This window comes from Herbaspirillum sp. alder98 (assembly GCF_020179755.1).
Classification (GTDB): Bacteria; Pseudomonadota; Gammaproteobacteria; order Burkholderiales; family Burkholderiaceae_D; genus Herbaspirillum.
Window position 1 is genome coordinate 633150 of record NZ_JAIUCY010000002.1, and the last position, 56648, is coordinate 689797.

Genomic DNA, 56648 nt, shown 5'->3' on the forward strand with positions numbered 1-56648 from the left:
GCACGGCGGTGGTGGTGCTGCACGGGGTCAAGCGCAATGCCGACGACTATTTCGCAATCGGGCAGACATTGCTGAAATCGGCGGGCATGGCGCCCGACACCTTATTGGTGGCGCCCAATTTCATGACCCGCAACGACGCTGGGGCATCGGATGCGATGCCGTTATGGGGCGGCGGCAAGTGGATGCAGGGAGATCTGTCCGAACACGGGGTGCAGGGCTTGAGTTCGTTCGAGGCGCTGGACGATATCGTGCTGTACCTGGCCAATCGCGCGCACTTCCCGCAATTGCGTGAAGTCGTCCTGATAGGCCACTCGGCCGGCGCCCAGCTGATGCAGCGCTATGCCGTCCTGAATCAGCTCGACGAGCGCATGCAGGCGGCCGGCATCCATCTTCGGTATGTCATTTCCAGTCCGTCGTCGTATCTGTATTTCGATGCCATGCGACCGGATGGCGATGGCTTCGCGCTACCCAAAGGCAATCAATGCCCGGGCTATGACAACTATCGGTATGGCATCGGTAATCCCCCCGATTACCTGAAACGGCAAGCGCTGGATGGCCGCCAGCTGTTTGCCCGCTATGCCGCGCGCGACATCACCTACCTGGTCGGCCAGCGTGACGACGACCCCAACCACCGCTTCCTTGACCGCGCCTGTGGCGCTGCCTTGCAGGGCAAGACCCGGGTCGAGCGGCAACTCAACTTCGTGCGCTACGAGCAGTTACTGGCCATGCGCTGGAACCTCACGGTGCAGCACCCCGAGTTCGAAATCGAGGGCGCCGCCCACAGCGCCGAGCGCCTGTATCGGTCCCCGGCCACGGCACGCCGCATGCTGGGGCAGTGACGCGATAGCCGCTGGCTGCCCTACTTCCACTCCAGGATCGCATTGCGACGATCCAGCCAATGCACCTTGACACTGCCCGGCGTCACCTTGCGCGCCGCGCAGGCGCTGGCGGCCAGCGCGAACGGTGCATCGTAGAAACGACCCGAGGCCGACGAGCGCATCGCCGTCTGCGGCGCGTTGCGGGCAATCCAGTCAGCCGAATTGGTGCGCAGGAAGATCATGCAAGCGCTGCCGCTGGTCTCGGCCACCTGGCAGGCGCAGGTGTTGCCCGAGGTGGTGATCGGCTCGGCGGGCGCGGCCGGACGCCCCAGCACATCCGGGACCGGTACCGGCACGGGAACCGGCACCGGCCGCGTCTGCTGCGAGCCGTAGCTGCCACCGAGATCGCGCGCGGTGACGCCCTGCGCCAGGGCCGGCGCACCGATGGCGAACAAGGCCGCCAGCAACGCATGGCGGGCGACGAAGCGAAGTCGATGACGAAGCACGGGCGTCTCCTGGTGTAAAAGTGGAAGCGGATCGCTCAGGCGCCGACCCTGAGTCGCCACAAGGTGGTCACTTCCTTGCTGCGGGCGGCATGCAGCGGGTCGCTGGCATCGCTGGCCTTACCGTGACGCGGCCGGATGTCGGTGCGACCCAGCACCGTCAGGCCGGCCGCAGCGATGGCCTCGGACAGCATGGTCGGGGCACGCAGGCCCAGATGTTCGGCAAAGTCGGACATGATCAACCAGGCCTCGCCGCCCTCGGTGAGGTGCTGCGGCAGGCCCGCCAGAAAACCCAGCAACATGCGGTGTTCGAAATCATAGACCGCGTTCTCCACGGGCGAAGACGGGCGTGCCGGCAACCAGGGAGGATTGCAGACGATCAACGGCGCGCGCCCTGGCGGAAACAGGTCGGCCTGTTGCAATTCGACCTGCTTTGCCAGTCCCAGCGACTTGAGGTTGGCGCTCGCGCATTGCAGCGCGCGCGGGTCGTTGTCGGTCGCCACGATGCGCCGCACGCCACGCCGCGCCAGCACCGCCGACAACACGCCGGTGCCCACGCCAATGTCGAAGGCCAACTCGGTCGCCGGCAACGGCGCCTGCGCCACCAGGTCAACATATTCGCCCCGCACCGGCGAAAACACGCCGTAGTGCGGATGGATGCGTTCACCCAGCGCGCTGACCTCGACGCCCTTGCGGCGCCACTCGTGGGCCCCGATCAAGCCCTGCAATTCGCGCAGCGACACCGCAAACGACTGGTCCGCCAGCGTGGCGCCATAGGCTTCGCGACAAGCGGCGACGACGTCCGGTGCGCGCCGCAGCGGCACCACGAAACCCGGATCGACCGGAATGATCAGCATGCCGAGGATGCGCGCGCGCTGCGCCTGCAGTTGTCGCTGCTGGTGAAACGCCTGGCCGGGCAGTGCGGGAGCCGGGGCGGCGCCCTTCTTGGTACTGGGGCGTTCGCGGGCGCGGTCAACGCGACGGGCCAGCGCCTGCAGCAGCATGCGGGCATTCTGGAAGTCGCCACGCCACAGCAGCGCGGTGCCTTCGCAGGCGAGCCGGTAGGCGGTATCGGCGGGGATCTGGTCGTCGGCCTCGCGCACCTTGCGTGGCGGGGAGTTGCCGGCTTCCGAGTGCCAGCGCAGCGTATGGGAAACCCCATCTGCCTCCCACTGGATCTGGGATGGGTCGGAAATCGCGGCTTGTTCTTGGGTCATGAAGGAATCTGGGTACAGTGCCCGCGGCGAACTGCCACGTGCCAACAGCCGCCAGTGTAGCAAACAGGGGCCGCCGGTGAACTTACAACGTCGACGAGAACCGAAGTATTGATGTGCAGCATGGACGATGCACTTGTCACGATGTGCCTGATGCAAGACAAGATGCAATCTGCCCCAGTGCGGCTATGATGAGACCAGATTTCACGACCAAGGAGATGCCATGACCGATAATTCGCTGCAGTCCACCGCCTTTGATCGCCAGAACCTGTTGCACAAGCTGGCAGAATTCGAAGCCGAACTGGGCAAGCTACCGCCCGATGGACTCGACGCGCGCCAGTTGCAGGACGATGTCGCCCGCCTCAAGCAACACCTGAGCGAACCGGCGCCCGAACCCAGCGTCTTGCGCGACGCCTGGCAGTCGGTGCGTGATTCGGCGCACCGTACGGCCGACAATGTCGAGAACCAGGTGTTGCGTGACAGCCCGGCCATCACCGAGATCGGCCGCATCATCGGTTTGCTGTGATTTGCCGGGGTCCGGCTTTCGCCGGCGCCACGGGATATTGATAGCGCAAGCTCCGGCGCCTCTCCGTCCCCCGTCACCCTGACGAAAGTCAGGGCCCAGCGACTTCCAGCGTACGGATAGCGCAACCAACGTCGCTGGATACCGGCTTTCGCCGGTACGACGGGCTACTAATAGTCTGACCTCCGTCGTCCTGACGAAAGTCGGAACCCCGCGACGGCAATCCACCGTCGCGGTACCAACTCAACGCCCCGCCGGCAATGGAATCCACTCAGTCTCGCCGGGAATATCCGGAAACACCGACTTGTCGCGCGCGGTCCAGGCCAGCTTGGCCGCTTCGATCTTGTCCTTCGAGGTCGACACGAAGTTCCACCAGACAAAGCGCGGCTCCGGCATCGGCTCGCCGCCCAGCAGCATGAACACGGCATCGCTGCTGACGCTCACCTGCGCGCTCACGCCTGGCGCCAGGATCGCCAGGGTACCGGCCTCGATGGCCTCGCCATCGATGGCCAATGCGCCCTTGACCACATAGATCGCGCGCTCGCTGACTTCAGCCGGCACCGTCAGCGATGACCCAGCGGGCGCGGTGGCCGCCACATACAGCGTAGGGCTGGCAGGCCGCACCGGCGAGGTCACGCCAAAGGCCGAACCGACCAGCACATGCAGGCTGGCGCCATCGACCTCGACCGTGGGCATGGCGTCGGCGGCGTAGTGCACGAACTCGGCATTGCCGTCTTCGACCGCCGCCGGCAGCGCCACCCACATCTGCAAGCCGTGCACCGGCACTTTCTGCTCACGGATATCGTCAGGCACCCGCTCCGAATGCACGATGCCGCGTCCGGACGCCATCCAGTTCACCGCGCCCGGCGTGATGCGCTGGACCACGCCCAGGCTGTCGCGGTGCATCATCGCGCCAGAAAACAGATAGGTCACGGTGGCCAGGCCGATATGCGGGTGCGGACGCACATCGCCTTCGGTGGTGCCGGCGTCGAATTCGACCGGCCCCATGTGATCGAAGAAAACGAATGGCCCCACCGTACGGGCCGCCGCCGATGGCAGCAGCCGGCGCACCGGAAAACCGATGTCGCGCGTCAGGCCGTGGATCTTGTGAACGATGCTGCTCATGCTTGCTCCCTGCTTGCTTTAGATTGGCTGGCCCGGCTCACAGGCGGCCGGCACGAAAATCGTCGATGGCCTGTTCGACCTGTTCCCGGGTGTTCATCACGAACGGTCCCCACTGCGCAATCGACTCGCCCAATGGCTTGCCGGCGATCAGCAGGAAACGACTGGCGACATTGGCCTTGAGCGACACCCCGGCCGCCTCGGCCACGTTGGTCAGCACCGCCATGCGACCGGCCTCGGCCGGACGCGCCTGCTCTGTCTGCGGGCCCACCGCCAGGCCGCCTTCATAGACGTACAGGAAGGCATTGTGGGTCGCCGGGATCGGCAGGTCCAGCGCGGTACCGGCTTCAAGCGCGATATCAAGGTACAGCGGCTCGGTGGTGTCGCGTTCGATGGCGCCGACGGTACCAAATGCCTGGCCCGCCAGCACCCGCACCTTCACGCCGGGCTGCGGCTGCACTTCGGGAATGCCGGCCGACGGGATGTCGCTGTAGCCGGGCTCGGTCATCTTGTCCTTGGCGGCCAGGTTGACCCACAGCTGGAATCCGCTCATCAGGCCATCTTCCTGCTCGGGCAACTCGGAGTGCACCAGGCCACGGCCGGCAGTCATCCACTGCATGCCGCCCGGTTCCAGCAAGCCTTCGTTGCCGGCATTGTCGCGATGGCGCATGCGCCCGGCCAGCATGTAGGTCACGGTCTCGAAGCCACGATGCGGATGGTCGGGAAAACCGGCCAGGTAATCGCTGGGCTCATCCGAGTGAAACGCGTCCAGCATCAGGAACGGGTCCAGCCGGCGCTGCAGGTCGTGGGTCAATACGCGGGTCAGGCTGACGCCGGCGCCGTCCTGGGTGGGGATGCCGTTGACCAGGCGCTCGACCTGGCGGGTGAAATGTTGGGTGGTGCTCATGGTGCTCTCCTTGGCATGACAGGACAGGGCTTGCGCCCTGCCCGACTTTGGTTCAACGACGTTCGGGTGCGGCTTCCTGGTCGATCGACGACACCAGCAGCAAGGCGCCGATGATCGATACGTTCTTCAGGAAATGCGTCAGCTGGGCCTGGGCGGCGGCGCCATCGAGGTTCCAGAAATGGTGCGCCGAGATGGTCGCGCCGACGGTGAACAGCGCGATGATCAGCGCCACCGGCTTGACGCCGCGTCCCGTCATCAGCAACAGGCCGCCACCGACCTCGACCAGGATAGTGACCAGCACGGCCACCGTCGGCATCGGCAGGCCCAGGCCGGTAAAGTAGGCCACGGTGCCGGCGAAGCCCATGATCTTGAAGATGCCGGAGATGACGAACAGCGACGCCAGCAGGATGCGGCCGATGCGATAGATGTTGAAGTTGGTGATCATGATGTGCTCTCTTTCGTTATTGGTTGACTAACTAAATGTTCCTTAGGGGCATTGCTTTGCTGCGGTGTTCTGCTGGCCGCTGCGCCGTGCTTTCGACGGGGTTCGCTGCAGCCAGTGACGACAGAATAGGCAAAATGACGCCAACTAAAAACTGATTATCTTTATATAATCTCTATCTAATTATTAGATAGTGTTTGCAAGATGAATATCGAGCGCTTGTCATTGGATCAACTGCGGGTATTTGCCCAGGTCGCCGACAGCGGCAGCTTTCTGGCCGCCGCAAAAGCGCTGGCGCGGGCGCAATCGGCGATCAGCTATGCCATCGCCACGCTGGAAGAACAGCTCGACGTGCAATTGTTCGACCGCAGCGGCTATCGGCCGCGACTGACCGATGCCGGGCTGGCCTTGCTGGCCGACGCCCGCCAGGTGCTGGACCATGTCGATGCGCTGCAGGTGCGGGCCAATTCGTATGCCCACGGACAGGAGCTGGAAGTGGCGCTGGCGGTGGACGTGTTCTTTCCCACCGAATGCCTGGTCGACCTGCTGCGCCGCTTCCGCGACGCTTTTCCGGCGGTGACGGTGCGGCTAGAGATCGAGGCGCTGGGCGCGGTGGCCGAACGGGTGCTGGACGGGCGCGCCATGCTGGGCATTCTCGGCACCCTGCCCACCACGCCCCCGAACCTGTTGCGCATCACCCTGCCCAGCGTGCGGGTGGTGGCGGTGGTGGGCCCGAGCCACGCCCTGGCCCAGGTCAAGGGACGGATCCCCGACCGCCTGTTGTCGCAACAGACCCAGCTGGTGCTGAGCGACCGCAGCGAGTTGACCGCCCGCCAGGATTTTTCGGTACATTCACGACTGACCTGGCGCATGAGCGACCTCGGCACCAAGCACGCGCTGCTGCGCGCCGGCATGGGATGGGGCAACATGCCGCTGCACGTGGTGCGCGACGACCTCGCGGCGGGTCGCCTGGTCGGCATCGCCACCTCGCATCATCCGCCGCAGGGCTCGGACCTGCCGGTGCAGTGCGTCTACAAGCCCGATCACCGCGCGGGCCCGGCCCTGTCGTGGTGGCTCGATACGCTGGCGCAGCTGGAGTCGCTGGCTTGATCCGGTTTTCTGTCAGAAATGGGAAAGGCATCGCATGCTCATCAACGCCAATCAATCGGCCCTGATCCTGATCGACCTGCAGCAAAAGCTGCTGCCCGCCATCGACCAGCACCAAGCGGTGCTGGCGCAGAGCGTGCGCATTGCGACCATCGCCGGCATGCTCGGCTTGCCGGTGATCGCCACCGAACAGATGCCCGACAAGCTCGGCCCCAATCATCCGGAGGTGCGCCGCCTGTGCGACAAGACATTGTCCAAGGGCCATTTCGACGCCTGCGCCGACGGCTTGCCGGCGGCGCTGCCGAGCGCGGTGAAACAGATCGTCATCGGTGGCTGCGAAGCCCATATCTGCCTGCTGCAGACAGCGCTGTCGCTGCTGGCGCGCGGCTATCAGGTGTTTGTGCTGCGCGACTGCTGCAGCTCCCGCAAGGCGCTCGACCGCGAAACCGCCTTCGATCGGCTGCAGCAAGCCGGCGCCATAGCCGTCACCGTCGAGATGGTGGTCTACGAATGGCTGCGCGACAGCCGCCACCCGCAGTTTCGCGACATTCTCAAGCTCATCAAATGAGCCGGCCGGCACTGATGAAAGTTTCGTGACTGACCTTGCAGTGGTCACAATGGGGGCCAATTTGTGGTACAAACGAAACAGAAGCAGACAATTTGCACACTGTTGATTGCATCACGACAGAAAAGGAAAACCCCCACTCCATGTCCACCCCTTCGCCTATCGCGTCCGCCCGCCCCCAGCCGGCCGTCAACCTGCAAGCGCTGCGCGCCAGTTGCTCGGCCTGCAGCATGCACCAGTTGTGCCTGCCGATGGGACTGGACCAAAGCGACATGCAACGGCTGGAGCAAGTCATCAGCCGGCGGCGCCGCGTCAAGCGTGACGAAACCCTGTATCGCTTCAACGATGGCTTCGACATGCTGTATGCGATCCGCCTGGGGCACTTCAAGACTTTCCAGCGCAATCCCAGTGGCGGCGAGCAGATCACCGGCTTCCAGATGGCCGGGGAATTGCTGGGCATGGATGCCATCGGCGCCGGCCATCACCTGTGCGATGCAGTGGCGCTGGAAGACAGCGAAGTATGCGAAATCCCGTTCTCGCGCCTGGAAGACCTGTTTGGCGACATGCCCACGCTGCTGCGTCAGTTCCACCGCATGATGAGCCTCGAGATCTCGCGCGAGCAGCGGGTGATGCTGACGCTGGGCAGCATGACCGCCCAGCAGAAGATGGCCGCCTTCCTGCTCAACCTGTCGAGCCGCTACCTCAGTCGCGGCTATTCGTCGACCCGCTTCCAGTTGCGCATGACCCGCGAAGAGATCGGCAACTACCTGGGCCTGGCGGTGGAAAGCGTAAGCCGCCTGCTGTCGGGGCTGAAGAAGACCGGCGTGATCGAGGTCAGCCATCGCGACATCGAACTGTGCGACCTGGCGGCGTTGCGCGCCATCGCGCTGGGCAGCGATCCCTGCGCCTGAAGCCGGGCGAGGCAAAGCTGCATGCATAAAGACCGGTCCCCCGTCGCATCCCGTTTCCTGCAACGCCGCCTGGCGCCCGATCACCATCTGGGCCTGCCGCTGACCACCGGCATCCTGGCGGTGCTGGCCATGGCGGCGCTGTTCGCGTTGATCGCCTATGAAGTCCATTCGGGCGGCACGCTCACCCGCACCGATCAGGCGCTGGCCGACTGGTTCAACGCCCATGCCTTCTCGCCCCTGACCGAACTGGTGCTGGGCTACACCCACCTGCACGGCACCATCGGCGTACTGGTGATGGGCGCCCTGCTGCTGTGGCACCTGCTGCGCCAGCAGCGCCGGGCCTGGGCGCTCAATGTGCTGCTGGTGCTGCCGGGAGGTATGTTATTCAACTTCGGCCTGAAGTTCGTGTTCGCGCGCCTGCGACCGCAGTTTTCCGACCCGATCCTGGTGTTGCACAGCTACAGTTTTCCCAGCGGGCACACCATTGGCGCCACCTTGCTGTATGCGGTGGCGGCGGCCTATCTGCTGAACCAGCCCGGCCTCATGGCGGCGCTGGCGGCGCGGCTGGGCTGGCCTGCGCGCGCGGCGGCGGCCGGCGTGATCGGCCTGGCGGCGTCGCTGGTCGCCTTGACTGCCTTCAGCCGGGTGTACCTGGGGGCGCACTTCCTGTCCGACGTGCTGGGGGCGATGCTGCTCGGCACGGCCTGGTTCGCGCTGTGGACCACGGTGGTTTTTACCTGGGAGCGGCACTATTGCCGGCGGTCGCGCTCCAACTGATTTTAAGCAAGTCAGATCGTAGCGAATGACAAAAAATCAAAACCTCGACTCCCCTGCACCGACCACCTTGCCACCCAGCAACTCCTGCGATGTCGTTGCCGTCATCAACGCCCGTGCCGGCGGCGGTCATGCCGAGCAGCTGGCCCGCCACATCACCGAGCAATTCGCCAGCCACGGCTTGCGTGCTACGGTGCACCTGGCCGACAGTGGCGAAGCGATGCTGCAACATGCGCGCGATGCCGTGCGTGACGGCGTCGATATCGTGGCCGTCGGCGGCGGCGACGGCAGCGTCAATGCCGTCGCGTCGATCCTCATCACCACGCCCGGCTGCAGCAGTACGCTGGGGGTGCTGCCGCTGGGCACGCTCAATCATTTCGCCAAGGACCTCAATATCCCGCTGGTGCTTGAAGCCGCCATCGCCAATATCGCCACCGGACGCCGGCTGCGGGTCGATAGCGGCGAAGTCAACGGGGTTCCGTTCATCAACAATTCGAGCCTGGGGCTGTACCCCGACATCGTGCGCGAACGCGAAAAGCAGCAAGCACGGCTGGGCCGCGGCAAATGGCTGGCCTTCAGCTGGGCCGCCATGGGCGCATTGCGACGTTATCCGTTTTTGCGGGTGCGCCTGCGCATCGACGAGCAGGACCACTGGCGCCGCACGCCATTCGTCTTCATCGGCAACAACGAATACCTGATGAGCGGACTCGATATCGGCAAGCGCTCGACGCTTACCGATGGCAAGCTCAGTATGTATGTATGCCATCGCACCGGCCGCCTGGGCTTGCTGCGACTGGCCATCAATGCGCTGTTCGGACGGCTGCGCGAGGCCCACGACTTCGATGTGCTGAGCGCCACCGAGATCGCCATCGAAACCCGCAAGAAGCGCATGCGGGTGGCCACCGACGGTGAAGTCACGGTGCTGCAGACGCCGTTGCAATACCGCATCCGGCCGGCGTCGCTGGCGGTCATCGTGCCGCCGGTGGAACAGGCGGCAGCCGCTCCCGAGGCGCAACCGTCGATGCTGGGCAAACTGCTGGGAGGCGACTGATGCGTACCGTGATCCATCTTTCCGACCTGCATTTCGGGCGCACCGACGACAGCATCATCGACCCCCTGATCGCCCAGGTGCATGCGCTGGAGCCCGACCTGGTGGTGGTCTCGGGCGACCTGACCCAACGCGCCCGCAGCAGCGAATTCAAGGCAGCGCGGCAGTTCCTCGATGCCCTGCCGCATCCGCAACTGGTGGTGCCGGGCAACCATGACGTACCGCTGTTCAACGTCGCCGCCCGGCTGCTGCAGCCGCTGCGCAAGTATCGGCGCTACATCGGCGAAGACCTGCAACCGGTGTACATGGATGACGAGATGGTGGTGGTCGGCATCAATACGGCGCGCTCGCTGACCATCAAGGATGGTCGCGTCAACGACCGCCAGATCGAGATGGCGCGCCGGCAGCTGGCGGCGGTGGGCGAGCAGATGGTCAAGATCATCGTCACCCATCATCCGTTCGACCTGCCGGCCGGGCCGCAGCACCACGATCTGGTGGGCAAGGCTGCCCCGGCCATGCGCGCCTTCGCCATTTGCGGCGCCGATGTGCTGCTGGCCGGCCATGTCCATACCAGCTCGGCCGTCAGCAGCGCCGGGCGCTACCACATCCCCGGCTATTCGGCGCTGGTGGTGCAGGCCGGCACGGCAACCTCGACCCGCGGGCGCGGCGAGAGCAATTCATTCAATGTGCTGCGCATCGCGGCGCACCAGATCGAGGTGCACCGCCTGGCATGGGAAGCAGAACAGTCGGCCTTCGCGCTGGCCGCGACCCAGGCCTTCGAGCAACGCGGCAGCGAGTGGTTCGAGACCGCAGCCGTTACCGACGTTGCGCCAGCCGCCAGCGCACCACATCAACCGCCAGGAACAGCGCCAGGCTGATGCCCATCAGCGGCAGGCTCCAGCCCAACGCCAGGGCCAATACGGCCACGCCTGCGCGCCAAGCCGGCGGCAGTCGCACAAAGGCTTCCGAGAGCGGCGCCAGGCTGCTGCCGGCGGCCGGACGGCGGCGCCACCACATCACATAGCCCAGCACGATCATGGCGGTTAGCGCCATGCCGAAGGCCGCCATCAGGATCTGGTTGGCCAGGCCGAACAGGATGCCCATATGCGCATCCACGCCCCAGCGGATCAACTTGGCAATCAGCGGGAAATCGACAAAGTCGGCGCGACTGGTGATGACCATGCGGTCGGCGTCGATCGCTACTGTATCGACCTGGGTCGGCCAGCTGCGATCGACCTCGTGCACCGACCATGCCTGGTCGATCTTGCGCGGCGGACGGATTTCGATTTCGGCAGCGTCGATGCCACCGGCGCGGGCGATGCCCTGCACCATGTCGAAGCGGGCCGGGTCGCCGGCGGCCGGCATGGGCATGCTCATGCCGGCGTGATGGTGGTGCTCGGCGTGTTCGTCCGGCGTCGGTGCCGGTCCGTGCAGCTGGGTAGACGCCGAGGGCGTGACCCAGCCCAGCTGGGCCCGCAGCAGATTGACGTTGCCGCCGGCCCAGCGCGACCAGGTCAGGCCGGTCGCCGAGAAGAACACCAGCCCCAGCACGATCCACAAGCCCAGCAACGAATGCAGGCGACGTGCGCTCATCGGCCGCCGCGCCCGCGCCTGACCCGCGCGGCTGCGCCGACGTGCGCTGAACCACAGCCACAGGCCACCCAGCGAACCCAGCCATAGCCAGGACGCCGCCAACTCGCTGTAGTTGCGCCCCAACTCGCCCAGCATCAGGTTGCGATGCAGATAATCCAGGGTGGTGCGAAACGGCAAGGTGCCGCTGGTGCCGTAGACCACCAGGTCGCCCTTGACCGCCAGCGAGATCGGATCGATGAAGATGGCCCGGCTTTCCGAGTCACCCATTCCCGGCTGGACGAACATGACCCGCGTATTCCAGGCGTCGGTCTTGCCCGGACGCACCGCGAACAGGCGCGGCCCCTCGCCGACCAGCGCCTGGGCCGCCTTGACCTGCGCCGCCAATGGCTGCGCGACGCCGTGCGAATCATTGAACAGTTGGGTGGCGTAGAGCCGCGTTTCGATCTGCGGCGTCAGGACGAACAAGGTGCCGGTGACGGCCGCCACCAGGATGAAGGGGCCGACAAACAGGCCAATATAGAAATGCAGGCGCAGCAACAAGGCAGCGAGGGCCGTGGCGCCCTGGCGCTGACCCACCGTGGCGGCGGTTGGAGCGGCGGGGTGATAGCTATCGGTAGTCATGGCGAATGCCCGCCTTGCAGCGCAGGCGGGCTAATGGATTGGAGCGCTCATTCTAGGCCGCGCCCCGGGGGCTGCGAATGTGGCAATTTGTCGCACGCCGGCCGCAAAACAATAAGGGCCGCTGATCGCGGCCCTCGGTCCAATCGCACACTGCGGTGCGGATCGGCTTACAGCGGGTTCTGGTCGATCCAGTCGCCCGCGAAATCGAGAATGTAGGCGATCGCATCGTCTTCTGACTCGAATTCATTGGTGGGCGACTTGCGCTGGTAGCGCAGCTCGCCGTCGGCATCGCGGCCGGCGTGGATGACGAAGCAAGCCATGAACTTTCCGTTATCCAGGCTTCGTACCTGTGGAATGACTGCGTTTCCCTTGTACGGGAAGATTTGGGACATGAAAAAAGCCTCCTTATTGCGAGGCGCAATGCTAGCACGAACGCGCCCTTTCGATCCTGCCGGGCAAGTTTTTGGCATGCATATGCAACTGTGTTGCATATTGTTATATTATGCAACCAAGTTGCAATTGCATTCCTTTTCATGATCAACCGCCAACCACGCCAACAGCCATGTCATCCCAGCTCAATGCCTCCCCTCACCCCGCTTCCGATCAACGCCTGCCGGTTACCGTGTTGTCCGGTTTTCTCGGCGCCGGCAAGACCACCCTGCTCAACCACATCCTCAATAACCGCGAAGGCCGCCGCGTGGCGGTGATCGTCAACGACATGTCGGAGGTCAATATCGATGCTGCGCTGGTGCGCAATGGCGGCGCCGAGCTGTCGCGCACCGAGGAGAAACTGGTCGAGATGAGTAATGGCTGCATCTGCTGCACGCTGCGCGAAGACTTGCTGCTGGAGGTGCGCAAGCTGGCCGCCGAGGGCCGCTTCGACCAGTTGGTGATCGAGTCCACCGGCATTTCCGAACCGCTGCCGGTGGCCGAGACCTTTACCTTCGCCGATGAAGCCGGCGCCAGCCTGTCGGAAGTGGCGCGCCTGGACACCATGGTCACCGTGGTCGACGCCTTCAACTTTCTCAAGGACTACAGCTCGCAGGACAGCCTCGAACAGCGCGGTGCCGCGCTGGGCGACGAAGACCAGCGCACGGTGGTCGACCTGCTGATCGAACAGATCGAATTCTGCGACGTGCTGGTGCTCAACAAGCTCGACCTGATCGCGCCGGCCGATGCCGAGCGCCTGCGCGCCATCCTGCACCGGCTGAACCCGCGCGCCCGGGTGGTGGCGTCCGAATTCGGCCAGGTGGCGCTGGACGATGTGCTCGATACCGGCCTGTTCGATTTCGAGCAGGCCCAGCAAGCGCCAGGCTGGCTGCAGGAACTGCGGGGAGAACACGTGCCGGAGTCGGCGCAGTACGGCATTGCCAGTTTCGCCTTTCTGGCGCGTCGGCCGTTTCACCCGCAGCGATTTTTCGACCTGATCAACACCGAGTGGCCGGGGGTGGTGCGTTCCAAGGGCTTTTTCTGGCTGGCCAGCCGCCCGGCGCAAGCCGGTTCGTGGTCGCAGGCCGGCGCCGTCTGCCGCCATGGCCTGGCCGGCAAATGGTGGGCCGCAGTGCCGCGCGAGCAGTGGCCGGAGGACCCTGAAACGGTCGAATTCATCCTGCAGCAATGGGACGAGAATGTCGGCGATGCGCGCCAGGAGCTGGTGCTGATCGGCATCGAGATGGACCAGCCGGCGCTGCGCGCAGCGTTGCAGGCCTGCCTGCTGGACGACGCCGAGATGGCGCAGGGGCCGGCCGGCTGGGTGCTGATGGCCGATCCGTTTCCGCTTTGGTGAAATCGACGCCCGGGCTGGCGCAGAATCGCCAACCGGTTTATCGTGGCGGCTTCGCTTTTTTATCAGGTCGCCGCGACCTCGCCCACATGACAGTCCGCCATCCCGCCCCGCCCCTGCAACGCCACCAGTTTGCCGCCCCTGAACCGGGGCCGCGCCTGTTGGTGCTGGGGGCGGTGCATGGCGACGAAACCTGCGGCACACGGGCCATCGAAAGGCTGCTGGGTGAACTGCAACGCGGCGAAGTCGAACTGCAACGCGGCCTGCTCACGCTGGTGCCGGTCACCAATCCGCTGGCCTATCAGCTGGGTAAGCGGCAAGGCGAACGCAACCTCAATCGCAACCTGCGCATTTATGCCGCGCCGGCCAACTATGAAGACCGCGTCGCCAATATCCTGTGCCCGTGGATCAGCGAGCACGAGGTCCTGCTCGACCTGCACTCCTTCCACACGGCCGGCGTGCCGTTCGCCATGCTGGGCCCGCCTGACAACGACGGTCCCATCGAAGCCTTCGCCCATGCCCACGCCGAACAACGCATGGCGCTGCACCTTGGCACCAGCCGCATCGTCGAAGGCTGGATGGAAACCTATGCCCGGGGAGTGGCCCGCCGCCAGCGCGAAGGCCGGGTCACCGCGCCCGATCTGCTGGACAACAGCTACGGCGTCGGCACCACCGAATTTGCCCGTACCCAGGGACTCTATGGCATCACGCTCGAATGCGGCCAGCACCGGGACCCGCAAGCCCCTGAAGTGGCCTACCGCGCGATACGCCAGACGCTTGCCCTGCTGGGGATGATCGATGCGCCGCTGGCGCCGTCCGAGCCCGGGATCGAAATCATCAGGCTGGTCGACGTGATCGACATGGAACATGCCGGCGATGTGTTCGTGCGCGAATGGGCCAGCTTTGATCGGGTGGCAAGCGGCGAATTGATCGGCCACCGTCAAGGCGGCGCGCCGGTGACGGCGCCGCAGGACGGTTATATCGTTTTTCCGAACCCCGGGGCGCTGGTGGGCAACGAGTGGTTCTATTTCGGCGTCGAAAGCAAGCGGCAGTTATAGGCGGGCAGCATTAATCCAGCGCCAGCCGGTAAAACCGCGTATCCACCACCATCACCGGAAAAGCCGCCGGCAGCGCGCTTTTCTCGATCAGCGCAAAACCGTTCTTTTCGTAGAAACGATGCGCCGCCAGGAACTTGGCCGTGGTGCCGAGATAGATCTGCTTGACGCCCTGCTCGCGGGCCCAGGCGATGGCGCCATCGAGCAGGCGCCGCGCGGTGCCGAATTCACTGCCCCGATGGCTGGCCGCGACAAACATCTTGCGCAGCGCCACCTGGTCATGGCCGATGTCCAGCAGCGACACCGTGCCCACCACCCGCTCGCCGTCCAGCGCAACCCAGAAGTTGCCTTTTCCCTTTTGATAGAAGTTGCCGATGTCCTGCAGATCGGGCTGGCCCTCCAGCGTGATCGGGATCTCGAACTCCTGTTGCTGGATCGGCAGGATGACGTCGACCACGCCAGCGGCGTAGTCGGGTGAAAACGGGCGAATATCGAGCATGGAATCAGGTGCGTTGAAGGGAAAGACGCATGATACCCAAATCCGGCCTAGCGGTTCTTCCAGACCGCCGCGCGCTTGTCGAGAAAGGCATTGACGCCTTCCTTCTGGTCCTCGGTCTCGAACAGGTCGACAAACAGTTCGCGCTCGGTCTGCAAGAGCGTACCCAGCGGATTGTGGCGCGCGCCCTGGATCAGTTTCTTGCTGGCCGCCACCGATGACGGACTCTGCTTTTCGGCCTGCAACGCCAATTCCAGCGCACGCGTTCTGGCCTGCCCGCGCGGCACCACTTCTTCCACCAGGCCGATGCGCCGTGCGGTCTCGGCATTGACCCGCTCGCCGCACAGGATCATGCGCTTGGCCCAGCCTTCGCCCACCAGCCAGGGCAGGTTCTGGGTGCCGCCGGCGCACGGCAGCAAACCCACGGCCGCTTCGGGCAAGGCCATCTGCGCCTGCTCTTCGGCGATCCGCAGATCGCAGGCCAGCGCGCACTCCAGCCCGCCGCCCATGGCATAGCCGTTGATGGCAGCAATCGATACCCCGCGAAACCCGGACAGGGCCTCGAAGGCTTCCCCGAAGCGGCGCGCCATGTCACGGGCACGCGCCTGGTCACCGTCGGCGAACAGCTTCAGGTCGGCGCCGGCCGAAAAGAATTTCTCGCCTTCTCCGGTGACCACCAAGGTATAGATATCGCGGTCGGCATTGAGCTCGCTCACCAGGCGGGTGAGATCGACCAGCGCGTCGCGGGTCCAGGTGTTGGCGGGCGGATTGGCCAGCGTCAGCACGGCGGTGTGATTGATTTTTTCCAGCTTCAGGTTGGTATAGGTGCTCATGGTGTCCTTCGGGGCAAGGTCAGCGGATATGGTCGAGGTTGTCACTTCCCAGCAGCTGGCGCGACACGATCACGCGCATGATCTCGTTGGTGCCTTCCAGGATCTGGTGCACCCGCACGTCGCGGAAGTAACGCTCCAGCGGGTATTCGCGAATATAGCCGTAGCCGCCATGCAGTTGCAGCGCCTCGTTGCAGACCCTGAAACCGAGATCGGTGGCGAGCCGCTTGGCCATCGCGCAATACGTGGTGGCGTCGGGCGAAGCGGCATCCAGCTTGGCCGCGGCCAGACGCACGATCTGGCGCGCCGCCACCAGTTCGGTCTGCATGTCGGCCAGCTTGAATTGCAGCGCCTGGAAGTCGGCAATGGGACGGCCGAACTGGCGCCGCTCCTTCATATAGCCATGCGCGGCATCGAGCGCGGCCTGGGCCGCCCCGACCGAGCAGGTGGCGATGTTGATGCGCCCGCCGTCGAGCCCCTTCATGGCGAAGACAAAACCCTCGCCCTCGTTACCCAGCAGATGATCGGCCGGCACCCTGACGTTGTCGAAATTGATGGTGCGGGTGGGCTGGCTGTTCCAGCCCATCTTGCTTTCCTTCTTGCCGTAATTGACGCCCGGCGCATTGCCCGGCACCACGATGGCCGACACCCCGCGCGCGCCCTCGCTGCCGGTGCGCGCCATCACCACCAGCACATCGGTCGAGCCGGCGCCGGAGATGAAGGCCTTGGAACCGTTGATCACATAATGGCCGTCCACCAGTCTGGCGCTGGTCTTGAGCGAGGCCGCATCCGAACCCGAGCCGGGTTCGGTGAGGCAATACGAACCGATGCGGCGACCACTGGCCAGGTCTTCGCACCAGTGGCTCTTGAGCGCCGCCGTGCCCCACGAGGCAATCATCCAGCTGACCATATTGTGGATGGTGAAATAGGCGGCGGTGGACGGACAGGCGCGCGCCAGTTCCTCGAAGACGATGGTGGCGTCCAGCCGCGACAGGCCCAGGCCGCCGGCGGCTTCCGGCGTGTACAGGCCGCAGAAGCCGAGTTCGCCGGCACGGGCGATCACATCCACCGGAAAATGCGACTCTTCATCCCACTTGGCCGCATGCGGCGCCATCTCGCCGGCGGCAAAATCGCGTGCGCTCTGCTGGAAAGCCAACTGGTCTTGGTTAAGCTCGAAATCCATACTTGTCTCCTGTCGGATATCCATTGTCATTGTTATTGTTGCGTCGAGCGCTGCCTGCCGCCGTCGCATGAGACTTAGATTAACGGAAATCGCGGCGTGCGGTTGTCGCGGGGGCGACATTGCTCTGCGCCTGCGCGGAAAAAGACGCTGAAGTCCGGCGTGCGCCGGCACGACAGGCCATTTCCGATCGAGCGGATATGGGTTGGATGCGGGAATGTCCCGATCATGGAATAACAGGAGAAGCAACAGCGGTATGCAAGCCGCCTGTCGCAGAGGTCCCGATACAGGAATCGAGACCGATAAGTGAGCGCTCACTCAAGGTCGCAGCCTGCGAGGAAACCGGCAACGCCGTCTACGGTTGGCGTTCCAGCTCCAGCAAACCCAGCTGCCGTACGGATTTCACTGCCTGCTCCAAAATTTTGCTTCAGATGGCGGCTGCCATTACCGCGCCGGGTACGACGCATCACGGGCAGACACCTCGGCCGTGGTAGCGGCCTTCACAACAATCTCCGTCTCAAGAACTGCTGTGACTGAAGTCTATCCGGGGTCGCCATGCATCAGGAAATACCGATTGGGGATACAGCCATAAGCAAAACCTATAGCCCATCGAAATCGGGTCGAAAATCAGGTATGCTCCCACCGGCCGGGACGCGGGGGCGCTTCCGACATCCAACAGAACGCCAAGCCCGGGCCCAAGGACGAACATGAACCAACCAATCACCAGCCAGATGGAACCTGACAGCGCGGTCTACAAGACGCTGCTGGAATCGACCAAGGCGATTCCCTGGAAGATCGACTGGGCCAGCATGAAGTTTGCCTACATCGGACCGCAGATCGAGGCCCTGCTGGGCTGGACGCCCGAGAGCTGGGTCACCGCCGAGGACTGGGCCATGCGGATTCATGCCGACGACCGCGAGGCGGTGGTCAACTTCTGCATCTCGCAATCCAAGGCCGGCGTCGACCACGAAGCCGATTACCGCGCCCTGACCCGCGATGGCGAACATATCTGGATTCGCGACGTGGTCCATGTGGTGCGCAATGACGATGGCAGCCCCAACGCCCTGATCGGCTTCATGTTCGACATCACCGAACGCAAGAAGACCGAGGCGCGCCTGATCGAACTGCAGAAGGAACTGGAAGCCCTGTCGTATCGCGACGGCTTGACCAACGTGGCCAACCGCCGCATGTTCGATTCGGCGCTGGAGGTCGAGTGGGCCAATGCGGTCAACAATCGCACGCCGCTGTCGCTGATCATGCTCGACATCGACTACTTCAAGCAATTCAACGACCACTACGGCCATATCCGGGGCGACGAATGCCTCAAGCAGGTGGCATCGGTGCTCGAAAAATCGGCCACCCGCACGCGCGACTTCTTTGCCCGCTACGGCGGCGAAGAATTCGTGCTGATCCTGCCCGAGGCCGACGCCAAGGCGGCGCTGCAGGTGGCGCAACGCTGCCGCAAGCTGGTGCAGGATGAAGGCATCCCGCATGCCAAGTCGCAAGTGGCCGAGGTGGTGACCATCAGCGTCGGGGTGTCGACCATGTTCCCCTCCCCCCAGGACCATCGCATCGCCTTCATGGAACAGGTCGACCAGCGCCTTTACAAGGCCAAGCAACTCGGCCGTAACTGTATCGCCGTCGACGAATAAACTGTACCTGTCTCCCGGCGTCGGCGATCGATACAATCGTCGGCTTACTTGCCAGGAGACCCGATGTCCGCCACCTACCACTACCGCCTGCTCAATGTCTTCGCCGAATCGACCTTCGGCGGCAATCCTCTGTGCGTCTTCGAAGACGCGCGCGGAATGGATGACGCCACCATGCAGGCGCTGGCGCTGCAATTCAACCTGTCCGAAACCACCTTCATCCTGCCCTCGACCGTGGCGCAGGCGCGCGTGCGCATCTTCACCACCGGCTATGAAATGCCGTTTGCCGGCCATCCCACCCTGGGCTCGGCCCATGTGGTGCGCGCCTTGCACGACACCGGCGACGCGCTGACGCTCGAATTCAAGGCCGGCGTGGTGCCGGTCGAGGCCGAAGGCGATGTGTGGCGCTTCGTGGCGCCCGCCGCCGGCGGCCCCAAAACCGCGGCTTCGCCCCTGCCACCGGCCCAGGTCGCGGCGTTGCTGGGCCTGACCGCCGCCGACCTGGCGGCAGACCCGATGTGGGTCGACACCGGCGCCGACCAGTTCCTGGTGCCGCTGGTGTCGCCCGAGGCGGTGCGCCGCGCCCGGCCCGACAGCGCCACGCTGGACCTGTGGCCGCAAAGCAGCCTGGGCCGCAAGACCGCTTATGTATTTGCTTTCGACGCGCAGCAACCGGGCAATGTGCTGGCCCGCTATTTCTTCACCAAGCAAGGCGGCGGCGTGGCCGAAGACCCCGGCACCGGCTCGGCCTGCGCCAATCTCGGAGGCTGGCTGCTGGCCACCGGCCATGCGCTGCCGGCGCGCTATACGGTCGATCAGGGAGCGGCTGTCGATCGACCCTCGCTGCTGCATCTGTCGGTAAGCGCCGAGGGCGCCATCGAAGTCGGCGGACGGGTCATCGAACTGGGCCGTGGCAGCGTCACCATCGATGCCCCGGGACGCAGCCTGCTGGCTTGATTGCCGACATTCAGGCCGATGCGCCGGACTGCGCCTGCGCCCCTTCTGCCGTCAACGGCAGGATCAGCGCGTGCAACCAGTCCATGAATAACGCCAGCCGCGCCGGCACGTGACGCCGGCTGGCGTACAGCAGTGACACCGCCATCGGCGCCGGGCGATACGCCTGCATCACCTGCACCAGCGCGCCCTGCGCCAGCAGATCGCGTTTGCCGGCGCCCACCAGCGGCAGCTGGATCAGACCCAGGCCGGCCTGGCAGGCGGCGTCATAGGTCTCGGTGCTGTTGACGGTGATGTTGCCGGCCATCGGCACGAAATGGGTCTGCTGGCCGTCATGCCATTCCCACCCCGGAGAACGCCCCCCCAACATTTGCCGGTAGTGCACCAAGCGGTGATGCGCCAGGTCTGCCAGCGAATGGGGCACGCCGTAGCGCGCCAGATAACCGGGGCTGGCGCAGTTGACCTGCACCAGGTGCCCGATACGGCGCGCCACCAGCGACGAATCGTCGAGCGAGCCGGTGCGCAGGACGCAATCGAAGCCTTCGCTCACCAGATCGACCCGGCGGTCGCTGGCCGACAATTCGATCTCGAGCTGCGGGTGCCGTTCAAGAAACCCGGGCAGCGCCGGCAACACCACCTCGCGCGCCATTGCGCTGGACATGTCGACCCGCAGGCGGCCGGTCAGCGACTGATCGCCGCCACGAAACATCCCCCGCAACGATTCGAAGTCATCCAGCAACTCCTTGCTGCGGCGGTACAGCGAATCGCCGTCGGGCGTCATCTGCACCCGTCGCGTGGTGCGCTGGAGCAGCCGCGTGCCCAGCATCTGCTCAAGCTGCTGGATCGCCAGCGATACGGTGGCGTTGGGCAGCCCGAGCTGGCGCGCGGCGCCGCTGAAACTGGCCAGTTCGGCCACACGCTGGAAAATCTGGAGGGTATCGAGCTGGTTCACGGTCAACCTTGATTATTCATTTCAGCTGAAAAGTCTAATATAAAACTTCTAATTTATTAATATTTTCTTGATTAATATACTTCGGTTCGTGGTCAGGCAATTCTGCTTCCCCTCTCTCAACCCTGGAGCCTTTCATGAACCAAGCCCTCTCATCTTCCTCTTCGGCAACATCGTCCCGCGTCGCCCTGGTCACTGGCGGCAGCCGCGGCCTGGGCAAGAACGCCGCATTGCACCTGGCGCGCGACGGCGTCGGCGTGATCCTGACCTACGTGAGCAACCAGACTGCCGCCCAGCACACCGTCGCCGAGATCGAAGCCGCCGGCGGACGTGCCGTGGCACTGCAGCTCGACCTTGGCGACAGCCGCAGCTTCGCCGCCTTCGCCGATACGGTGCGCAACCGCCTGCGCGACACCTGGCAGGTCGAGCGCTTCGACTACCTGATCAACAACGGCGGCATGGGCATGCATGCCAGCATCGCCGAGACGACAGAAGAAGTCTTCGATCAACTGTCCAATGTGCACCTGAAAGGCACGTTCTTCCTGACCCAGGCATTGTTGCCGCTGATCGCCGATGGCGGCCGCATCATCAACATCTCCAGTGGACTGGCGCGCTTCTCGTTGCCGGGCTACGCCGCCTACGCGGCCATGAAGGGCGGGATCGAAGTGTTGAGCCGCTACATGGCCAAGGAATTCGGCGCGCGCGGCATTGCCGTCAATACCGTGGCGCCGGGCGCCATCGAAACCGACTTCGGCGGTGGCCGGGTGCGCGACAACGCCGAACTGAACGCTTTCGTGGCCAGCCAGACCGCCCTGGGACGGGCCGGCAAGCCGGACGACATCGGCGCGGCCATCGCGTCGCTGGTGAAGACCGAGAACGGCTGGATCAACGCCCAGCGGATCGAAATCTCGGGCGGCATGTTCGTTTGATGACGGCGGCGGCGCCCTGCCGCCGACCAGTTTGACTCGCGTTTTGCGCCGTCCCGCCGACGGCGCATTCGCGCTCCACCCAAGGGCCGGCAAAACGGCCCTCCCACCCGGCTCGACACCACTGTTGCCTGACGCTTGCAAAGCCCCTCTACACGTGTTGCGGATTGTATTGTGCTCGGGTAACATCGCTCGGCGCTGATCTAGTATTTTTTCTAATAAAGTTTCGCCAAACAGCAATCACGGTTTGCCCCAACGGCGCAATCCAATGGTCTGACCAATATCGTCCCAAGACGCCACGGCGCCCGGGGGCGAATTGCTCGCGGGCGGCGGACTTGATCGGCGCAGGACCGACATCGGGCGTGGAGACAAGCGCCGTGCCGTTTTACATGAGACCACTCATGCCGGCAACGAGGTCGGCGTCGTGAAGTACACCGAGGGGGCAGTATCAGAACTCATTTGTTTGGCGATCGACCGGCGCGCTGGCGCATGGGTGCGGCCGCGCTGCTCATGGCAGTCTGCGGCGCATGCATTGGCCCCGCCGCACTCGCCGCTGGCGCCGGGCCCGACTGCTCGCGCTCGTTCACCCTGGCACTGCACGACCACGGCCTGCTGTATTCGGCGGCCACCGATACCGGCATCGACCGCGATTTCGCCGACGAACTGATTCGCCGCAGCGGCTGCAAGGTCAATGTCAGCCTGATGTCGCGCGCGCGCATCTGGCAATTGATCGAATCCGGCGCGCTCGACTTCAGCCTCTCGGGCATCAGCAACCGCGAGCGCGAGCAGTACGCTTCCTTCGCCTGGTACTTCAGCAACAAGTACTACCTGCTGGTGCGCAAGGATGCCGGCGTGGTCCGCATGGAAGATGTGGCCCGCAACGAGCAGTTCCAGCTGGGCGTGATCCGCAGCTTCCGCTACAGCGACAACGCCAACCGCATGGTCGACCGCCTGACCGCGTCCAATCGCGTCAGCCTGGCCGGCGGCCTCGATCCGCTGTACGAAGCCCTGATGCTCAACCGCATCCAGGGCATGATCATGGAACCCTTCGACTATCCGGTGGTGCAAGAGAAGCGGATCCGTGAAATCACCTCCATCATCGGCTTCAACGATCCATCAGTGCCGCACGGACTGATCATGTCCAAGAAAGCCCTGGCGCCCGGCGAACAGGACAAATGGCGCGCACTGGTCGATGGCATGCTGGCCGACGGCACCGTGCTGCGCATCTTCGAGAAATACTTCAATCCGGAACTGGCAGCGTCCATGGTCGAGGGCAAACCGTGAGTTGGATGCGCCTGATCCTGCTGCCGCTGCTGATCCTCGCCAGCGGCCTGGGCGTGACCTGGATCGCCTGGGACCACGAACGTGATGCCTCCGACAAGGAAGTGCATGCCCAGTTTGCCTTTGCCCTGCGCGAGACGGTCAGCCGCATCGAGCAGCGCATGGCCTCCTACGAACAGATGCTGCACGGCGTGCAGGGCCTGATCGCCGCCACCGGCCGCATCGACCGCCAGAACTTCCACGACTACGTCAACGCGCTCAACCTGGACGCCAACTTCTCGGGCATCCAGGCCATCTGCGTCGAAGAATGGGTGCCGCCGTCGGCGCTCGATGCCCACATCGCCCGCCTGCGCGCGCAAGGCATGGCCAACTACGAGATACGGCCGTCCGGCCTGCGCGACGGCTATGCGCCGATGGTCTTGCTGGAACCGTACATCGGGCGCAACCGGATCGCCTTCGGCTTCGACCACTGGTCGGACCCGATCCGCCGCCGCGCCATGGAAAAGGCGCGCGACTCGGGCATGGCGGCGATCTCGGGCAAGATCACGCTGGATCTCGACAACGGTCGCCAGACCGAACCCGCGTTCCTGATGTTCCTGCCGGTGTATGAGCGCGGCAAGCCGCAGGGCACCATTGCCGAACGCCGGGCCAGCCTGATCGGTTGGGTGCATGCGGTGTTTCGCATGAATGACGTGATCGCCAGCCTGTATGGCGAAAACACCCGGGGCATCACCTTTTCGTTGTACGACGGGGTCGAGCCGACGCCGGCGGCACTGATGTACCAGTCCCATGTCGAGCAACTGCAAACGACGCCGGCCCGTATCAGCTCGACCGAATACCTGGTAGTATCGAATCACCACTGGACGCTGGCCATGCGTTCGCTCGACAGTTTTGGCGGCCAGTTCGGGCGCAACGCCGAACACCTGATCGCCGCCACCGGCGTGGGCATGAGCCTGACCCTGGCGCTGCTGGTGTGGCTGATGATGTCGAGCCGGGTGCGCGCGGTGCGACTGGCCCAGAAGATGACCAGCGAATTGCGCGCCAGCGAAGAACAGTTCCGCGCCATCGCCGACTGCACCGTCAACTGGGAAGTCTGGTGGGGCCTGGACGGCCGCCCGCGCTGGATCAACCATGCCGTGCGCGACTACACCGGTTTCAGCGTCGAGGAATGCCTGGCCATGCCGGACTTCATCGGCACCATCGTGCATGGCGACGACGTCAAGCGCATCCGCGCCGAGCTGGCGCGCTGCATGGATGGCCAGAAGCGCGAAGATGTCGAGTTCCGCTGCGTGCGCAAGGATGGTTCACTGTTCTGGCTGGCGTTGTCGTCGGCGCCCATCACCGACGCCCAGGGCACGCTGACGGGATTTCGCACCAGCAGCCGCGACATCACCGAGCGCAAGCACGTCGAGTCCGAACTGCGTATTTCTGCGGTGGCCTTCGATTCGCGCGAGGGCATGTTGATTACCGATGCGAACAGCCGCATCCTGCGGGTCAACAAGGCCTTCACCGAAATCACCGGCTATACCGCCGAAGAAATCATCGGCAAGCATCCCAAGATGTTGCGCTCGGACCGTCACGGACCGGCCTTCTTCCAGGAGATGCGCGAAAGCGTGCGCCGGTTCGGCAAGTGGCAAGGCGAGATCTGGGACCGCCGCAAGAACGGCGAGGTCTATCCGGAATGGCTGACCATCTCGGCGGTCAAGAACAAGGACGGCGTCGTTACCCACTTCGTCAGCACCCACCATGACATCAGCGATCGCAAGCTGGCCGAGGAACGCATCCGAGAACTAGCCTTCTTCGACGCCCTCACCCGCCTGCCCAACCGCACCCTGCTGCTGGACCGTCTCAAGCAGGCCATTGCGCTGTCGGCCCGCAGCAAGACCTGCGGTGCGCTGCTGTTCATCGACCTGGACCATTTCAAGACCCTCAACGACACCGTCGGCCACGAAAAGGGCGACTTGCTGCTCAAGCAGGTCGCACAACGGCTGGCCGCTGCCGTGCGCGATAACGACACGGTGGCGCGGGTCGGCGGCGACGAATTCGTGGTGGTGCTGGAAAACCTGAACGAGCATCCGCAGGAAGCGGCCAACCAGACCAAGGCCGTGGGCGAGAAGATCCTGGCCTCGCTGGGCGAGACCTACCAGCTCGAGGAAGTCGAGTACCGCACCACCGCCAGCGTCGGCGCCACCATCTTCCAGGCCCGCCAGGCATCCGTGGACGAACTGATGAAACAGGCCGACCTGGCCATGTACAAGGCCAAGGAAACCGGCCGCAACGCGCTGCGCTTCTTCGATCCGGCGATGCAGACCGTGGTGCTGGAACGCGCCGCCCTGGAAGCCGGCCTGCGCAAGGCCATCGAAGGCGGCCAGTTGCTGCTGCACTACCAGGCGCAGGTGGTCGAGGGCGGTCGCGTGATCGGCGCCGAAGTGCTGGTGCGCTGGCAGCATCCGCAGCGCGGCATGGTGCCGCCGGGCGACTTCATCCCGCTGGCCGAAGAAACCGGCCTGATCCTGTCGCTGGGCAACTGGGTGCTGGAAACCGCCTGCACCCAGCTGGCGCTGTGGGCGCGCCAGCTGCATACCGAGCATCTGGTGATTGCGGTCAACGTCAGCGCGCACCAGTTCCGCCAGGTCGATTTCGTGCAGACGGTGCTGAACGCCATCGAGCGGACCGGCGCCAATCCGCGCCGTCTCAAGCTGGAATTGACCGAGAGCCTGCTGGTGGACAATGTCGAAGACATCATCCAGAAGATGTTCGCGCTCAAGGCCTATGGCGTAGAGTTCTCGCTGGACGATTTCGGCATCGGTTATTCGTCGCTGTCCTACCTCAAGCGGCTGCCGCTGAATCAGCTTAAAATCGACCAGTCGTTCGTGCGCGATGTGCTGATCGACCCCAACGACGCCTCGATTGCCAAGACCATCGTGACGCTGGCCCAGAGCCTGGGCCTGGGCGTCATTGCCGAGGGGGTGGAAACCGATGCCCAGCGCAGCTTCCTGGCCGATGCCGGGTGCCACGCTTACCAGGGTTATTTCTTCTGCCGCCCGGTCGAGGTAGGGGCTTTCGAAAAATTCGCGCAGGAATTCGATCCCCGATTCACGCCCGCATAGGACCCAAGCACATGACCGATATCGCCAACAAATGGCCCGCCAAGCACCCTGAGCTCCTCCAGCTGTATTCGCTGCCCACGCCCAATGGCGTGAAGGTGTCGATCATGCTGGAAGAAATCGGCCTGCCTTACGAAGCGCACCTGGTCAGCTTCGAGACCAACGACCAGATGTCGCCTGAATTCCTGTCGCTCAACCCGAACAACAAGATCCCCGCCATCGTCGACCCCGACGGCCCTGGCGGCCAGCCGCTGCCGCTGTTCGAGTCCGGCGCGATCCTGCTCTACCTGGCCGAGAAGAGCGGCAAGTTCCTGCCGCAGGACGCCGCTGCCCGCTACCAGGTGATCCAGTGGGTGATGTTCCAGATGGGCGGCGTGGGCCCGATGTTCGGCCAGCTGGGTTTCTTCCACCGCTTCGCCGGCAAGGACTACGAAGACAAGCGTCCACGCGACCGTTACGTCAACGAATCCAAGCGCCTGCTGGGGGTGATCGACAAGCAACTGTCGCAGCACCAGTGGCTGGCCGGCGACGAATACAGCATCGCCGACATCGCCACCTTCCCGTGGATCCGTAACCTGGTCGGCTTTTACGAAGCCGGCGACCTGGTCGGCTTCAAGGACTTCCCCCATGTCGCCCGTGCGCTGGAGGCCTTCGTGGCCCGCCCGGCGGTGGCGCGTGGCCTGAATATTCCGGCCCGGGGCTGATGTCGGTGTCGGCCCGTTTTCCTGTCGTCCCGGCGCCGGCCGGGAGCCAGCGTCTTCGTTCCGCTGCCGCAAGAACATTCACCCACATCATGCTGGGGGCGGCGCTGCTGAGCGGCATGGCATCGGCGCCCGCCGCCGACCTGTCGCTCAAGACCATGCGCGTGGGCCCGTTGTCGCGCGCCTACTTCTCCGAGCGGGCCGGCCACGCCGTGCCGCTGCCGCTGATCATCGCGCTGCATGGCGGCGGCTCCAACGGTTCGATGCTGGCGCGCTCCACCGGCCTGGCCGAGATCGGCGAAGCTGCCGGCTACATGGTGGTATTTCCCAACGGCACCGGCCCGGCCATCGATGCGCGCACCTGGAATTCGGGCGGTTGCTGCGGTTATGCCCAGTTGCACAAGGTGGACGACGTGGCCTTCATCCGGGCGCTGATCGACAAGCTGGTGGCCGATGGCCAGGTCGACCGCTCGCGGGTGTTCGTGGCCGGCCTGTCCAATGGCGGCATGATGGCTTACCGGTTGGCGGCCGAAGCACCCGAGTTGTTCAAGGCGGTGGCGGTGGTCAGCGCGGTGCTCGATACGGCGCCGGAATCGATCGTCAAGGGCATGCCGGTGATCCATATCCACGGCAGCGAAGACCCGTTCATTCCCTTCCTGGGCGGGGTCGGCCCGCGCGAAGCAACGCAGACGCCGCGCCTGTCGGTAGCGCGTACCGTCGAGGCCTGGGTCAAGGCCAATGGCGCCGACCCACGGCCCGAGCTGAGCGAGATTGCCGACAACGTGGGCGATGGCACCTCGGTACGGCAGTACACCTATCACAGCAAGACCGACCCGCAGTCAGTGGTGCTGGTCGAGATCAAGGGCGGCGGCCATAACTGGCCGGGCACCACGACGCCGATGGTCAACGCCGGACGCGCCTCGCGCAACCTGAACGCTTCGCGCACCATCGTCGAGTTCTTCGATGCCCACGGCGGTGCGGCTCCGGCCGCATCGGCCGCCGCTGAGGGCGATACCAGCGGCCTGCCGCCGGGCGCCACGCCACTCCCCAGCAATCCGCCGCCGGCCCAGCCTGGCGCGCTCCCTGCCCCCCGTTGAATCCATCGCCATGACAATGAAAAGACTCATCACCAGCATCCTGATCGCGGTCGTGTTGTACTTCCTGCTGCCCTTCATCACCAAGTTCATTCCGCAATACCGGCTGGCCGTGTATTGCATCACTGCGGGCATCGTGTCGTTTGCCATCTCGGCACTGATGGAAAAGGTCTAAAAGGTCTGATCCTCGCCGACGTAAAAACGGCCGCCAGCGCGTTGCGTTGGCGGCCGTTTTTCATCTGCCCGCGATCAGCGGCAGTCGCCACGGCGTTCGTGGCCTGGCGGGCAATGGCGCGGACCATGTCCGCGGCCCCGATCACGCCCATGCTCGCGGCCGTGGTCACGATGACGCGCCTGTGGCGGCGGGCCGCCGCGCCAGCCGCCGCGATCCAGCTGCCAGCCCTGCGGGCCTTCACGCCACTGTGGACGCGCATAGGCGTAGCCGGGACGTTCGCGCACCCAGCGCCCGCCGCGCCAGGCATGCGCATGACCGTTCCAGTCCCAGTAACCCGGGACCCAGACGTAACCGTGGCGCGGTGGCGGCCGGCGCTCGGCACGCGGTGGCGGCGGCGGCGAGCCGATATTGATATTGACCGAAACCTGCGCCTGGGCGACAGGAGCGAACGCTGCAGCGGACGCTGACAGCAACAGGGCGAGTATTATTTTTTTCATGACGATGGAAATACGTGAAGAACGAGGGACGGCCGTCAGACGGTGGATGCGGCAATGCAGTTCCCGCAGACCCTGCATTGCCGCGTGACAATAACACCGTTCGCCCCTCTCTGCAGCGCCCCCTCCCGCCGCCTCCCTCGCCCGGCTCATTCGTACTTGCGCGCATCCTCGATCACCCGACCGTCATTGGGCAAGCCACCCGGCGCCACCAGCAGCACCTCGCCGCGCAACTTGGTGACCTCGCGCAGCGTGGCGGCCAATGCGCTCACGTCAAAACCCGGATTGGCGGCATCACCGACCTCGCAATGCAACGTCATGACGTCATTGGCCATCTCGCCGCTGACCACCAGCCGCGCGCGAAGCACCTCGCCGTGCCGGCGCAGCACCTCGGCCACCTGCGCCGGATGCACGAACATGCCGCGCACCTTGGTGGTCTGGTCGGCGCGTCCCATCCACCCCTTGATGCGGGTATTGGTGCGCCCGCATGGCGAGCGGCCTTCGATGATCGCCGACAGGTCACCGGTGCCGAAGCGCAGCAGCGGATAGTCGTGATTGAAGGAGGTCACCACCACCTCGCCGACCTCGCCCGCCGGCACCGGGTCGCCGGTGCCGGGTCGTACGATTTCAAGGATCAATTCTTCATCCAGCAGCATGCCCGGATTGACCACCCCATCGGTGGCGGTTTCATAGGCGATGTTGCCGATATCGGCCGAGGCATACAGCTGCAGCACCAGCGGTACGCCGTGGGCGTGAAACCAGCTGCGCAGGGATGGCGGCAGTGCCTCGGCGCTCAGCAAGGCGCGACGCACGCTGGAGATATCGGCGCCCATTTCGAGCGCCTTCTCGATGATGATGCGCAGGAACGATGGCGTGCCCACGTAGGCATCGGGACGCAGCGCCGTCATCGCGTGGACCTGCAATTCGGTCTGGCCGATGCCGGCCGGGATCACCGCGCATCCCAGTCGGGCGGCAGCGCCTTCGACCATGAAAGCGGCCGGCGTGAAATGATAGGCGAAGCAGTTCTGCACGATATGCCCGGGGCGCAGGCCCAGCGCATGCATCGGACTGGAAAAACGCCACCAGTCGGCGCTGTGCCCTTCCGGATCGTAGATCGGCCCGGGCGAGACGAACAGGCGCCGCAGTTGCCGGGTCGGCGTGGTGTTGAGCCCGCCGAAGGGCGACTCGAGACTCTGCAACTCCTTGAGGTCGGACTTGCGCGTCACCGGCAGGTGCGCCAGGTCATCGCGCGAGCGCACCGCTGCCGCATCGACGCCTTGCAGGATGCGGGCCCAGCCGGGCGCGCCCTGCGCCCGCCGCAGCAGCTCCGGCAGGCGCTGCATCAGTTGCTGCTCGCGCTGTTGCGGGTCGCGGGTCTCGAGCGCGTCCAGGCTCTGTTGGATATCAGGCATGGCGGCTCCCGTTCAGGCCAGCCAGCGCTTGCGGCGGCGATAAAACTTCATGTCGCGAAAATTGCGACGCCCGGCCCCCGACACCCCCAGGTAAAACTCCTTGACGTCTTCATTGGCCGCCAGCGTGGCCGCCTCGCCCTCCATCACCACCCGGCCATTCTCGAGGATGTAGCCGAAATCGGCATGCCGCAACGCCACCATGGTGTTCTGCTCGGCCAGCAGGAACGACACCTTTTCGCGCGCGTTGAGGTCCTTGACGATGGCGAAAATCTCTTCGACGATCTGCGGCGCCAGCCCCATCGAGGGTTCGTCCAGCAGGATCATCGAGGGCTTGGCCATCATGGCGCGGCCGATCGCGGTCATCTGCTGCTCGCCGCCCGAGGTATAGCCCGATTGCGACTTGCGCCGCACCTTCAGGCGCGGAAAGTAATCGTAGATCTTTTCCAGTTCCTGGCGCGTCTCGCCCGCGCTGATGCCGCGCGTATAGGCCCCGGTCAGCAGGTTCTCTTCGACCGTGAGGTGGCCGAAGCAGTGCCGCCCTTCCATCACCTGGATCACCCCGCGCCGCACCAGGTCGTTGGGCGTCAGGCTGTCGACCCGCTCGCCGCGATAGGCGATCGAGCCCTTGGTGACGTCGCCGCGCTCGGCCCGCAGCAGGTTGGAGATGGCCTTCAGCGTGGTGCTCTTGCCGGCACCGTTGGCCCCCAGGAGGGCCACGATGCTGCCCTCGGGCACCTCCAGCGAGACCCCTTTCAGGACCAGGATCACGTGGTCGTAGATAACTTCGATATTGTTGATCGACAGTGCATGGCTCATGTCGGGCATACCTTCAAAAAAGCGCCGGCGGCGGTTGGGAGACGTGCAATACCGCCGGCGCAAAGCGCCTACTTCATGCAGGCAGGAGTAATGCCTTTTTCCTTCGCATAGCGCGCCGCCGAGGCCTTGAACAGCGGGTGGATCAGGTTCTTGTTACCCTCGATCCAGTCCGACACCAGCACCCACTTGGCGCCATCCCATTGCTGGATCTTGACCTTGCCCGAGCCCTCGTGGTTGTCGCACGAGGTCTTGATCTCGGGCAGCAGGCCGGACGCGCCCAGTTGCTTCAGGCGGGCGTCGGTGATGTTGAGGTTTTCCAGGCCCCAGCGCACCTGCTCGCCGCTCATCACCTTTCCCTTGCCGAACTTGTCCTGGGCCGTGCGCACCGCTTCGACGGTGGCGATGGCCGCCGAGACGCCACGGTTGTAGAGAATCGAACCGAGCTTGTTCTTGTCCTGCATGTTGCCGCGCCCGGCGCCGTAGACCACCTTCTCGATGTCGGCAATCACCGGCACGTCGCGACCGGCCACGTTCCAGGTGGCCGACAGGTAGCCCTTGGCAGCGTCGCCGGCAGGCACCGTGTCTTCTTCCGAACCGGCCCACCAGGAACCGATGATCTTGTCGCGCGCGAAGCCCACCTTCTGCGCCGCCTTCAGCGCGGTCTGGTTCATCACGCCCCAGCCCCAGAAGATCACGTAGTCGGGATTTTCCTGGCGAATGCGCAGCCATTGCGCGCCCTGCTCGTTGCCGGGGTGCGCCACCGGAATCTCGACCAGCTTGAACTTGCCGATGCTCGATTCGGCCTGCAAGGCCACGATCGGCTCCTTGCCGTAGGCCGAGTCGTGATACAGGAACACGATCTTCTTGCCCGCCAGCGAACCGTTGTTCTTGCCGGCCAGGTACTTGACGATGGCCGAGACCTGCATCTGATAGGTCGTCACCAGCGGGAAGGCATAGGGAAACACCGAGCCGTCCACCGCGTCGGTGCGACCGTAGCCGATCATCAGCAGCGGCACCTTGTCCTCGGCGGTCTTGTCGATCAGCGCATAGGAGATGCCGGTGGCCATCGGGTTGATGGCCGTGCCGCGGGTCACGGGGTTCTTGTTCTTCATGCGCTCGTAGCATTCGACGCCCTTGGCGTTGTTGTACTCGGTCTCGCATTCTTCCCAGGACAGCTTGACGCCACCCACGCCGTTGTCCTTGAGGTTGATGTAGTTCAGGTAGTCGACGTAGCCGCCGTAGTAGGACTGGCCATTGGTGCCATAGGGGCCGACCCGGTAACTGGGAATGGCGATGAACTGCTCGTTGCTTTGCGCCGCCGCCGGCGGCACTGCCGATAGCAGGCTGGCGGCAGCGGCGGCTGCCAGCATCAGGTGTTTCATGCGCTTCATGGTCTCGTCTCCTTGGTATTGTCGTTGCCGACTTATGGTGTGCCGGGAACCCCGGCGGTACGACCGCTGCTGACTCAATGCGGGAAGGGCCACAACCTCAGTTTTTCCTTGGCGATCTGCCACAGCCGCGCCAGCCCGTGCGGCTCGACCACCAGGAAGAAGATGATCAGCGCGCCAAACACCATCATCTGGATGTGCGAGACGGTGGCATTGGTGAATGGCAGGTGCAGCAAGGCGGCCAGCGGCGGCAGCAGGTTGTCGAGCAGGATCGGCAGCAGCAGGATGAAGGCCGAACCCAGGAAAGAGCCGAGGATGCTGCCGACGCCGCCGATGATGATCATGAACAGGATGCGAAACGACAGGTCCAGCGAGAAGCCGTCCGGCTCCACCGAGCCCAGGTAGCAGAAGGCATACAGCGCGCCGGCCACGCCACAGAAGAACGAGCTGACCGCGAACGCGGTGAGCTTGGTGCGCATCAGCGGAATGCCAATCACCTCGGCGGCCACGTCCATGTCGCGCACCGCCATCCAGGCGCGTCCAGTGCTGGAGCGCACCAGGTTCTTGGCCAGCAGCGCCATGACGCAGACAATCGCCAGCACGAACAGATACTTGCGCACCGGCGTGTTGATGGCCAGCCCGAACAGGTCGAAGCGCGGCACGCTGATCACGCCCGATGAACTCTCGTTGGAAAACCAGCTGAACTTGGTCAGCGCCCACACCACGAAGAATTGCGCCGCCAGCGTGGCGACGGCCAGATAGAAGCCCTTGATGCGCAGCGACGGCAAGCCGAACAGCACCCCCACCGCCGCCGCGCAACCACCGGCCAGCACCAGCGTGAGAACGATGGGAATGCCTTCGACCCGCAACTGGAAGTTATAGGCGGCATAGGCGCCCACCGCCATGAAGGCGGCCGAACCGAGCGATAGCTGGCCGGCGTAGCCGGTGAGGATATTGAGCCCCAGCGCGGCCAGGGCGAACACCAGGAAAGGAATCAGGATGGCCGAGAACCAGTACTCGCTGGCCAGCCACGGCACCGCCAGGAAGGCCACCGCCAGCAACAGCGCAAAACCGATGCGGTCCTGGCGCAGCGGGAATATCTGGCTGTCGGCGATGTAGCTGCTCTTGAATTGCCCTGCTTCACGGTACAGCATGTTGGTCTCCTGAATCTGCCATTGGATACGTCTCCTGCAATGTGCCGATGCCGCTCACACCCGGTCGATATGCCGTTCGCCGAACAACCCTTCGGGCCGCACCAGCAGGAACAGCAACGCAAATACATACGGGAACCATCCCTCGATGCCGCCGAAGTTGCCGCCGAAGGCATCCTGCATCACCGGCGGAATATAGATCTCGGCCAGTTTCTCGGAAGCGCCGATGATCAGCCCGCCCACGATCGCCCCCGGGATCGAGGTGAAACCGCCCAGGATCAACACCGGCAAGGCCTTCAGCGCGGTCATCGTGAGCGCAAACTGGACCCCGTTGCGCGAGCCCCAGAGCAGCCCCGCCACCAGCGCCACGAACCCGGCCACGCCCCACACCACCGCCCAGATATGCTGCAGCGGGATGCCAAGCGACAGCGCCGCCTGATGGTCGTCGGCCACCGCCCGCAAGGCGCGCCCGACCTTGGTCTTCTGGAAGAACAGCGCCAGCACCGCTACCAGCGCCACCACCATGCCGGAGGCAAACAGGTCGAAGCGCGAGATGCCGATGCCGACACTGTCCATCACCGACTGGATCGGTTCGTCGACGATGCCCAGGTCGATCGGCCGCACTTCGCTGCCGAACAGCAGCGGGCCCAGTCCTTCGAGGAAGAAGGTCAAGCCGATGGTGGCCATGAACAAGGTAATGGCAGGCTGGTTGACCAGCTTACGCAGCACGAAGCGTTCGGTGGCCAGGCCGACCAGGATCATCACCACGAAGGCGCCGATGATGGCGGCCCACATCGGCAGGCCCCGGTCCATCAGGCCCACCACCGCCAGCGCGGCGAAATACACCATCGCGCCCTGGGCAAAATTGAAGACGCCGGAAGCCTTGTAGATCAGCACGAAGCCCAGCGCCACCAGCGAATACATCAGGCCCGAGAGCAAGCCGCTGATGGTTACCTCGATAAAGAATTGCATGGCGTCTCCTAGTGCGCGGTGCCGAGATAGGCCCGGATCACGTCCGGGTTGTTCATCACTTCGTCGGGCGTGCCGTCGCCGATCTTCTTGCCGTAGTCCAGCACCACCACGCGGTCGGAGATATCCATCACCACCCCCATGTCATGCTCGATGAGCACGATGGTGGTGCCGAACTGGTCGTTGACGTCGAGGATGAAACGGCACATGTCCTGTTTCTCTTCCACGTTCATGCCCGCCATCGGCTCGTCCAGCAGCAGCATGCCGGGTTCGGCCGCCAGCGCCCGCGCCAGCTCGACGCGCTTTTGCAGGCCGTAGGGCAAGCGCCCCACCGGCGTCTTGCGGATGTGCTGGATTTCGAGAAAGTCGATCACCTCCTCCACATGCCGCCGATGCGCGATCTCTTCAGAGCGGGCCGGCCCCCACCACAATGCATTGGCCAGCAGCCCGCTGCGCATGCGGGTATTGCGCCCGGTCATGATGTTGTCGAGCACCGTCATGCCCTTGAACAGGGCGATGTTCTGGAAGGTGCGCGCGATGCCCTGGCGCGCGATGGCGCTGGGATGCATGCCGCGCCTGGCCTGGCCGCGATAGACGATATTGCCCTTCTGCGGGTGGTAGACGCCATTGATGACGTTGATCATCGAGCTCTTGCCGGCGCCGTTGGGACCGATGATGGCGCGGATCTCGTGCTCGCGGACATCGAACGAGATATCGGTGAGCGCCTTGACGCCGCCGAACGAGAGCGAGATGTTCTGCAGGTCGAGAATGACCTCGCCGATCTGGCGACCATGGGCCGCCGGCGGCGTGGCATGGGTGGCGGCATCGGCGGTGGCGGCAGGCGGCAGCCCGGACGGGGCGATTTCTGCGCTCATGTGTCGTTTCATGGTGATTGGCATCGGTGGCGTCGATGGTGGCTGGCTCGAACCGGGCCCGTGGCCCGGCAACGGATGTGCTGCAACGGCCCGCCTCAGGCGGCCTGCTCCAGCGGCGCGTAGGTCTGTGCTTCGACGATGGCCAGCTCGGCGGCAATCGCGCCCTGCCGACCGTCCTCGAAACGCACCTGGGTCTCGATGTATTGCTTGCTGCGCCCGGCGTAGAGGGCTTCGATCAGCACCGCATACTTCTCGGCGATGAAGCCGCGCCGGACCTTGCGGGTGCGGGTCAGTTCATCGTCATCCGGGTCGAGCTCCTTGTGCAGGATCAGGAAGCGATGCACCTGGGAGGCGGCCAGCAACGGGTCGCGCGCCAGGTCGGCGTTGACCTTCTCGACGCATTCGCGCACCAGCTGGTACACCGCTGCATTGCCGGCCAGGTCGGTGTAGCCGCTGTAAGGCAGGTTGCGGCGCTCGGCCCAGTTGCCCACGGCGTCCATGTCGATGTTGACGAAGGCCATGCATTGCGCGCGCCCGTGGCCGAAGGTGACTGCTTCCTTGATGAAGGGAAAGAACTTCAGCTTGTTCTCGATGTACTTGGGCGCGAACATGCTGCCGCAGGCCATGCGGCCGACATCCTTGGCACGGTCGATGATCTTGAGATGGCCGTCGCTGTCGAAGAAGCCGGCGTCGCCGGTGTGGAAGTAGCCTTCGCTGTCGATGGCCTCGGCGGTGGCCTCCGGGCGCTGGAAGTATTCCTTCATCATGCCGGGGGTGCGCACCAGCACTTCGCCGTTGTCGGCGATGCGCACCTCCACCCCTTTCATGGGCCGTCCCACGGTGTCGAGCCGGACATCGCCCGACGGCTGCATGCACACCGTCACGCAGGTCTCGGTCATGCCGTACAACTGCTTCAGGTTGATGCCCAGCGAACGATAGAAATCGAACAGGTCGGGGCCGATGGCCTCGCCGCCGGTATAGGCCACCCGCAGGCGCGACATGCCCAGCACGTTCTTCAGCGGCCCGTAGACCAGCACATCGCCCAGCGCATAGAGCAGGCGGTCGGACCACGACACGTCGCCGCGCCGGTCCAGGATGCGCATGCCGACCCGGCGTGCCACCCGCATGAAGCCGTGGAACATGCGACGCTTGATCCAGCCCGCATCCTCGATGCGGATCATTACCTGGGTCAGGATGTTTTCGTAGATGCGCGGTGGCGCGAAGTAATAACTGGGGCCGATCTCGCGCAGGTCGCTCATCACCGTATTGGGCGACTCGGGACAGTTCAGGCACAGCCCCGCCACATGCTGCTGGGCAAACGAATAAAGAAAATCGCCGACCCATGCCAGCGGCAGGTAGCACAGGATATCGTCGCGGTCATCGAGCCGGTCGAATTCCACCAGGGTACGTGCGGTGGCGATCATGGCGCGATGGGTGTGGCAGACGCCCTTGGGCTTGCCGGTGGTGCCCGAGGTGTAGAGGATGATGGCGACGTCGTCCGCCTGGACGGCTGCGACCTGGCTCTCGTAGAAGCCCGGGTGCTCGGCGTCGAACGCCTCTCCCAGCGCCTGCACGCGGGCGAACGACAGCAGCTCGGGCTGATGATAGTTGCGCATGCCGCGTTCGTCGTCATAGATGACGTGGGCGATGCGCGGCAGCTCCTGCTTGATCTCGAACACCTTGTCGACCTGTTCCTGGTCTTCGGCCATCACGAAATCGACCTTCGCATCCGCCAGCACATAGGCCATGTCGGCTGCCGGCGCATCCTGGTACAAGGGCACCGGCACGCCGCCCAATGCCTGCGCCGCCGCCATCGCCCAGTACAATCGGGGACAGTTCTCGCCGATGATCGCCAGGCTCATGCCGCGCATGAATCCCAGCGCGGCCAGGCCGCAGGCGAAGGCGCGCACTTCGGCCGCACTCTGCTGCCAGGTCGTGGTTTGCCAGATGCCGAGGTCCTTCTCGCGAAAGGCCGGGCGGTCGCCACGTGTGCGGGCATGGGCTTGCAGCAACTGCGGAAACGTCGCAGCGCCTGTCTCAGGTGTTGTCTCCACCATTTTCCCACCTTGTCTTTGTAGGCATGGAGGGCTCGCCCTTGGTCAGGACGGACCCGGTGTCGGTGCAGTCTGTGCCGGCTTGCTGACACCGGTCTTACGCTGCACTCGGTTTTTGATTGTGTGACGAGTGTAGTTGCAGTGGTTGCCAGGTAGATGTCATTGGGCCGACAATTGTTAAACTTTCGATATTGCGACGCATCATGCAGACCACGATAAAAGACATGTTGTCCAAGAGCCTGTGGGCTCGCGCACTGACGCCGGCACAGTTGGCGCGGGTCGAGGCCGAGGTATCCTCGCGCCATATCGACGCCGGCAGCTATGTGTGCCGCAAGGGCGATCCGGTGACCCACTGGATCGGCGTGCACGAAGGCTTGCTGAAGATGAGCAGCGTCTCGCCCGAAGGCAAGACCGTCTCGTTTGCCGGCATGGCCACCGGCGGCTGGCTGGGGGAAGGATCGCTGCTCAAGGATGAGCCGCGCAAATACGATGTGGTGGCGCTGCGCGACAGCGAATTGATGTACATGCCGAAGGCCACCTATGCCTGGCTGCTCGACACCAGCATCGCCTTCAACCGTTTTCTGGTGACGCAACTCAATGAACGCCTGGCGTTGTTCATCTCGCTGGTGGAATACGATCGCATGCTGGAACCCGATGCCCGGGTCGCACGCTGCCTGGCGGCCTTGTTCAATCCCTATCTCAACCCCGGCATCGGCCTCAACCTGCAGATCTCGCAGGAAGAAGTGGGCAACCTGTCTGGCACGTCTCGCCAGCGCGCCAACCAGGCCTTGCAGGTGCTTGAGAAGGCGGGCCTGCTCAAGGTCGACTATGGCAGCATCACCATCAACGATCTCGACGGCCTGCGCCGCTTTCATGGCCCGACGACGAATAACGGATAAATGGATAAACGGATGAATAAAAAAAGCTGCCAATGGCAGCTTTTTTCATGCAGATGTCAGTAACCCGGCAGGTTCAGGGCTGCACGCCCGGTTGCCCTGCCTTGCCGCCGCGCGCAGGGCGATTGCGGTTGAGCCAGTAGGTGCCGGTGTCCGCCACCGTGTCCATCAATACCTTCGGGTCGGACGACTTGACCACATAACCGTTGGCGCCCAGCGTATAACTCTTGTCGATATCCTGCTGGTCTTCGGAGGAAGAGAACATCACCACCGGGATATGCGATGTCGCCTCGTTGGACTTGATGATCTCCAGGAAATCGTGGCCGCTCATCAGCGGCAGGTTCAAGTCGAGCAGGATCAGGTATGGATGCAGTTCCTTGCGGTGGGCATAGCCCTGCGAAAAAAAGAATTCTTCCGCGCCTTCGGCATCCTCGAACCACTTCATGTTGTCCGCCATCTGGTGGTTGCCCAACGCCCTGCGGGTCATTGCAGCCACAGCGTGATTGTCTTCGACCAGGATGATGTCGTATTGCTCGATATCCATACAAGGATCTCTTTCGTCAGTAAATTCAAGCTGGAACTATTGGTGTTTCGGCCGGGGGCACCGTCTCGTACAGCAGGCTTTTTTCACTTGATCCGGCAGTTGATTTTTTATCTATGCCACACACGTTCCACAACAATGTCTTCCAGCATCGGCGATCTGCTTAAAAGCCAGTGCTGACGCCGATTTCGGCACTGTGAAAGGATTATTGCACAGCCATTTTCAAAAGGAATCAGATTTTTCCTGAACTGCAAAAAAACGCTGATGCAAAAATTCCGTACGGAATTTTTATCACTTATAAGTTATAAAAAAACCAACATTAAACGTAACCGTACCCTTCATGCCCGTGCCGCTCGGCCCGAGCCGACTTATTTGTCGGTGGTGGCGATGCCGGTACGGATGGCGTAGCGCACCAGTCCCGGCACGTCGCGAATATCGAGCCGGTCCATCAACTGGGCGCGGTGGGTCTCGATGGTCTTGGCGCTGACATTGAGCTGGTAGGCGATTTCCTTGGTGTTGTTGCCTTCGGCGATCAACTGCAGGATCTCACGCTGGCGCGGCGTCAGCACTTCGACCGGCGTGCCGTTCTGGGCTACCCGTTTCATGTAGCTGTCGAGGGCATCGCGCGAGATGTGCGAATCGAGATACTGGCGCCCGTGCTTGACCTCGTAGAGCGCCTTTTCGAGTTCGGTCGCCGCCGAGTCCTTGAACAGGTAGCCGTTGGCGCCGGCGTTGAGCGCCTGCATCACATATTCTTCGCTGCCGTACATCGACAGCATCAGAAAGCGCGTGGTGGGATAGTCGGCACGCAGGCGGCGCAAGGCTTCCAGGCCGTTCATGCCCTTCATGGCGATGTCCAGCACCACCATGTCGGGCTTGAGCTGGGCAACCAGCTGGATCGCTTCGGCGCCGTCCGACGCCTCGCCAACCACTTCCACGCCAGGCATGGCGGCCAGCAGGGCCTTGATACCACTGCGCACCAGCGCGTGGTCGTCGGCGAGAATGATGCGCGTGAGCATGTCAGATCCTCCTTACGATTGGGGCGACCGGCAGGTGCATGACGATTTCCGTCCCCTCCCCCGGCGCCGATGAAATGTCCATTGAACCACCGACCAGGATCGCCCGCTCTTCCATGTTGAGCAGGCCGAAGCTGGTCCCCGAGATGGCATTGCTGCGGGCCCGCTCGAGATCGAAGCCGCGACCGTCGTCGCGAATGCTCAGGTACACCAGATCCTGCTTGCGATCGATCTTGACCCAGATGTTCTTGCAATGCGCATGGCGCAGGATGTTGGTGACGGCTTCCTGGACGATGCGAAATCCGGTGTTCTCGATATCGTGATGCAATTCGTCGTCATGACCGGTGCTCTCGAACCAGCCGCTGACGCCGGCCAGCTTCGACTTCTGCTCGACATAGGCCCGCAGCGCTGCGATCAGCCCCAGGTTATCCAGCTGCGGCGGACGCAGGTCGAGCGACAGGCTGCGCACCTGGGCCAGCACCGAGGTCACGATATCGATGCCGTTCTGCAGCGACGGGCCTTCCAGCGAACCGGTCTTCTTGATGGTCTCGAGATTGATCTTGAGCGCGGTCAGCGATTGGCCAACATCATCATGCAAGCCGCGTGCCAAGTGCTGGCGTTCGCGTTCCTGCACCTCGATGACGCGTGAGGACAGCAATTGCTGGCGCTGGATCGCCAGTTCCAGTTCGCGCCGCGACTGTTCGCGCTCGGTGACGTCGATGGCCAGCCCGGCCACCATGTCGCCCTTGCCTTCGCCGTTGATCGGAAACCGCACCACGTCCAGGATGCGGGCGTTGTGGTTGTGATCGAACATGGTCTCCTGCGTATGCAGTTCGCGCTTCTCGAGCAGCACCTTGCGGTCGGCCTCTTCCGAGGCCTGGGCCGCACCGGACGACATCATCTCGAAATCGGTCTGGCCATCCATGGCGCTGGGCGTCATGCCGAAGAACGCCGCCTGCGCCGGATTGACATAGCTGTAGCGCAGTTGCGAGTCCTTGATCCAGGTCGGCATCGGCGCGGCGTTCATGAAGGCGTTGAAGCGCGCCTGCATTTCGCGCAGGGCCTGGGCGCTGGCGCGCTGCTTGCGCCGCGCCTGGGCGTCACGCAGCTCGCGGTCGACCGCATGCGGCAGGCGCGTGATGGCGCTCTTGAGAAAGTAATCCTGGGCGCCGGCCTTCATCACCTCGACCGCGGTCTGCTCGCCGATCACACCCGAGACGATGATGAACGGGGTCTGGTCGTTATCGGTCTTGACGATCTTGAGCGCTTCGACGCCGCTGAAACTGGGCATCGAATAGTCGGAGATGACGATATCCCAGCGGGTGTCGCGCAAGGCCGCCCACAGGTCTTCTTCGTTCTCGACCCGCTGCCAGGTCGGCTCGAAGCCACCGCGTTTGAGCTCGCGCACCATCAACACGGCATCTTCTTCCATGTCTTCGACGAACAGAACGCGTAGCGGAATACTCATGGTCACCGTCTTTCAAGAATGAATGCTGGTCATTGCTCGCCGCCCACCGGCGTGGGGAACAAGCCCTTGCGCGGCAGCGAGAAGTAGAAACTGGCGCCTTCCTTGGGCTTGCCTTCGGCCCAAACCCTACCGGTATGGCGAATCACGATACGCTGCACCAGCGCCAGGCCGATGCCGGTGCCGGCATACTCTTCCTGGCGATGCAGGCGCTGGAAGGTGCCAAAGAGCTTGTGGGCGTAGCGCATGTCGAAACCGACACCGTTGTCGTGCACGCCGTAGATGATTTCCTCGCCTTCGGTGCGCACCGTCACCGTCACCTTCGGCTGCGCGTTCTTGCTGCTGAACTTGACCGCGTTGCTGAGCAGGTTTTCCCACACCTGGGTGATCAGGCCGCGATTGGCGACCACGCCGTCCATGGCGGCGACATCGAATTCGACGTCGGGGTTTTCGCGTTTGAGCCCGGCGATCACCTGGCTGACCGGTTCATCCATCGAGAAGCGTTCGAGGGTCAATTCGCCGGTGGTCGACTTGGCCAGCTTGAGCAGGTCGTTGATCAGCTCGTCCATCTTCTTGACGTTGCGCCGGATCACCTGCAGCTGTTCGCGACCTTTTTCGTCCAGCGCCTCGGCGTAGTCCTCTTCGAGGATCATGGCGTAGCCGGAAATGGCGCGCAACGGGGCGCGCAAGTCATGCGACACCGAATACGAAAAGCTCTCGAGTTCCTTGTTGACGCTGTGCAGGTGCAGCGCCTGGCGCTTGAGATCGGCATTGAGCCCCTGGATCTCTTCCTCGGCGCGCTTGCGCTCGGAAATGTCGTACATCACGGTGCGGCTGACGACACCGCTGCCGTCGCGTGCCGGCGTGGCCGTGGCGTTGATCAGCGCGGTGAAAGTGCTGCCGTCGGCGCGGCGATAGGTCAGGTCGACGCCGTGGATCTCGCGCGTGTTCAAGAACAGTGGCAGCAGCTCGTCCAGGTAGCGCTGCTCGCTGTCCGGCGTCAACAGGTCGGCATGGGTCAGGCGCCCCACCACCTGGTCGCGGGTATAGCCCAGCCATTTCAATTCGGTGTCGTTGATCTTGACGATCTTGCCCGAGCGTTCGTCGATCGAGTGGTAGCCGCAGGGGGCGTTGTTGTACAGGTCTTCGATATCGTCCGAATAGGCCTGCGCCTTCTGCTGCGCCTCGACCCGTCGCCCCACCTCGCGCTTGAGCTTGCGATACACCAGCACCAGGATGAGGATGCTCAGGAGGCTGCCGCACACCACCGCCGCACTGGTAAGGGCGGCGCTGTTGGCGCTCTCTTGCGAGCGGGTTGCCAACAGGGCGTTTTCAGCCCCTTTCATGTGCGCGAAATGGCCCCGAATGGCGTCGCTGAGATCCTTGCCAGCCAGCAGTAGCTCACCCTGTATCGGCTCTGGCTGCACCTCGAGCAGCTTGCGCGCCAGGGTCAGGCGCTGCCGCATCAGGTCTTCGAGCTCTTGCAACTCATCCAACTGGGGGCCGTTGTCGCGCAGCAGCTGGCGCAACTCGTGCATCAGCGAGTTGACCTGCCGCACGCCGGCCTCGAAGTTGCCGCGATATTCGTCGTTGCCCGACAAGGCATAACCGCGCGCGCTACTGACCGTATCGCGGAACGTGGAATGGGCTTCTTCCAGGGTATAGAGGACCGTATGGGTATGCTGGACCCAGATCGCCCGCTCTTCGAATACGCGCATGCTGGTGTACGCAAAAGCGGCCACGCCGATCGACAGCAGCAATGCAACGGAAAAGAATATCCCCGTACTGGCGGTGGTTAATTTGGTTTTATTTATCGGCATCTCTTTCACACTGCAGCAAGGCATTCACGCAACCACAACGTGCACACCGTTTTTTGAGTCTGTAAGCCGCGCCTGTGCAGGCCCGGCATCGCCGCATCCCCATCCCATCAACATCGAGTCACACCTGGTACGTGCAGTCTGGTTACCCTCGCGCCGACATCACTGTCATGCGCTGTTGCACCATGCCATCCGGCCGCTTCCACTACCTTGTTATCGCTGTTCCCGCGCACATCAACGGAACTGTTGCATCGCACACAACCAAGAGCGGCAAACGCGCCACATCGTCTCATATTTTTTATAAGCGATACTGCTCAAACGTCTGCGCTATGCTCGTTTTTATTCGAATTCATTCTATAATAGCTTCAACCTAAACCTGTTACTAGGCGGCACTTCAAACAATGAAAAAAATACACGTTTTCGTGCTCGCCGCTGGTATTGCACTGTCGTCCCAGACCACTTCGTTTGCAGCATCCACTACCGGCAACCTGACGGTCAGCGCAGTCGTCACCGCCCAGTGTGTCATCCAGAGCGCGGCCATTCCCTTCGGCACTTATAGTTCGGGCGCCGTGCAGCAGAACGCCCAGATCGGTGTGAACTGCTCCAACGGCACCAGCTACACCATCAGCCTCGACGCCGGCAGCGGCACCGGTGCTACCACCGCCACCCGCAAGCTGGCCAATACGGCCGGCGGCAGCTCGCTCAATTACGGCCTGTATCAGGATGCCGCCCGCACCAAGACCTGGGGCAACGCCAGCGGCAGCGACACCATCGCCGGCGTCGGATCGGGCACCACCCAGAACATTCCGGTGTACGGTTATATCCCTGGCGGACAGACCTCCACCGCCGGCAGCTACAGCGACGTGGTAGCCATTACGCTGGCCTACTGATCCACTTGATTCATGCAGTATCGAGATGGCGCACCCTTCGGGGTCAGCGCCATTTTTCATGGGCGCAATATTGCCAAAAATCACCTTGCCGCAAAACAATGATTAACTTTTAGTCAAACTTGTGGCTATACTGCAACCAAATGCATTACTTGCTTCGTATTTCGTTTTACTCTAGCAACATAATTAGATAACTAGACCAACGCAAAACTAGAACGGAGTTTTCGCAGTGACGAGAACCTTTTTCCAGCGTCCGGCCTTTATATGGCCTGTCGTTTGCGCTGTGGCCATGGGGGTATGTGCCGCCGCGCAAGCTTCGAATTTCGAGATCTCTCCGGTCGTGCTGGAGTTATCGTCAGCGCGTACTGCCGGCGTCGTGAAGATCGTCAACAACGACAATCACGATGTTTCGCTGCAGTTGCGCGCCTTCGAATGGGGCCAATCCGACAACAAGGACGATCTCAAGCCCACTCAGAACCTGATCATCAGCCCGCCGGTCTTCAACCTGGCGCCCGGTGCTTCGCAGGTGATACGGGTAGTCTCGCGTCAGCCCAGCGCTGAAAACGAAATCGCCTTCCGCTTGCTGATCGATGAAATTCCATCGGCGGCCGAGGGCGCGACCATCAACTTCAAGTTTCGCATCTCGATGCCGGTGTTCATTGCCCCGGTGGCGGCCGCCAAGCTCAAGCTGGACTACGACCTGCATGCCGGCAAGCCCGGCAAGCTGGTGGTGCAGAACAGCGGCAACCGGCGTGGCCGACTGCTGGATGTGGCGGTCACCTTACCCAATGGCAAGAAGATCATCGCCGCAGGCGGCGGCAATCCTTACACGCTGGCGGGGGTGACGCGCCAGTACCTGATCGAATCCGAAACGCCTCTGACCGCCGGTAGCAAGGTCAAGCTGAGCGCCACTGGCGATTCGGGCCCGATCGAAACCGAACTGACCGTGGCGCCTTGAAGCGGGCCTCGCAATGGATATGTCTCATCAGCCTGGCCCTTCTCTGCGCCGCTAGCCGCGCCGCTGAACCGGGCGACGAGATATTGCTGCTGGAGGTCTCGGTCAATGGCCGGCCGACGGACCTGGTCGCGCAATTCACGCGCCGTTCGCAGGTACTCTATGCGACCGCAGCAGAATTGCGCAGCCTGGGGCTGAAGGTGGATGGCGCCGACACCGACCTGGTCCAGGTCGACCGCATTTCGTCGGCGATCGACCTGGATACGGCCAACGCCAAAGTCAACCTGAATGTCTCGGCACGATTCATGAAGACGACCGACATCGAAGCCACCGGCCTGACCAGCAGCAACGTGCCTCTTGCACCCGGGGGGCGCGGGCTGGTGCTCAACTACGACATGCTGGCCAGCAGCAACCAGGGCATGAGCACCCTGGGCGGTCTGTTCGACGCCCGCTGGTTCTCGGGCAGCAGCGTGCTCAGCTCGACCGGGCTGGGTTACGTCGGCAACGGCGGCGGCGTCTCGGCGCGATTGGAGACCACCTATACCTATTCGGACCCGACCAATCTGACCCGCTATCGCGCCGGCGACGTCATCAACGGCAGCCTGGCCTGGAGCCGCTCGGTACGCATGGGCGGTTTCCAGTATTCGTCCGACTTCAACCTGCGCCCTGACCTGGTACGTTTTCCCACCCCATCGCTGGGTGGCGAGACGGTGGTGCCCTCTACCGTGGACCTGTTCGTCAACGGCGTGCGCCAGTTGTCACAGGCGGTTCCACCTGGCCCATTCGAGATCCGACAGACGCCGATCGCCAGCGGCGCCGGCCAGATCGCCGTGGCGGTGACCGATGAACTGGGCCGCCAGACCTTCCGCACGGTCAACTTCTATGCCACCGACCGCATGCTCAAGGATGGCCTGTCGTCGTATTCGATCGAAGGCGGCTGGGTGCGCCGCAACTACGGCCTGCGCAGCAACAGCTATGGCGAATTCGCGATGTCGGGCACGGCCCGTCGCGGCTTCGGCAACTGGCTGACGCTGGAGACCCATGCCGAAGCGATGCGCGGGCTCAAACTGCTTGGCGTGGGCGGCGTCTTCAATCTCGCCAACCGGGCCGTACTGTCGTCGGCCTTGGCGGCCAGCAGTTCCGATACCCGCTCGGGACAACAGGCATCGGTGGCCATCGAGCGCAATGCGGACCCGATCAGCATGTCGCTGACCCGCACCCAGTCGACCAACGGTTACCAGGACATCGGCGCCATCGAGGGCGCCCCGGTGTCGCGCGCATCGACCATTGCCACGCTGGGCCTGAACATGGGTGGACTGGGCTCGCTGTCGATGGCCTACGCCAAGACCAAGAGCCCGCTTCTTTTCACCGATCTCGGCACCGTCGGCCTGGCCAACAGCGAAACCGTGACACTCACCTATTTCAAGTCGGTGGGTAGCGCGTCGAACCTCTACATGACGGCCTTCCGCGATATCCGCAACAGCAGCTACGGCGCCACGGTGGGCGTGATCATTCCGTTTGGCGCGCGGGACGTGGCCGGCGTGAGCCTGGCCAACAACAATGGCCAGCGGGCGCTGGCGGTACAGGCCAGCCGGCCGACGGTATCGATCGGCGACGTAGGCTGGCAGTTGCAATCGAGCGAAGGCACTTATCACCAGCGCCTGGCCCAGGTCGACTACAAGGCGCGCACCGGTCGCTACAGCGGCGCGGTGGCGCAATCGGGCAACACCACCAGTGGCCGGGTAGGCGCACGTGGCGCCTTCACGCTGATGGATGGCGGCGTATTTGCGTCGGACTGGATCGAAGACAGTTTCGCGGTGGTTAACGCCAGCGGCGTCAGGAATGTCGGCATCTATACCGAGAACCGCTATGCCGGCAAGACCGACGACAACGGCCAGTTGCTGCTGACCGACCTGCGCGCCTACGACGTCAACAAGATCTCGGTCGATCTGCTGGACCTGCCGCTGACGCTGCAGCTGGACCAGACCGACCAGTACATCAAGCCGCGCGACCGCTCGGGCGTGACCGTCAACTTCACGGCCAAGCGCGCCTCGGATGTGACCATCACCCTGCTCGATGCCCAGGGCAACTTCCTGCCGCTGGGTTCGCTGGTGAAGGTGCGCGAAACCGGATTGCAGGCGCCGGTGGGCTACGATGGCGTAAGCTATCTGCAGGAACTGGCCCCGGTCAATACGCTCGACGTGCTGCTGCCTTCGGGCGCCCGATGCCAGGCCACACTGACGCCGCCGGACCGGGTAGATACCGGCATGACCAACGAAACGGTGACTTGCCGCTGACCCGGCACAAGGACTCGCCATGAAGACGCTACTCAAGCTGTTGTTCGCCGCCACGTTGTCCCTGCTGTCGCTGCAGGCGCAGGCACAGCTTTGCACGGCGTCGGCGACCCCGATCTCGTTCGGCCAGTACAACCCGCAGTCCAGTGCCAACATCGACAACACCGGCACCATCACGGTCACCTGCCAGGCCGTGGTGGCCTCGCTGTTCATCATCTATAACGTGCAACTCAGCACCGGCAGCAGCGGCGCTTATTCACAACGCAAGATGCTCAACGGCACCACCCCGATGAGCTACCAGCTCTATACCAGTTCGGCGCACAGCATCGTCTGGGGCGATGGATCCAGCGGTACTCAGCAGGTGAGCGATGGCTACCTGCTGCAACTGATCGGGCCGGTCAGCAAGAACTACACGGTCTATGGCCGCGTTACCGGCAGCCAGAACGTCAAGGCCGGTGCCTATACCGACACCGTGACGATCCTGATCACTTATTGATTCCAGAATAACGTCGCCGCTTGCATGAACCCGGCGCCAGCGCCTGATGGCTGTGGTTTATGTGCACCTCAGGAATTCCCCGACCGATCTTCTGGCCCGCTCAGGTTTCACCCGATGTTAGTCATCCCTCCCGGGAATTAAAGTACATCCATACCCGCTGCACACAGAAGTCTTCGCAGGGTGTGAGGACAACGCCGGGACACGACACAGGGAGAATCACATGTTTGCCAAGAACAACCGCATCGTTGCCGCTTCCATCGCCGCCATCGTCCTGGCTACCAGCGCTCCGCAATCCTTCGCTGCTACTGCAACCGGCTCGCTGACGATTTCCGCCAACGTGGTCGCAGCCTGCACCGTGGTCGGTTCGGCCATCGCCTTCGGCGCCTACACACAAGCTGTGGTGAACCAGACCGGTGGCATCACCGTGTTGTGCACCAACGGCACTGCCTACAACGTCGGTCTCGACGCAGGTACTGGCGCCGGCGCCACCACTGCTGCCCGCAAGATGACCGGCAGCGGCGGCGGCACCCTGAACTACGCGCTGTATCGCGATTCGGGCCGCACCAACAACTGGGGTTCGACCATCGGCACCGACACCTTGACCGGCACCGGCAGCGGTTTGATCCAGTCGCTGACTGTGTATGGCCAAGTGGCTGCCGCACAGACTCCGCTGGCTGGCACCTACTCGGATACTGTCACTGTTACCCTGACTTATTGATTTGACAATCCGGCCACTGGCTAGCTGGGTTGCTGCTGGAATGGAAATATCGTGGGGGTTTTGTCCTGAGGGGGATGGCGGCGTACTTCGGTGAAGTACGCCGTTTTTTTATTGGCGGCGTGGCGCGTGTGGCGTGGTTTTTCCACATCTCAGGAATTTCCCGACCGTTCTTCGCGCCTGCTCAGGTTTCACCCTATGTTGCCATTCCGACCAAGTCACTAAAGTACATCCATACCCGCTGCACACAGAAGCCTTCGCAGGATGCGAGGACAAAGCCGGGACACTGACACAGGGAGAATCACATGTTTGCCAAGCACAACCGCATCGTCGCCGCTTCCATCGCCGCCATCGTCCTGGCTACCAGCGCTCCGCAATCCTTCGCCGCCACTGCCACCGGCTCGCTGACGATTTCGGCCAACGTCGTGGCCTCCTGCACCGTGATCGGTTCGGCTGTCGCCTTCGGCGCCTACATCCAAACGGTGGTGAACCAGACCGGTGGCATCACCGTGTTGTGCACCAACGGTACTGCCTACAACGTGGGTCTCGATGCCGGCACCGGCGCAGGTGCTACGACAGCCGCCCGCAAGATGACCGGCAGCGGCGGCGGCACCCTGAACTACGCGCTGTACCGCGATTCGGGTCGCACCAACAACTGGGGCTCGACCATCGGCACCGACACGCTGACCGGCACCGGTAACGGACTGACTCAGGCGCTGACCGTGTATGGCCAGGTGGCCGCTGCCCAGACGCCGCTGGCTGGCACTTATTCGGATACCGTGACGGTCACGCTGACCTACTAAGTTTCGACTCGGGGGAGTTCCTAAGGGGGAGCGGCGCACTTCAATGAAGTGCGCCGTTTTTTTATTTTCAGCGTGGCGTGTTAGTGGTGTGGCGTGGTTTTTCTACATCTCAGGAATTCCCCGACCGATCTTCGCGCCCGCTCAGGTTTCACCCGATGTTGCCACTTGGTTCAGACAATTAAAGTACATCCATACCCGCTGCACACAGAAGTCTTCGCAGGGTGTGAGGACAACGCCGGGACACGACACAGGGAGAATCACATGTTTGCCAAGAACAACCGCATCGTCGCCGCTTCCATCGCCGCCATCGTCCTGGCCACCAGCGCTCCGCAATCCTTCGCCGCTACCGCCACCGGCTCGCTGACGATTTCCGCCAACGTGGTCGCAGCCTGCACCGTGGTTGGTTCGGCCATCGCCTTCGGCGCCTATACACAAGCTGTGGTGAATCAAACCGGTGGCATCACCGTGTTGTGCACCAACGGCACTGCCTACAACGTCGGTCTGGATGCCGGCACCGGCACTGGCGCCACCACTGCCGCCCGCAAGATGACCGGCAGCGGCGGCGGCACCCTGAACTACGCGCTGTATCGCGATTCGGGCCGCACCAACAACTGGGGTTCGACCATCGGCACCGACACGCTGACCGGCACCGGCAGCGGTTTGATCCAGTCGCTGACTGTGTATGGTCAAGTGGCTGCCGCACAGACTCCGCTGGCTGGTACTTACTCGGATACCGTGACTGTTACCCTGACTTATTGATTGAGCAAGAAGCGCCTGGAAGCTTGCTTCAATCCGCCTCAGAAAGCAAAAAGCCCTGCTCGAAAGCAGGGCTTTTTTACTTGGCGGAGCGGACGGGACTCGAACCCGCGACCCCCGGCGTGACAGGCCGGTATTCTAACCAACTGAACTACCACTCCAAAACTGGTTGACTGCAAATCTCTGGTGGGTGCTGAGAGGCTCGAACTCCCGACCTAAGCCTTGTAAGGGCTCCGCTCTACCAACTGAGCTAAGCACCCGAAACCTTGACAGCCCGTCGCTAAGTCACAGCGACGAAAGAACAATATTCTAAAGCATTATCTAATGCTTTGCCAGCATTATTTCCCTGTTGTCATCACTGAATTGCTTAATGAAAACTGCCCCTGCAGCGCAAGCCGCAGGGGCAGTCTCGTGTAGCAACAAACTTAGTGCTTGATCAGTGCTTGACCACAGGGTCAACCGCGCCTTCCTTGGCCGCGACAGCAGAATCGACGATCGCCTCTTCTTCCGGCAAGGCGGCAGGTTGACGTTCGAGCGCGACTTCCAGAACCTTGTCGATCCAACGCACCGGGATGATTTCCAGCTTGTTCTTCACGTTGTCCGGGATCTCGGTCAGGTCCTTGACGTTCTGCTCGGGAATCAACACGGTCTTGATCCCGCCGCGATGTGCCGCCAGCAGTTTTTCCTTCAGACCGCCAATGGGCAATACTTCGCCACGCAGGGTGATCTCGCCGGTCATCGCCACATCGGCACGTACCGGAATACCGGTAAAGATCGACACCAGGGCAGTCGTCATCGCAATACCGGCCGATGGACCATCCTTGGGCGTGGCGCCTTCGGGAACGTGAATGTGGATGTCGGACTTCTCGAACACCTCACTCTTGATCCCCAGCTTGCGGGCCCGGCTGCGCACCACCGTGCGTGCCGCTTCGATCGATTCCTTCATCACGTCGCCCAGGGTACCGGTGCGAATGATGGCGCCCTTGCCCGGCATCGTGACCGCTTCGATGGTCAGCAGATCGCCGCCCACTTCGGTCCACGCCAGACCCACCACCTGGCCGATCTGGTTTTCCTTCTCGGCGATGCCGAAGTCGTAACGCCGCACGCCCAGGAACTTGTCCAGGTTACGCGATGTGATGGTGACCTTCTTCTCCTGCTTCTTGAGCAGCAGCAGCTTGACCACCTTGCGGCAGATCTTGGAGATTTCACGTTCCAGCGAACGCACACCGGCTTCACGGGTGTAGTAGCGGATGATGTCGCGAATGGCCGATTCGGCCACACTGATCTCGCCTTCCTTCAAGCCGTTGTTCTTGATCTGCTTGGGCAGCAGGTAACGCTGCGCAATGCTGGTCTTCTCGTCTTCCGTGTAACCCGACAGGCGGATCACTTCCATCCGGTCCAGCAGCGCCGGCGGGATGTTGAAGGAGTTGGAGGTCGCCACGAACATCACATCGGACAAGTCGAAATCAACTTCGACATAGTGGTCCGAGAACGTATGGTTCTGCTCGGGGTCGAGCACTTCCAGCAGCGCCGACGACGGATCGCCACGGAAGTCCATGCCCAGCTTGTCGATTTCATCCAGCAGGAACAGCGGATTGCGCACGCCGACTTTCGACAGGCTTTGCAGGATCTTGCCCGGCATCGAACCGATATAGGTGCGACGGTGACCACGGATCTCGGCCTCGTCGCGCACGCCGCCCAACGCCATCCGCACGAACTTGCGGTTGGTGGCACGTGCGATCGACTGCCCCAGCGAGGTCTTGCCCACGCCCGGAGGACCGACGAAGCACAGGATCGGCGCCTTCAGCTTGTCGACACGCTGTTGCACGGCAAGATATTCGAGAATGCGTTCCTTGACCTTGTCCAGGCCATAGTGATCCCCTTCCAGCACCTTCTCGGCATTGGGCAGATCATTGTTGACCTTGGACTTCTTCTTCCATGGCAGGCCGATCAGGGTATCGATGAAATTGCGCACCACCGTAGCTTCGGCCGACATCGGTGACATCAGCTTGAGCTTCTTGAGTTCGCTCTGGGCTTTCTCGAGTGCTTCCTTGGGCATCTTCGCCGCCAGGATTTTCTTCTCGAGCTCTTCCAGGTCGGCGCCGTCTTCACCTTCGCCGAGCTCCTTCTGGATCGCCTTGACCTGCTCGTTGAGGTAGTACTCGCGCTGCGACTTTTCCATCTGGCGCTTGACGCGGCCACGGATGCGCTTTTCGACCTGCAGGATGTCGAGTTCGCCCTCAAGCTGGCCGAGCAGGTGCTCGTAGCGCTTGGTGACGTTGAAGATCTCGAGAATCACCTGTTTCTGCTCAAGCTTCAGCGGCAGGTGGGCGGCGATGGTGTCGGCCAGGCGGCCGGCATCATCGATCCCGGCCAGCGAGGTCAGGATCTCGGGCGGGATCTTCTTGTTCAGCTTCACGTACTGGTCGAACTGCTGGACGATGGTACGGCGCATCGCCTCCACTTCGGCCTCGTCGCCCGGCTCGGATTCGACCGGTGTCAGATCGGCCACGAAATGGGTATCGAGTTCGCTGATGTGATGAATACGTGCGCGCTGCGCGCCCTCGACCAGCACCTTGACGGTGCCGTCGGGCAACTTCAGCATTTGCAGGATATTGGCGACGCAACCGATTTCGTAGATGTCGTCAGCCGAAGGTTCGTCCTTGGCAGCCGCTTTCTGGGCCGCCAGCATGATGCTCTTGCCCTGCTCCATGGCCGCTTCCAGCGCCTTGATCGACTTCGGGCGGCCAACGAACAGCGGGATCACCATGTGCGGAAATACCACTACGTCCCGCAAGGGCAGCAATGGTAATTGCGATTGTTCTGTGAGGATTGGAGTCGTCATGGCGGGCCTTATCAAAGAATACTGTGGTTGATGTTGGCACGAGCGACAAAAACACAAGTCTGCAATGGCAAAAAATCACAGCCACAAGACCGATGCAAGAATCGCAACAGCCACACCTGAGTCGCTTCCCGAGGGCATTTATATGCAACCGGGGCCAACTCTGCCGGCTGTTTCGTCGTGGTCGAGATAGCCGGGTGCGACTGGCACTGCTCGGGACGCCCTGAGGCGCCCCGTATTACTGCGATCCTGTCGGGGCCGACATCAGGCCCCGGATACCTTCTGCTGATCGTGATAGATCATCAGCGGCTTGGCGCCGTTGGTGATGGTATTTTCATCGACCACCACCTTGGCCACGTTCTGCTGGCTCGGCAATTCGTACATCACATCCAGCAGGGACTGCTCGAGGATGGAGCGCAGGCCGCGAGCGCCGGTCTTGCGTGCCAGCGCCTTGCGGGCGATGGCGTTGAGAGCCGCCGGACGTACTTCGAGCTCGGCGCCTTCCATCTGCAGCAGCTTGCTGTATTGCTTGATCAGCGCATTCTTGGGTTCGATCAGGATCTCGATCAGGGCCGCTTCATCGAGTTCGTTCAGGGTGGCAATCACCGGCAGACGACCGACCAGTTCGGGGATTAGGCCGAACTTGACCAGATCTTCAGGCTCTGCGCCCAGCAGCACCTGCGAAGCGGTCTTCTCGGTCTGGCTCTTGACGGCCGCCGAGAAACCGATGCCGCTCTTTTCGGAGCGATCCGAAATAATCTTGGCCAGGCCGTCGAACGCGCCGCCGCAGATGAACATGATGTTGGTCGTGTCGATCTGGACGAAGTCCTGGTTCGGATGCTTGCGCCCGCCTTGCGGCGGCACCGACGCCATGGTGCCTTCGATCAGCTTGAGCAGCGCCTGCTGCACGCCCTCACCGGAGACGTCACGCGTGATCGAAGGGTTGTCCGACTTGCGCGAAATCTTGTCGATCTCGTCGATGTAGACAATACCCTTCTGCGCCTTCTCGACTTCGTAGTTGCAGTTCTGCAGCAGCTTCTGGATGATGTTCTCGACGTCCTCGCCCACGTAGCCGGCTTCGGTCAGCGTGGTGGCATCGGCAATCACGAATGGCACATTGAGCATGCGCGCCAGCGTCTGCGCCAGCAGCGTCTTGCCCGAACCGGTCGGACCGACCAGCAGGATGTTGCTCTTGGCCAGCTCGACATCATCCTTCTTGCCGAGGTGCTTGAGACGCTTGTAATGGTTGTACACCGCCACCGACAGGATGCGCTTGGCGTTCGACTGCCCGATCACATACTGGTCCAGCAGTTCGCTGATCTCTTGCGGGGTCGGCAGGTCGGACTTGGTGCCGGGCACCGTCTCGACGCTGGCGGCCTCATCGCGGATGATGTCATTGCACAAGTCAATGCATTCATCGCAGATGAACACCGAGGGACCGGCGATGAGCTTCTTGACCTCATGCTGGCTTTTGCCGCAGAAGGAGCAGTACAACAGTTTTTCGCCGCTAGATGATTTTTTCTCGGACATAGAGCTACAAAGAGATGAATTACGACTTGATGATACCCGCGAAAACCGGATTCGTCACGGCTCGGTCATTTTCGAGCTGCATACCACCGTTTTACTCGGCCTGATACCACTTATATGTCATCGGACGGGCGATTTATCAAGCAAATAGAGGCCAAAAAGGGGCTTATTGCGAGTTTCGCAAAAAAAATGCCCGGACAACGCGCTGTCCGGGCATTTTTAGCGTGTTTGCGTCAAAAACTGGCTCAAGCGCGCTCGGTAAGGACCTTATCGATCAAACCATACTCGGCCGCAGCATCTGCCGACATGAAGTTATCGCGGTCGGTATCCTTGGCGATCTGTTCCACCGAACGGCCGGTCTTCTCGGCCAGGATGGTGTTGAGACGTTCACGCAGATACAGGATCTCGCGCGCCTGGATCTCGATATCGGATGCCTGCCCCTGGGCGCCGCCCAGCGGCTGGTGAATCATGATGCGCGAGTTGGGCAACGAGAAACGCTTGCCCTTGGCGCCTGCGGCCAGCAGGAAGGCGCCCATCGATGCCGCCAGGCCGGTGCACAGTGTCGACACTTGCGGCTTGATGAATTGCATCGTGTCGAAAATCGCCATACCGGCCGACACCGAACCGCCCGGCGAGTTGATGTAGAGCGAAATATCCTTATCAGGATTCTCGCTCTCCAGAAACAGCAGCTGGGCGACGATCAGGTTGGCCATGCCGTCATTGACAGGGCCGACCAGGAAAATGATGCGTTCCTTCAGCAGACGCGAATAGATGTCATACGCGCGCTCGCCGCGCCCGCTCTGCTCGATCACCATCGGCACCATGCCGAGCATTTGCGTGTCCAGTGCGGAACCCTTGATCAGACCTGTCATGTGCGCATTCCTTAGCGTAAGTTTGTTTTGATGGTACGCGGGAAAAGCGGATTACGCTTGCGGCTGATTACCCATCAGTTCGTCGAACGCAACCGGCTTTTCCGAAACCTTGGCTTTGCCGAGAACGTAGTTGACGACGTTTTCTTCCAAAACAAGGGCTTCGACTTCGGCCAGGCGGCGACGGTCTGCGTAGTAGTACTTCAGGACTTGCTGCGGGTCTTCGTAGCTTTGCGCGAAGTCGTCGATCTGCGCCTTGACCTGTTCTTCGGTGGCTTCCAGCTTGTTCTGCTTGACCACTTCAGCCAGGATCAGGCCCAGGCGCACGCGGCGCTCAGCCTGTGCCGTGAACAGTTCCTTGGGCAACTGCATGATCTTCGGATCCATGCCGCGCTGTGCCATGTCCTGGCGTGCCATTTCGGACAGACGCTCGACGTCCTGGTCCACCAGTGCCTTGGGCACGTCCAGCTCGCTGGCCTTGATCAGCGCATCCATCACGCTGTCCTTGGTCTTGGCCTTGGTGCGGGCGCTGACTTCGCGTTCCAGGTTCTTCTTGATGTCTTCGCGCATCTTGCCCAGGTCACCGTCTTCGATACCCAGCGATTGGGCGAACACGGCGTCGACTTCAGGCATGTGCGCCCATTCCAGCTTCTTCAGGGTGATGGTGAATTCGGCAGTCTTGCCGGCCACATCCTTGCCGTGATAGTCCTCTGGGAATGCCAGCGGGAACACCTTCGATTCGCCGGCCTTGAGGCCGATGGTGGCTGCTTCGAACTCAGGCAGCATGCGGCCTTCGCCCAGCACGAACGGGAAATCTTCTGCCTTGCCGCCCTGGAATTCGACGCCGTCGATCTTGCCCACGAAGTCGACCGTGGCGCGGTCGCCGTTCTGTGCCGATTGATCCGCACCGCCGTCGCCGTGCGCGCCTTGCTCGCCCTTGACGTGGTAGTGCACGCGTTGCTTGCGCAGGATGTCGATGGTCTTGTCGATTTCGGCATCCGACACGGCAGCCACGGTCTTCTCGACTTCGGCGCCCGACAGGTCGCCCACGACCACGTCCGGATACACTTCGAAGGTCGCGTCGAACGACAGCGTGCCTTCAGCGGATTGTTCGCTGGTCTTCGGCTCGATCGAAGGGAAGCCTGCCACGCGCAGGTTGTTCTCGACGGCGACATCATTGAATGCGCGGCCGACCTTGTCGTTGAGCACTTCGGTTTCGACCTGGTAGCCGAACTGTGCGGCAACCATCTTCATGGGCACTTTGCCCGGACGGAAACCCGGA

Annotated in this window: 53 protein-coding genes and 2 tRNA genes (2 of these 55 cut by a window edge); 26 read left to right on the plus strand and 29 right to left on the minus strand. The window is 63.0% G+C overall.

The features are described from left to right. Nucleotides 1-839: the 3' portion of an alpha/beta fold hydrolase gene (locus tag LBW87_RS07505; RefSeq protein ID WP_225200816.1), read on the plus strand. It extends 169 nt beyond the left edge of the window; the window shows 839 of its 1008 coding nt (coding positions 170-1008); the start codon falls outside the window, past its left edge; it ends in the stop codon at nucleotides 837-839. Nucleotides 840-859: 20 nt separating this feature from the next. Here LBW87_RS07505 and LBW87_RS07510 read toward each other — a convergent pair whose 3' ends face one another. Both LBW87_RS07510 and LBW87_RS07515 read right to left on the minus strand, forming a co-directional pair. Next, complete coding sequence (locus LBW87_RS07510) at nucleotides 860-1285, minus strand: hypothetical protein (RefSeq protein ID WP_225200889.1); 426 nt, start codon at nucleotides 1283-1285, stop codon at nucleotides 860-862. 74 nt (nucleotides 1286-1359) lie between these two features. After that, on the minus strand, nucleotides 1360-2538 hold the full coding sequence (locus tag LBW87_RS07515; protein WP_225200817.1) for a methyltransferase: 1179 nt from the start codon (nucleotides 2536-2538) through the stop codon (nucleotides 1360-1362). A 220-nt stretch (nucleotides 2539-2758) separates the two neighbouring features. Here LBW87_RS07515 and LBW87_RS07520 point away from each other — a divergent pair, with 220 nt between their 5' ends. Beyond that, complete coding sequence (locus LBW87_RS07520) at nucleotides 2759-3061, plus strand: hypothetical protein (RefSeq protein ID WP_225200818.1); 303 nt, start codon at nucleotides 2759-2761, stop codon at nucleotides 3059-3061. 240 nt (nucleotides 3062-3301) lie between these two features. Here the strand turns inward: LBW87_RS07520 and LBW87_RS07525 are convergent, their stop codons facing one another. From LBW87_RS07525 to LBW87_RS07535, 3 genes are read right to left on the minus strand one after another with little or no spacing between them, the layout of a single operon-like run. Next, a complete protein-coding gene (locus LBW87_RS07525; protein ID WP_225200819.1) occupies nucleotides 3302-4183 on the minus strand; it encodes a pirin family protein in 882 nt (293 codons plus the stop codon). Nucleotides 4184-4220: 37 nt separating this feature from the next. Then, a complete protein-coding gene (locus LBW87_RS07530) occupies nucleotides 4221-5087 on the minus strand; it encodes a pirin family protein (RefSeq protein WP_225200820.1) in 867 nt (288 codons plus the stop codon). A 52-nt stretch (nucleotides 5088-5139) separates the two neighbouring features. After that, nucleotides 5140-5532, minus strand: a complete 393-nt coding sequence (locus LBW87_RS07535) for a DoxX family protein (RefSeq protein ID WP_225200821.1) — start codon at nucleotides 5530-5532, stop codon at nucleotides 5140-5142. Between the two features lie 201 nt (nucleotides 5533-5733). Here LBW87_RS07535 and LBW87_RS07540 point away from each other — a divergent pair, with 201 nt between their 5' ends. The 6 genes from LBW87_RS07540 (at nucleotide 5734) to LBW87_RS07565 (ending at nucleotide 10812) form a co-directional block, all read left to right on the plus strand. Next, entirely contained in the window at nucleotides 5734-6639 is a 906-nt protein-coding gene (locus tag LBW87_RS07540; protein WP_225200822.1) for a LysR family transcriptional regulator, read from the plus strand. Nucleotides 6640-6673: 34 nt separating this feature from the next. After that, complete coding sequence (locus tag LBW87_RS07545) at nucleotides 6674-7204, plus strand: isochorismatase family protein (RefSeq protein ID WP_225200823.1); 531 nt, start codon at nucleotides 6674-6676, stop codon at nucleotides 7202-7204. A 140-nt stretch (nucleotides 7205-7344) separates the two neighbouring features. After that, entirely contained in the window at nucleotides 7345-8112 is a 768-nt protein-coding gene (gene fnr, locus LBW87_RS07550; RefSeq protein ID WP_225200824.1) for a fumarate/nitrate reduction transcriptional regulator Fnr, read from the plus strand. A 21-nt stretch (nucleotides 8113-8133) separates the two neighbouring features. Further along, entirely contained in the window at nucleotides 8134-8889 is a 756-nt protein-coding gene (locus tag LBW87_RS07555; protein WP_225200825.1) for a phosphatase PAP2 family protein, read from the plus strand. A gap of 25 nt (nucleotides 8890-8914) precedes the next feature. Beyond that, nucleotides 8915-9937, plus strand: coding sequence for a diacylglycerol/lipid kinase family protein (locus LBW87_RS07560; protein ID WP_225200826.1), 1023 nt, complete (start codon nucleotides 8915-8917; stop codon nucleotides 9935-9937). After that, nucleotides 9937-10812 carry a metallophosphoesterase family protein gene (locus tag LBW87_RS07565; protein WP_225200827.1) on the plus strand — a complete coding sequence of 292 codons (876 nt, stop codon included), beginning with the start codon at nucleotides 9937-9939 and terminating at the stop codon, nucleotides 10810-10812. The genes LBW87_RS07560 and LBW87_RS07565 overlap by 1 nt, the downstream gene beginning before the upstream one ends. Here LBW87_RS07565 and LBW87_RS07570 read toward each other — a convergent pair. Together LBW87_RS07570 and LBW87_RS07575 are read right to left on the minus strand one after the other, a co-directional pair. Continuing rightward, nucleotides 10751-12148, minus strand: a complete 1398-nt coding sequence (locus LBW87_RS07570; RefSeq protein WP_225200828.1) for a PepSY-associated TM helix domain-containing protein — start codon at nucleotides 12146-12148, stop codon at nucleotides 10751-10753. The genes LBW87_RS07565 and LBW87_RS07570 overlap by 62 nt on opposite strands. A 167-nt stretch (nucleotides 12149-12315) precedes the next feature. After that, nucleotides 12316-12540 (minus strand): hypothetical protein, encoded by a 225-nt coding sequence (locus LBW87_RS07575; RefSeq protein ID WP_225200829.1) that lies wholly within the window; start codon nucleotides 12538-12540, stop codon nucleotides 12316-12318. 170 nt (nucleotides 12541-12710) lie between these two features. Between LBW87_RS07575 and zigA the strand changes: the two genes are divergently transcribed. Continuing rightward, complete coding sequence (zigA, locus tag LBW87_RS07580) at nucleotides 12711-13934, plus strand: zinc metallochaperone GTPase ZigA (RefSeq protein WP_225200830.1); 1224 nt, start codon at nucleotides 12711-12713, stop codon at nucleotides 13932-13934. A gap of 86 nt (nucleotides 13935-14020) precedes the next feature. Further along, nucleotides 14021-14989 carry a succinylglutamate desuccinylase/aspartoacylase family protein gene (locus LBW87_RS07585; protein ID WP_225200831.1) on the plus strand — a complete coding sequence of 323 codons (969 nt, stop codon included), beginning with the start codon at nucleotides 14021-14023 and terminating at the stop codon, nucleotides 14987-14989. Between the two features lie 10 nt (nucleotides 14990-14999). Here the strand turns inward: LBW87_RS07585 and LBW87_RS07590 are convergent, their stop codons facing one another. From LBW87_RS07590 to LBW87_RS07600, 3 genes are read right to left on the minus strand one after another with little or no spacing between them, the layout of a single operon-like run. Beyond that, on the minus strand, nucleotides 15000-15485 hold the full coding sequence (locus LBW87_RS07590; protein ID WP_225200832.1) for a GNAT family N-acetyltransferase: 486 nt from the start codon (nucleotides 15483-15485) through the stop codon (nucleotides 15000-15002). 47 nt (nucleotides 15486-15532) lie between these two features. Next, the gene (locus LBW87_RS07595) at nucleotides 15533-16315 is read right to left on the minus strand and encodes an enoyl-CoA hydratase (RefSeq protein ID WP_225200833.1); all 783 of its coding nucleotides are present in this window, start codon (nucleotides 16313-16315) and stop codon (nucleotides 15533-15535) included. A gap of 19 nt (nucleotides 16316-16334) precedes the next feature. Then, complete coding sequence (locus LBW87_RS07600; RefSeq protein ID WP_225200834.1) at nucleotides 16335-17495, minus strand: acyl-CoA dehydrogenase family protein; 1161 nt, start codon at nucleotides 17493-17495, stop codon at nucleotides 16335-16337. Between the two features lie 728 nt (nucleotides 17496-18223). On the opposite strand from LBW87_RS07600, the gene LBW87_RS07605 reads away from it, so the two are divergent. Both LBW87_RS07605 and LBW87_RS07610 read left to right on the plus strand, forming a co-directional pair. After that, nucleotides 18224-19144, plus strand: a complete 921-nt coding sequence (locus tag LBW87_RS07605) for a GGDEF domain-containing protein (RefSeq protein ID WP_225200890.1) — start codon at nucleotides 18224-18226, stop codon at nucleotides 19142-19144. A 63-nt stretch (nucleotides 19145-19207) separates the two neighbouring features. Continuing rightward, entirely contained in the window at nucleotides 19208-20098 is an 891-nt protein-coding gene (locus tag LBW87_RS07610) for a PhzF family phenazine biosynthesis protein (protein ID WP_225200835.1), read from the plus strand. Nucleotides 20099-20108: 10 nt separating this feature from the next. On the opposite strand, the gene LBW87_RS07615 is transcribed toward LBW87_RS07610, so the two are convergent. Beyond that, on the minus strand, nucleotides 20109-21047 hold the full coding sequence (locus LBW87_RS07615; RefSeq protein ID WP_225200836.1) for a LysR substrate-binding domain-containing protein: 939 nt from the start codon (nucleotides 21045-21047) through the stop codon (nucleotides 20109-20111). Nucleotides 21048-21181: 134 nt separating this feature from the next. Here LBW87_RS07615 and LBW87_RS07620 point away from each other — a divergent pair, with 134 nt between their 5' ends. The 6 genes from LBW87_RS07620 to LBW87_RS07645 all read left to right on the plus strand — a co-directional run bounded on the left by LBW87_RS07620 (nucleotide 21182) and on the right by LBW87_RS07645 (nucleotide 28328). Then, complete coding sequence (locus LBW87_RS07620; RefSeq protein WP_225200837.1) at nucleotides 21182-21973, plus strand: SDR family NAD(P)-dependent oxidoreductase; 792 nt, start codon at nucleotides 21182-21184, stop codon at nucleotides 21971-21973. 507 nt (nucleotides 21974-22480) lie between these two features. Further along, the gene (locus LBW87_RS07625) at nucleotides 22481-23254 is read left to right on the plus strand and encodes a substrate-binding periplasmic protein (RefSeq protein ID WP_225200891.1); all 774 of its coding nucleotides are present in this window, start codon (nucleotides 22481-22483) and stop codon (nucleotides 23252-23254) included. Further along, complete coding sequence (locus LBW87_RS07630) at nucleotides 23251-26361, plus strand: EAL domain-containing protein (protein ID WP_225200838.1); 3111 nt, start codon at nucleotides 23251-23253, stop codon at nucleotides 26359-26361. Before LBW87_RS07625 ends, LBW87_RS07630 begins: the two co-directional genes overlap by 4 nt. 11 nt (nucleotides 26362-26372) lie before the next feature. Then, nucleotides 26373-27062 carry a glutathione S-transferase N-terminal domain-containing protein gene (locus LBW87_RS07635; RefSeq protein WP_225200839.1) on the plus strand — a complete coding sequence of 230 codons (690 nt, stop codon included), beginning with the start codon at nucleotides 26373-26375 and terminating at the stop codon, nucleotides 27060-27062. Next, complete coding sequence (locus LBW87_RS07640) at nucleotides 27062-28156, plus strand: alpha/beta hydrolase family esterase (RefSeq protein WP_225200840.1); 1095 nt, start codon at nucleotides 27062-27064, stop codon at nucleotides 28154-28156. Before LBW87_RS07635 ends, LBW87_RS07640 begins: the two co-directional genes overlap by 1 nt. Nucleotides 28157-28172: 16 nt before the next feature. Continuing rightward, nucleotides 28173-28328 (plus strand): hypothetical protein, encoded by a 156-nt coding sequence (locus LBW87_RS07645; protein ID WP_225200841.1) that lies wholly within the window; start codon nucleotides 28173-28175, stop codon nucleotides 28326-28328. A gap of 74 nt (nucleotides 28329-28402) precedes the next feature. Here LBW87_RS07645 and LBW87_RS07650 read toward each other — a convergent pair whose 3' ends face one another. The 8 genes from LBW87_RS07650 to LBW87_RS07685 form a co-directional block, all read right to left on the minus strand. Beyond that, a complete protein-coding gene (locus tag LBW87_RS07650) occupies nucleotides 28403-28825 on the minus strand; it encodes a hypothetical protein (RefSeq protein ID WP_225200842.1) in 423 nt (140 codons plus the stop codon). Between the two features lie 146 nt (nucleotides 28826-28971). Next, the gene (locus tag LBW87_RS07655; RefSeq protein WP_225200843.1) at nucleotides 28972-30234 is read right to left on the minus strand and encodes a phenylacetate--CoA ligase family protein; all 1263 of its coding nucleotides are present in this window, start codon (nucleotides 30232-30234) and stop codon (nucleotides 28972-28974) included. A gap of 12 nt (nucleotides 30235-30246) precedes the next feature. Further along, the gene (locus tag LBW87_RS07660) at nucleotides 30247-31050 is read right to left on the minus strand and encodes an ABC transporter ATP-binding protein (protein WP_225200844.1); all 804 of its coding nucleotides are present in this window, start codon (nucleotides 31048-31050) and stop codon (nucleotides 30247-30249) included. 68 nt (nucleotides 31051-31118) lie between these two features. Further along, complete coding sequence (locus tag LBW87_RS07665; RefSeq protein ID WP_225200845.1) at nucleotides 31119-32441, minus strand: ABC transporter substrate-binding protein; 1323 nt, start codon at nucleotides 32439-32441, stop codon at nucleotides 31119-31121. Nucleotides 32442-32515: 74 nt separating this feature from the next. Continuing rightward, nucleotides 32516-33592 (minus strand): branched-chain amino acid ABC transporter permease, encoded by a 1077-nt coding sequence (locus LBW87_RS07670; protein ID WP_225200846.1) that lies wholly within the window; start codon nucleotides 33590-33592, stop codon nucleotides 32516-32518. Between the two features lie 54 nt (nucleotides 33593-33646). Next, nucleotides 33647-34561, minus strand: a complete 915-nt coding sequence (locus tag LBW87_RS07675) for a branched-chain amino acid ABC transporter permease (protein WP_225200847.1) — start codon at nucleotides 34559-34561, stop codon at nucleotides 33647-33649. An 8-nt stretch (nucleotides 34562-34569) separates the two neighbouring features. Further along, nucleotides 34570-35457 (minus strand): ABC transporter ATP-binding protein, encoded by an 888-nt coding sequence (locus tag LBW87_RS07680; RefSeq protein WP_225200848.1) that lies wholly within the window; start codon nucleotides 35455-35457, stop codon nucleotides 34570-34572. Between the two features lie 71 nt (nucleotides 35458-35528). Then, nucleotides 35529-37490, minus strand: coding sequence for an AMP-dependent synthetase/ligase (locus tag LBW87_RS07685; protein ID WP_225200849.1), 1962 nt, complete (start codon nucleotides 37488-37490; stop codon nucleotides 35529-35531). Nucleotides 37491-37711: 221 nt separating this feature from the next. On the opposite strand from LBW87_RS07685, the gene LBW87_RS07690 reads away from it, so the two are divergent. Continuing rightward, nucleotides 37712-38386, plus strand: coding sequence for a Crp/Fnr family transcriptional regulator (locus LBW87_RS07690; RefSeq protein ID WP_225200850.1), 675 nt, complete (start codon nucleotides 37712-37714; stop codon nucleotides 38384-38386). A 73-nt stretch (nucleotides 38387-38459) separates the two neighbouring features. On the opposite strand, the gene LBW87_RS07695 is transcribed toward LBW87_RS07690, so the two are convergent. From LBW87_RS07695 to LBW87_RS07710, 4 genes are all read right to left on the minus strand, one after another. Continuing rightward, complete coding sequence (locus LBW87_RS07695; RefSeq protein ID WP_225200851.1) at nucleotides 38460-38927, minus strand: response regulator; 468 nt, start codon at nucleotides 38925-38927, stop codon at nucleotides 38460-38462. A 365-nt stretch (nucleotides 38928-39292) separates the two neighbouring features. After that, the gene (locus LBW87_RS07700) at nucleotides 39293-39943 is read right to left on the minus strand and encodes a response regulator (protein WP_008120188.1); all 651 of its coding nucleotides are present in this window, start codon (nucleotides 39941-39943) and stop codon (nucleotides 39293-39295) included. 1 nt (nucleotide 39944) lies between these two features. Continuing rightward, nucleotides 39945-41408, minus strand: coding sequence for an ATP-binding protein (locus LBW87_RS07705; RefSeq protein ID WP_225200852.1), 1464 nt, complete (start codon nucleotides 41406-41408; stop codon nucleotides 39945-39947). Between the two features lie 29 nt (nucleotides 41409-41437). After that, nucleotides 41438-43225 carry a sensor histidine kinase gene (locus tag LBW87_RS07710; protein ID WP_225200853.1) on the minus strand — a complete coding sequence of 596 codons (1788 nt, stop codon included), beginning with the start codon at nucleotides 43223-43225 and terminating at the stop codon, nucleotides 41438-41440. A gap of 398 nt (nucleotides 43226-43623) precedes the next feature. Here LBW87_RS07710 and LBW87_RS07715 point away from each other — a divergent pair, with 398 nt between their 5' ends. The 7 genes from LBW87_RS07715 to LBW87_RS07745 all read left to right on the plus strand — a co-directional run bounded on the left by LBW87_RS07715 (nucleotide 43624) and on the right by LBW87_RS07745 (nucleotide 50131). Continuing rightward, nucleotides 43624-44112, plus strand: coding sequence for a spore coat U domain-containing protein (locus tag LBW87_RS07715; RefSeq protein WP_225200854.1), 489 nt, complete (start codon nucleotides 43624-43626; stop codon nucleotides 44110-44112). Nucleotides 44113-44398: 286 nt separating this feature from the next. After that, a complete protein-coding gene (locus tag LBW87_RS07720) occupies nucleotides 44399-45067 on the plus strand; it encodes a molecular chaperone (RefSeq protein WP_225200855.1) in 669 nt (222 codons plus the stop codon). Next, nucleotides 45064-47361 (plus strand): fimbria/pilus outer membrane usher protein, encoded by a 2298-nt coding sequence (locus LBW87_RS07725; RefSeq protein WP_225200856.1) that lies wholly within the window; start codon nucleotides 45064-45066, stop codon nucleotides 47359-47361. The genes LBW87_RS07720 and LBW87_RS07725 overlap by 4 nt, the downstream gene beginning before the upstream one ends. A gap of 19 nt (nucleotides 47362-47380) precedes the next feature. Continuing rightward, a complete protein-coding gene (locus LBW87_RS07730; RefSeq protein ID WP_225200857.1) occupies nucleotides 47381-47854 on the plus strand; it encodes a spore coat U domain-containing protein in 474 nt (157 codons plus the stop codon). 220 nt (nucleotides 47855-48074) lie between these two features. Further along, the gene (locus tag LBW87_RS07735; protein WP_225200858.1) at nucleotides 48075-48572 is read left to right on the plus strand and encodes a spore coat U domain-containing protein; all 498 of its coding nucleotides are present in this window, start codon (nucleotides 48075-48077) and stop codon (nucleotides 48570-48572) included. A 302-nt stretch (nucleotides 48573-48874) separates the two neighbouring features. Further along, entirely contained in the window at nucleotides 48875-49372 is a 498-nt protein-coding gene (locus LBW87_RS07740) for a spore coat U domain-containing protein (protein WP_225200859.1), read from the plus strand. Nucleotides 49373-49633: 261 nt separating this feature from the next. Beyond that, nucleotides 49634-50131 carry a spore coat U domain-containing protein gene (locus LBW87_RS07745; RefSeq protein WP_225200860.1) on the plus strand — a complete coding sequence of 166 codons (498 nt, stop codon included), beginning with the start codon at nucleotides 49634-49636 and terminating at the stop codon, nucleotides 50129-50131. Between the two features lie 81 nt (nucleotides 50132-50212). Here LBW87_RS07745 and LBW87_RS07750 read toward each other — a convergent pair. The 6 genes from LBW87_RS07750 to tig form a co-directional block, all read right to left on the minus strand. Beyond that, nucleotides 50213-50289, minus strand: a tRNA-Asp gene (locus tag LBW87_RS07750). 23 nt (nucleotides 50290-50312) lie between these two features. Beyond that, nucleotides 50313-50388, minus strand: a tRNA-Val gene (locus LBW87_RS07755). Nucleotides 50389-50564: 176 nt separating this feature from the next. Continuing rightward, nucleotides 50565-52973, minus strand: coding sequence for an endopeptidase La (gene lon / locus LBW87_RS07760; protein WP_225200861.1), 2409 nt, complete (start codon nucleotides 52971-52973; stop codon nucleotides 50565-50567). Nucleotides 52974-53234: 261 nt separating this feature from the next. Next, a complete protein-coding gene (gene clpX, locus LBW87_RS07765; RefSeq protein WP_225200862.1) occupies nucleotides 53235-54500 on the minus strand; it encodes an ATP-dependent Clp protease ATP-binding subunit ClpX in 1266 nt (421 codons plus the stop codon). A gap of 242 nt (nucleotides 54501-54742) precedes the next feature. Further along, nucleotides 54743-55369: an ATP-dependent Clp endopeptidase proteolytic subunit ClpP gene (gene clpP / locus LBW87_RS07770; RefSeq protein WP_320442717.1), complete on the minus strand. Its 627-nt coding sequence runs from the start codon at nucleotides 55367-55369 to the stop codon at nucleotides 54743-54745. Between the two features lie 51 nt (nucleotides 55370-55420). Beyond that, nucleotides 55421-56648, minus strand: partial view of a trigger factor gene (tig, locus tag LBW87_RS07775; protein ID WP_225200863.1) — the 3' portion only. Its footprint extends 122 nt past the window's final position; the window shows 1228 of its 1350 coding nt (coding positions 123-1350); the start codon falls outside the window, past its right edge; it ends in the stop codon at nucleotides 55421-55423.

Excerpts from the sequence above, each read along its gene's own strand:
- LBW87_RS07515 (WP_225200817.1), bottom strand. The coding sequence starts at position 2,538 with ATGACCCAAGAACAAGCCGCGATTTCCGACCCATCCCAGATCCAGTGG.
- LBW87_RS07520 (WP_225200818.1), top strand. The coding sequence starts at position 2,759 with ATGACCGATAATTCGCTGCAGTCCACCGCCTTTGATCGCCAGAACCTG.
- LBW87_RS07525 (WP_225200819.1), bottom strand. The coding sequence starts at position 4,183 with ATGAGCAGCATCGTTCACAAGATCCACGGCCTGACGCGCGACATCGGT.
- LBW87_RS07530 (WP_225200820.1), bottom strand. The coding sequence starts at position 5,087 with ATGAGCACCACCCAACATTTCACCCGCCAGGTCGAGCGCCTGGTCAAC.
- LBW87_RS07535 (WP_225200821.1), bottom strand. The coding sequence starts at position 5,532 with ATGATCACCAACTTCAACATCTATCGCATCGGCCGCATCCTGCTGGCG.
- LBW87_RS07540 (WP_225200822.1), top strand. The coding sequence starts at position 5,734 with ATGAATATCGAGCGCTTGTCATTGGATCAACTGCGGGTATTTGCCCAG.
- LBW87_RS07545 (WP_225200823.1), top strand. The coding sequence starts at position 6,674 with ATGCTCATCAACGCCAATCAATCGGCCCTGATCCTGATCGACCTGCAG.
- fnr (WP_225200824.1), top strand. The coding sequence starts at position 7,345 with ATGTCCACCCCTTCGCCTATCGCGTCCGCCCGCCCCCAGCCGGCCGTC.
- LBW87_RS07555 (WP_225200825.1), top strand. The coding sequence starts at position 8,134 with ATGCATAAAGACCGGTCCCCCGTCGCATCCCGTTTCCTGCAACGCCGC.
- LBW87_RS07560 (WP_225200826.1), top strand. The coding sequence starts at position 8,915 with ATGACAAAAAATCAAAACCTCGACTCCCCTGCACCGACCACCTTGCCA.
- LBW87_RS07565 (WP_225200827.1), top strand. The coding sequence starts at position 9,937 with ATGCGTACCGTGATCCATCTTTCCGACCTGCATTTCGGGCGCACCGAC.
- LBW87_RS07570 (WP_225200828.1), bottom strand. The coding sequence starts at position 12,148 with ATGACTACCGATAGCTATCACCCCGCCGCTCCAACCGCCGCCACGGTG.
- LBW87_RS07575 (WP_225200829.1), bottom strand. The coding sequence starts at position 12,540 with ATGTCCCAAATCTTCCCGTACAAGGGAAACGCAGTCATTCCACAGGTA.
- zigA (WP_225200830.1), top strand. The coding sequence starts at position 12,711 with ATGTCATCCCAGCTCAATGCCTCCCCTCACCCCGCTTCCGATCAACGC.
- LBW87_RS07585 (WP_225200831.1), top strand. The coding sequence starts at position 14,021 with ATGACAGTCCGCCATCCCGCCCCGCCCCTGCAACGCCACCAGTTTGCC.
- LBW87_RS07590 (WP_225200832.1), bottom strand. The coding sequence starts at position 15,485 with ATGCTCGATATTCGCCCGTTTTCACCCGACTACGCCGCTGGCGTGGTC.
- LBW87_RS07595 (WP_225200833.1), bottom strand. The coding sequence starts at position 16,315 with ATGAGCACCTATACCAACCTGAAGCTGGAAAAAATCAATCACACCGCC.
- LBW87_RS07600 (WP_225200834.1), bottom strand. The coding sequence starts at position 17,495 with ATGGATTTCGAGCTTAACCAAGACCAGTTGGCTTTCCAGCAGAGCGCA.
- LBW87_RS07605 (WP_225200890.1), top strand. The coding sequence starts at position 18,224 with ATGGAACCTGACAGCGCGGTCTACAAGACGCTGCTGGAATCGACCAAG.
- LBW87_RS07610 (WP_225200835.1), top strand. The coding sequence starts at position 19,208 with ATGTCCGCCACCTACCACTACCGCCTGCTCAATGTCTTCGCCGAATCG.
- LBW87_RS07620 (WP_225200837.1), top strand. The coding sequence starts at position 21,182 with ATGAACCAAGCCCTCTCATCTTCCTCTTCGGCAACATCGTCCCGCGTC.
- LBW87_RS07625 (WP_225200891.1), top strand. The coding sequence starts at position 22,481 with ATGGCAGTCTGCGGCGCATGCATTGGCCCCGCCGCACTCGCCGCTGGC.
- LBW87_RS07635 (WP_225200839.1), top strand. The coding sequence starts at position 26,373 with ATGACCGATATCGCCAACAAATGGCCCGCCAAGCACCCTGAGCTCCTC.
- LBW87_RS07640 (WP_225200840.1), top strand. The coding sequence starts at position 27,062 with ATGTCGGTGTCGGCCCGTTTTCCTGTCGTCCCGGCGCCGGCCGGGAGC.
- LBW87_RS07645 (WP_225200841.1), top strand. The coding sequence starts at position 28,173 with ATGAAAAGACTCATCACCAGCATCCTGATCGCGGTCGTGTTGTACTTC.
- LBW87_RS07650 (WP_225200842.1), bottom strand. The coding sequence starts at position 28,825 with ATGAAAAAAATAATACTCGCCCTGTTGCTGTCAGCGTCCGCTGCAGCG.
- LBW87_RS07655 (WP_225200843.1), bottom strand. The coding sequence starts at position 30,234 with ATGCCTGATATCCAACAGAGCCTGGACGCGCTCGAGACCCGCGACCCG.
- LBW87_RS07660 (WP_225200844.1), bottom strand. The coding sequence starts at position 31,050 with ATGAGCCATGCACTGTCGATCAACAATATCGAAGTTATCTACGACCAC.
- LBW87_RS07665 (WP_225200845.1), bottom strand. The coding sequence starts at position 32,441 with ATGAAGCGCATGAAACACCTGATGCTGGCAGCCGCCGCTGCCGCCAGC.
- LBW87_RS07670 (WP_225200846.1), bottom strand. The coding sequence starts at position 33,592 with ATGCTGTACCGTGAAGCAGGGCAATTCAAGAGCAGCTACATCGCCGAC.
- LBW87_RS07675 (WP_225200847.1), bottom strand. The coding sequence starts at position 34,561 with ATGCAATTCTTTATCGAGGTAACCATCAGCGGCTTGCTCTCGGGCCTG.
- LBW87_RS07680 (WP_225200848.1), bottom strand. The coding sequence starts at position 35,457 with ATGCCAATCACCATGAAACGACACATGAGCGCAGAAATCGCCCCGTCC.
- LBW87_RS07685 (WP_225200849.1), bottom strand. The coding sequence starts at position 37,490 with ATGGTGGAGACAACACCTGAGACAGGCGCTGCGACGTTTCCGCAGTTG.
- LBW87_RS07690 (WP_225200850.1), top strand. The coding sequence starts at position 37,712 with ATGTTGTCCAAGAGCCTGTGGGCTCGCGCACTGACGCCGGCACAGTTG.
- LBW87_RS07695 (WP_225200851.1), bottom strand. The coding sequence starts at position 38,927 with ATGGATATCGAGCAATACGACATCATCCTGGTCGAAGACAATCACGCT.
- LBW87_RS07700 (WP_008120188.1), bottom strand. The coding sequence starts at position 39,943 with ATGCTCACGCGCATCATTCTCGCCGACGACCACGCGCTGGTGCGCAGT.
- LBW87_RS07705 (WP_225200852.1), bottom strand. The coding sequence starts at position 41,408 with ATGAGTATTCCGCTACGCGTTCTGTTCGTCGAAGACATGGAAGAAGAT.
- LBW87_RS07710 (WP_225200853.1), bottom strand. The coding sequence starts at position 43,225 with ATGCCGATAAATAAAACCAAATTAACCACCGCCAGTACGGGGATATTC.
- LBW87_RS07715 (WP_225200854.1), top strand. The coding sequence starts at position 43,624 with ATGAAAAAAATACACGTTTTCGTGCTCGCCGCTGGTATTGCACTGTCG.
- LBW87_RS07720 (WP_225200855.1), top strand. The coding sequence starts at position 44,399 with ATGGGGGTATGTGCCGCCGCGCAAGCTTCGAATTTCGAGATCTCTCCG.
- LBW87_RS07730 (WP_225200857.1), top strand. The coding sequence starts at position 47,381 with ATGAAGACGCTACTCAAGCTGTTGTTCGCCGCCACGTTGTCCCTGCTG.
- LBW87_RS07735 (WP_225200858.1), top strand. The coding sequence starts at position 48,075 with ATGTTTGCCAAGAACAACCGCATCGTTGCCGCTTCCATCGCCGCCATC.
- LBW87_RS07740 (WP_225200859.1), top strand. The coding sequence starts at position 48,875 with ATGTTTGCCAAGCACAACCGCATCGTCGCCGCTTCCATCGCCGCCATC.
- LBW87_RS07745 (WP_225200860.1), top strand. The coding sequence starts at position 49,634 with ATGTTTGCCAAGAACAACCGCATCGTCGCCGCTTCCATCGCCGCCATC.
- lon (WP_225200861.1), bottom strand. The coding sequence starts at position 52,973 with ATGACGACTCCAATCCTCACAGAACAATCGCAATTACCATTGCTGCCC.
- clpX (WP_225200862.1), bottom strand. The coding sequence starts at position 54,500 with ATGTCCGAGAAAAAATCATCTAGCGGCGAAAAACTGTTGTACTGCTCC.
- clpP (WP_320442717.1), bottom strand. The coding sequence starts at position 55,369 with ATGACAGGTCTGATCAAGGGTTCCGCACTGGACACGCAAATGCTCGGC.